A 55,375-nucleotide genomic window follows, 5' to 3' on the forward strand; every position below is an offset into this window, starting at 1 on the left:
TGCAAGGTCGGTTTCTGGAATGGCAATAAGGTCAAGCGGGCCTATGAACCCGCCTGCCTGCGCCAACAGGGATACCGCGTCGTTTACAAGTAACACGGTTCGAGCAGGAGTGGTGCCTTAGAAGCATCACGTCGGAGAGGGCAGCGATTGCTGTCCTCTCTTTTTTTCTTGCGCAATCGGGGAAAACAGGATTTTCCCAAAACATGACCACACCGGATTATGAGATTGAAAAAGCCGCTCTTGCGCAGGGATATCTGCGGATTGCCGGTGTCGATGAGGTTGGCCGAGGTCCGCTGGCCGGTCCTGTTGTGGCTGCTGCAGTGATCCTGAATCCTGCGGAAATTCCCCAAGGTCTGAACGATTCAAAGAAACTCTCGGCCAAGCGCCGGGCCGCATTGGATACTGCCCTGCGTGGCTGCGCCGAATTCGCGGTGGCCGAGGCTTCGGTGGCCGAGATTGATGAGCACAACATCTTGCGTGCCTCGCATCTGGCAATGGAGCGCGCGGTGGCGGCGCTGGATCCCCCCCCTGATTATCTGTTGATCGACGGAAATATGATTCCGCGCGGACTGGCCATTCCGGCACAGGCAGTGGTCAAAGGCGATGCCCATTCCGTGTCGATCGCCGCAGCCTCGATCCTTGCCAAAAACTGGCGCGATCAACTGATGGTGGATTTGGCGCAACAGCATCCGGGGTACGGCTGGGAGACAAATGCTGGTTATCCGTCAAAACAACACAAGGATGCGCTGCGAAATCTTGGTGTGACCCCTCACCATAGAGTTTCGTTCAAGCCCGTCCACAATATGTTGTATCAAGAGTAAATCGTAAGCTGCTGATTCAAAAAAGAAATTGACGGCGAATCGTCTTTGACTCATCCTTGTCTCAACCAAATGAGCGCATAAGCGCCGTGGAACTTGAGGCAGCGATATGACAACGACTACCAAAAAGGGCGCGACAGCGCTCCCTGTAAACACGATCCTATCCGGGGACTGCATCGAAGTGATGAACAGTCTGCCCGAGGCATCGGTTGACCTGATTTTTGCCGATCCCCCATATAATCTGCAGTTGAAAGGGCAACTGCACCGCCCCGATAACAGCCAAGTGGATGCAGTCGATGATCACTGGGACCAGTTTTCCAGCTTTGGCGTCTACGACCAGTTCACGCGGGAATGGCTGAAGGCGGCCCATCGTCTGCTGAAGCCCAATGGCGCCATCTGGGTGATTGGATCGTATCACAACATTTTCCGCGTTGGGTCTGCGTTGCAGGATGCAGGGTATTGGATCCTCAACGATGTAGTTTGGCGCAAATCGAACCCGATGCCGAATTTCCGTGGCAAGCGGTTCACCAATGCGCATGAGACAATGATCTGGGCCTCCAAGCGTGAAGGGGCGAAATACACCTTCAACTATGAGGCACTGAAAGCGTTGAACGAAGGCGTCCAGATGCGCAGCGACTGGGTGCTGCCGATCTGCACTGGCCATGAACGGCTCAAGGATGAAAACGGCGACAAGGCGCATCCGACGCAGAAACCAGAATCATTGCTGCACCGCGTGCTGGTTGGATCAACCAATCCGGGTGACGTTATTCTGGACCCGTTCTTTGGCACCGGGACTACGGGGGCCGTGGCCAAGATGCTGGGTCGCGAATTCATCGGGATCGAGCGCGAAGAAAGTTATCGCAAAGTGGCCGAAAAGCGCATCGCGAAAGTGCGTAAATTCGACCGCGAGGCGCTGGAGGTCAGCGCCAGCAAACGCGCCGAGCCACGCGTGCCCTTTGGCCAGTTGGTCGAACGCGGCATGCTACGCCCGGGCGAGGAACTCTATTCCATGAACCAGCGTCACAAGGCCAAGGTCCGCGCCGATGGCACGCTTGTGGGGCAAAACATCAAGGGTTCGATCCATCAGGTCGGTGCCCATCTTGAGAATGCGCCCTCGTGCAATGGCTGGACTTACTGGTGCTTCAAGCGCGACGGCAAAACCGTGCCGATCGACGTCTTGCGTCAGCAAATCCGGTCCGAGATGCACAACTGATTTCACCAATACCGCCGGTGCCTGTGGCCTGACACAAGGCACTAAGCCTTGCCCCGCCGATCAACGGCGGGGTCTTTTGTTTCTTTCCCTGATGAGTTCCGATATGAGCCTAATGAAGCAATCGGCGCAGTGTAGGAGCTTTCGCAATGTCGGACACAGCAGCCAGCGAACCTCGGGCTAGGCGGTTCTTTTTCACCCGTCCGAACGAAGTAGAAATCGAGAATAAATACACCGAAGCTGCGCTGGAACGGCACAAGCGCGAGGGGCTGGAGCTTGCTGTCCGGGCCCGCTGGATCGCAATGGGTCTGACTGGCCTTTTGCTGATCTACCTGAACCCGCATTGGGAGGTTCTTTGGTATCATTTCATCCTTTTGCTGATTTGCGCAAATGGTTGGATGATCCGACGGGCAGGCCGTGTGGGGCAATCTCGGACTGAGTTGCTACTAATCTTTGTTGACCTTTTGATTATGACTTTGGGGATGATCATTCCCAACCCGTTCAGCGATGATGTGCGCCCATTGGCAATGCAATTCCGGTTTGACAACTTTCAGTATTTCTTCGTCATTCTTGCAGCAGGAACCATGGCCTATTCCTGGCGCACGGTGATTGCCATAGGCACATGGACTGCAATAATCTGGACTACGGGATGGGTGATCGCCTGGTGGGTTGCGGTTCCGATCCCCGGCATAAGTGAGAAAGTGGCCGAGGCCTTGCAGGGGTATCCGGATGTAGCCGAGATGTTGGATCCAAACAGCTTTGAGGTTCACGACCGAATACAGCAAGTGATTGTGTTCCTGATGGTGGCGGTGACGCTGGGCGTGTCGATGCGGCGGCTCAATCATCTGCTGATGACCAATGCTGGGTTGGAACGGGAACGAGCGAACCTGTCGCGATATTTCTCACCAAATGTGGTGGAGGAACTGAGCCAAAATGATGATCCGCTCAAACAGGTGCGAAAAGAGAATGTCGCAGTGCTCTTCATAGATATTGTGGGGTTCACCAAATATGCGGCGGGTCGTGATCCTTATGACGTGATCGAGGTGCTGCGTGGATTTCACGCCAGGATGGAGGCCGAAGTGTTCCGCCATCATGGGACATTGGACAAGTACTTGGGCGATGGTCTTATGGCAACTTTCGGGACCCCGGTGACGACACCGTTGGATGCGACCAACGCGGTATCCTGCGCGCGCGGCATGGTGACTGTGATTGACCGGTGGAACATAGAACGTAGACGTGCCGGAGAGCCCGAAATTCATGTTGGCATCGGTGTCCATTATGGCTCGGTTGTTCTGGGGGATATTGGCGCCAACCGTCTGGAATTTGCTGTGATCGGTGATGCGGTAAATGTCGCTGCGAAACTTGAGGCAATGACCCGCGAGCTGCAGGCCCGGATCGTGCTGAGTGATGCGGTGCGCCTGCAGCTTGAGCAGGAAGGGAGCAGTGCCTCCGAACTGACAGCCGAATTTACCGAAAACAAGGGCCACCCTGTGCGCGGTGTTGAATACCCGATGGATATCTGGGTGATGTAGCTTAAGGCTCTCTCGTCGATGGACCATGCATCAAAGACGCAGGGCCAGTCGTTGGGCCGGGCAGCGCGCCGAGGCACGCTGCGGTCAGGACCCTGGCATCGGGTTTTGTGACTTGTTGTAGGGTTGCCAGTCTGTGACTTCGGGGTAGTACCGGCGGCGCCAATCCCGCACACGGGGGTTCATGACACGCCGCCAGAGCGGTGGGATCATCGCGGCGATCGTCATCACTGGGTATCCGTAGGGCAGTTGCGGTGCGGTGTTCTGATCGTGATGTTGAAGCAGTGGAAATCGACGGTTGGGTTTGTAGTGATGGTCCGAGTGGCGCTGTAGATTGATCAGCAGCCAGTTCGACGCTTTTTGCGACGCGTTCCACGAATGACAGGGCAGGACGTGTTCGTATTTCCCCTGGCCCAGATATTTTCGGGTCAGCCCGTAATGTTCGACATAGTTCACCAGTTCAAGCTGCCAGATGGCGACGCCGGCCTGAATCAGAAACAGGACAAGGCCGGACCATCCTCCAATCAAACCTGCCAGGGTCAGCATACCACACTGTAATATCCAATACCGCCAGAACGGGTTTGCGCGGTCCGTCCAGGGTTGGTTCTTGCGCGCCAGTTTCTCGCGCTCGGCATGAAAGGCGGAGGCTAGGCATTGCCACAGAACACGCGGATAGAAGCGATGAAAGCCTTCGTTGTATCGTGCTGTTACCGGATCGCGCGGGGTTCCGACATAGCGGTGGTGAACCAGCAAATGTTCGGACCGGAAGTGCGAGTACAAGACCATGGCCAGCAGGATGTCGCCAAGCCCGCGCTCCAGTCGGCCCTTCTGGTGCATCAGTTCGTGGCTGTAGTTGATCCCAATCGTCCCCGAGACCACACCCATGCCAAAGAACAGGCCGATCTTTTCTGGTGAAGACAGGTGAGAGCTGTGCGTCACATACCAAAGCAGCCCGTAAAGGGTCAGGAACTGTACCGGAATCCAGGCTTTGGTCAGCAGGATATACCAGCGCAACATGCTGTCCGGCGTATCTGGGTCCGCATTTTCGAGGTCGAGCCCGGTGAGCTGATCCAGCGCGGCAAATATCCACCATGTTGAAAGCGGCACCAGCAAGACCCACCAGCCACCCACAAAGGCCGTGGCCCAAATCAATGGAATCAGCAAAAACGAGACCCAGAATGGAAGGGTGGATTGCCAGCGAGTCAATGTTTCAGATGCGATCATCAAAGGCTCCGGTCGACGCGGGACAGACTATCCGTAGATCGTGTTTCAGCATAATGTGTTACTGGTTGCGCCAGAGGTCAAATGCCTTGCGCATGACCGTCGGCAGATCGCTGGGCCGAAAGGCATGTTTATCAAGCAAGATCATGTCCTCCGGTGCCGCACCGGGCGGTAAAGAGGTTGCCCAAACCTGCAGGATCAGGTGGAAATGCGTGAACGTGTGGCGCACTTCGCCCGGTAGAACGCGCCAGTCCGATGCAAACGGCGCGGTGTCAGACGGCGCATCGGACCATTCGGATCCCGGCCATCCCAGCATACCGCCCAAAAGCCCTTTGTCTGGGCGGCGTTCAAGCAACATCGCCCCGTCCGCTGTCTGGGTAATGTAGACATGGCCATAACGTGTGGGTTTTGGCTTTTTCGGTGTTTTGCGGGGCAGATCGGCCTGGGTACCCGCAGCTTGGGAGCGGCAACGCGTGCGCATTGGACATATCCCGCATGCCGGGGATCTTGGGGTGCAGACAGTCGCACCCAGATCCATCACGGCCTGCGCATAGTCGCCCGGACGCACCGCTGGGGTCAATGCAGCTGCACGTTGCTTGAGCTGTGGTTTTGACCCCGGCAGCGGATCGTGAATGTCGTATAGGCGGGCCATGACACGTTCGACATTGCCGTCCAACACGGTTTCCGGACGATCAAAGGCAATGGCTGCAATCGCGGCGGCTGTATACGGGCCTATGCCCGGCAGGTTCAGCAGCTCATCGTGTGAGTCGGGAAAACAGCCATCATGGCTTTCAACCACAACGCGCGCGCATTTCAGCAGATTGCGGGCGCGGGCATAATATCCCAGACCGGCCCATTCCCCCATGACCTGCTCGTCAGGCGCTGCTGCCAGTGATTCAACTGTCGGCCACCGGGATGTGAACCGCAGGAAATAGTCGCGCACCGCTGCCACAGTTGTCTGCTGTAGCATGACTTCGGACAGCCAAACCCGATAGGGGTCAGGACGCATTCCGGGAGACCTATCGGCAGGACCAATGCGCCATGGCATTTCACGAGCATTGCGGTCGTACCAGGCCAGCAACTCATCGCTGAAGTCAATTTCGTGGGTGTCACGCAAGTTTTACATATCTCCTTGTCGGGTTTCGCTGGCGCCCGGTGTTCTGCCCTTTACAATAGAGAGACAGGAGTTGGAAACCAGATGCAGCCCAGACGTTCTTCGACACGCGGATTTAAACGTACTGCGACATTGCTGAACGGCCAGATCAGGCGCGCCGGGGAAAGCCGGGGATTCGCCGTTTCACGCCTGTTGACCCATTGGGCCGAGATCGTGGGGCAGGATGTGGCCTCGATCGCGCGGCCGGTTAACGTGGGCTATGGCAAGGGCGGTATGGGGGCCACGCTGACGGTGCTGACCACCGGCCCGCAGGCGCCGATGCTGGAAATGCAGAAGGAACAGCTGCGCGGTAAGGTGAATGCGGTCTATGGCTATAATGCCATCAGCCGGGTGCGCATCACCCAGACGGCTCCGACAGGATTTGCCGAGGGGCAGGCCAGCTTCGACCACAAGCCGAAACAGGTGAAACCCACAATCGAACCAGAAATTGCAGCCGAGGCAGATCGGGCTGCGCAGGGCGTCCATGATGGCGATCTGCGTACAGCCCTTGAACGTCTGGGCCGTAACGTTTTATCCAAGCAAAAACGCTGAGAAAGGGCTGATTCATGAGCCGTATTGCAATCGGAATCTGCGCGGCTGTCGCCATAGCCGCAGGTGGCTATTGGCTGTCGCTGTCAAATTCCTCTCCGTCCAACCCGCTGGTCAGCAGCGCCGAGGCACAACAGGCCGATCTGGACACTTCGACCATCTTCGAAATGGTGCAAGGGTCCGCGGACGCGCCCGTCGAGATCATCGAATATGCGTCCTATACCTGTCCGCATTGCGCGAGTTTTCATCAGGGGCCGCTGAAGAAAATCAAAAAGGACTACATCGACACCGGCAAGGTCAAGTTTACCTACCGCGAAGTGTATTTTGACAAATACGGACTTTGGGCCTCGATGGTCGCGCGCTGCGGCGGCCCCGAGAAGTTCTTCGGCATCTCCGACTTGATCTACAAGGATCAGGCTGAATGGACCCGTGCCGGTGGACCTGCGGAGATCGTGGATGAACTGCGCAAGATCGGACGTTTAGCTGGGATCACCAATGACCAGCTTGATGCTTGCCTGCAGGACGGAAATCGTGCGCAGACCTTGGTGGCTTGGTATCAGGAGAACGCAGAACGCGACGACATCAGAGCAACCCCATCCTTTATTGTGAACGGTAAGAAGGTCGACAATCAGTCTTATGAAGAATTCAAAAAGCTGATCGACGCCGAACTGGGCAGCTAAATCCAAACACGACCGGCCTGTCAGGGCCGGTCGCCTTCAGGGCGAAGGCGCGACCTGCAGTAGCAACTGTTTGACCCGGTCGCCCTCGTCCATATTTAGCCGGACGGGCAGGGTGATGACCTTGCTGCGAAACGCGGCTGGCAGACGAACCGCATCTTTTTCCGTTGTGACCATCTGAGCGCCCAGCAGGCGCGCTTCATTCTCTAGCCGTGTCATCAGAGCCGGTGTCAGGGGCTGGTGATCGTCCAGCGCCTCGGCCCGCAGCAGGGTGGCGCCCTGTTGGCGCAGGGTGGCAAAGAACTTCTCCGGATGGCCGATACCGGCAAAGGCCAGAACTGGCGTGTCGGTCCATTCCATTCCGGTCTGCAGCGGCTCGACCGCGCCGGTGGCATGCGGAACCGTCAGCATGTCCCCCCAGCGGGCGGCGAACTGTGTCTGCGCGTCTGTGCCGCCCAGCGACAGCACCAGATCGGCCCGTTGCTGCCCCACATCGACCGGTTCCCGCAGTGGACCCGCAGGCAGGCACAATCCGTTGCCGAACCCCCGCTCGGCATCCACTACGATGACCGAGAAATCCTTGGCGACCGAGGGGTTCTGAAACCCGTCATCCAACAGGATTACCGTTGCCCCGGCCTGGGCAGCGGCTTTTGCGCCCGCGGCGCGGTCCTTGGCCACCCAGACATCCGCAAATGCGGCCAGCAGCAGCGGTTCATCCCCGACTTCTGCCGCCGTATGTTTGCCAGGATCGACGCGCACAGGTCCTGTCAGTGCGCCGCCGTGGCCTCGGGTGACAACATGGGTCTGATGCCACGCGTCCCGCAGCTGTTCGATCATCCAGATCACGGTTGGTGTTTTGCCGGTCCCGCCTGCATTCAGGTTTCCAATGCAGATAACAGGGACGCCTGGGTTGAAACCTGCTTCCGAGGCCAACCTGCGGGCTGTCGCCGCCGCATAAACCCGTCCCAACGGGGACAGCAGCCGGGCCCTGAGGTCCAACTGATCCGGAGCGGTGTTCCAAAAGTCAGGTGCCCGCATCGTCGGTGCTCCGTTCGTCCAGATAGTCCTGTACCAGTTCGATTAGCTGATCTGATTGCGGCGCGCCGTCGGTCACGATCTGCCAGCCTGCCAAAGCCATATCCGCCGCGCGGTCAGGCGCAAGTAACTCTGCCACGGCATCCCCAAGTTCGGTTGCGGTTCTGACCGTCAAAGCGGCGCCTGCCTGGTCCAGCTGATCGTAGGCTGTCTGATGCTGGTCAACATGTGGGCCATGTATGACAGCCGATCCCAGGGCGGTCGCACCAAACGGATCCTGTCCCCCGTCGCCCCGTTCGAGCGAGTTGCCGATAAAGGACACTGCCGAAACACGGTACCACAAGCCCAAATCCTCTGGGTCCGAGGACAAGATGACCTGTGTGGTATCTTCAATCATGCCGCCATCGTCCCAGTTGATGCAGCGCAAGTCCATGGCTTCGAGCCGCCGGTGCAGTGGGGCGGCTTCCTGTATGTCGGCGACATGCAGGATTAAGGTCAACCGGGGCAGCATCCGCATGGCCTGACGGTGGGCGCTGAGGACCGAGATGAACTCTTTATCCTTCACCCAGGCCGCAAGCCAGATGGGTCTGCTTGAAAAGGCGTGATTGGTTTCGATCAGTTCGTCTTCGGGCCACGGAGAAGGGTTCGGACTTATCAGCAGAGGAGGCGCCTCGCTGACCTTGGTGAAGGCGATTCCCAGTTTGCGGATCTGCCGGGCCGTTTCGTTGCTGGTAGCCAGAATTCGTTGAAAGCAATCGAGAGTGTACCGGCTGATATCGGGCAGCCACCGGGTCCCACGCGCGGTGTTCAGGTCGATTTCAGCTTCGATCAGGATCAACGGCACTTCGCGCTCGTGGGCACGGGTAATCACATTGGGCATCAGCCCGCCGCCAACCCAAATGCCAATATTCGGGCGCCAATGGTCCAGAAACACCCGCGCGGCGCCGGTTTGTTCCGAAGGTAGGTTCACAAGTATGTATTTCGAGCAGTCCCACTGACTCAAGTCCGCTTCGGGTGGGGCCGACAGGACAACCGACAGGCCCGGGCGCGACTGCAGCAGCCTGTGGCAGAAATCCATCATCGCGCGAAGGCGACCCGGATTGGCGATGTGAATCCAGATCAGATCTCCTGATGGTCGAGGCACATAGGGTTGGTCCCCGTTGCCGGGTACGCCCCACGAAAGCACGCGATAGGCCGCCAGACTAAGGGATCGCGGTTTGTTCATGGCGCAATGCCCGCACTGTCTGGGTCAATCTGATCCGCCAGTTGCCGGTGCAATGGCGTATTTGCCGCGATGACACCATTCAGGCGCGGATGTGGGTTGTTAAAGCGCAGTGGGGCGCCAAGCCGGTCCGTACATATGCCACCTGCCTCTTGGACGATCAAATCCCCTGCCGCGATGTCCCATTCCCAGCTGGGGCGCAGTGTCAACATTCCGTCAAAGCGACCTTGCCCGATCAATGCCAACCGATAGGCAAGCGACGGGCGATAGTTTCGACGGAATTGAGGAACCCGGCCCTGACACCAGTGCCGGCTGTCCAGATTGGGTTTTGCGGCCAGGATCTCGGCCGTCGTGATGTCTTGGGTGTCCGATACGACAATCGGCGCGCCGTTTAGTGTGGCCCCTTGGCCCTTGGCCGCCGCATACAACAGGTCACGCAAGGGCAGGTAAATGACCGCCGCCGTCACCTGACCATGTTCCGCCACAGCCAGGGAATGCGCCCAGGTCGAGGAACCTTCGGTGAAGCTGCGGGTGCCGTCGATCGGGTCAATGATAAAAACCCGGTCCCGGGACAGGCGATGCTGGGTGTCCTCGGTCTCTTCGCTGAGCCAGCCGTAACCCGGTCGCGCAGAGGGCAAGCGCTGTTCGAGCATCGCATTCACGGCCAGATCAGCCTCGGTTACTGGGCCTGCACCATCGGGCTTATCCCAGCGTTGTGCTTTTGCCCCGGAATACCGTGTTGCGATCTTTCCAGCCTCGCGCGCGGCGTCAATCAGCAGGGGCAGGTCAGTTGCCGGCAAGTGTCATTCCCTCGATCAGCAACGATGGGACCACACGCGACAAATAGGGGCGGGCGTCATTCGCCGGAATAATCCGCAGAAGCATATCGCGCAGATTTCCGGCGATGGTGCATTCGTTGACCGGATGGGTGATCTCTCCGTTTTCGACCCAAAAGCCCGAAGCCCCACGAGAGTAATCCCCTGTATTGGGGTTGATGGTCGATCCGATCATTGACGTTACCAACAGTCCGGTGCCCATATCGCGCAGCAGCTCTGCACGGCTGCGCTCGCCCTGTGTCAGGCTGAGGTTCCAGTTGCTTGGCGACGGAGGCCCAGACACGCCCCGCGTAGCATTTCCTGTCGAGGCCATCTTGAGTTTGCGTGCGCTGGACAGGTCCAATGTCCAGCCCGTCAATACACCGTTTTCGATGATCGCTCGGCGTTGTGTGGGCAGGCCTTCTGCATCAAAGGGGCGCGACCCTGACATGCGCGGGCGATGTGGGTCTTCGATCAGCGAAAGATGTTCCGGCAGAACCTGTTGTCCAAGACAATCCGACAACCAGGACGAGCCGCGCGCGATGGAGATACCGTTGCTGGCGCCCAGAAGATGCCCGATCAACGAAGATGAAATCCGTTCATCGAACAGAACCGGATAGACGCCTGTTGCAGGCTGGCACGCGCCAACCTGCGCCACAGCACGTTCGCCTGCGGTCCGACCAATCTGGTCCGGGTTGCGCAAATCGCTTTGGAATGTGCGGCTGTCGCCGTCATAATCGCGCTCCATCCCGGTACCCTGGCCCGAGATTGCTACGCAGGAGGTTGACCGGCTGCTGCGCTCATACCCGCCGGAAAAGCCGTTTGTGGCTGCCAGATGCACCCGATGGGTACCATAGGCGGCCGCCGCGTCCGAAACCTGTGAGACGCCTTCAACCGCCAGCGCCGCAGATTCCGCCGCCAGCGCATCATTCAGAAGATCTTCAGCTGTGGGCTCCGGCGCGGGATCGCACAGTTCCAATGCCTGAATGTCCCAATCCCGGATCAACTGAGCCTCATTCGCCAGGCCGGTAAACGGGTCTTCGGGGGCTTCGCGGGCCATAGCGACGGCGCGTTCGGCCATGGCTGTCAGAGTTTCGGACCGGCTGTCGGAACTGGAGACGATGGCCTGTCTTTGGCCCAGAAACACCCGCAGCCCCAGATCGGTACCCTCGGACCGTTCGGCGGCCTCAAGCGCACCGGAGCGTACCTCGACCGAGACCGAAGACTCGTCCAGCACAATGGCATCCGCGGCCTCGGCCCCGGCCTTACGTGCCGCATCCAGCAGGTGTTGGCTGATCTCTTCGGGTGTGCGCATCATGTGGCCTCCGGTCTTGTTTCTTTGGACCTATCGTCCGCCCGTCCGTCCCGCAAGACCTGCGGTCATTTTCGGGGGTTTGCAGAAAGGCCAGAAAGGCGAATTTCGCATGTGGCTGCAATAATTCCGCTGTTTTGTCCGTAGCCGTAGGTTAGTAGTTGATCCAAGTGGATGAGAATGAGACGACTGGGCAGGAAGAACGGGCAGGCGACAACATGCAGAACAATCTATCGCTGCGCGGGGTTACAATCCCCGATGATCCGCAGATCATTACGCCTAAGGTCAAGCGTTCAATCCTGGCTGAGCGTTACGAAAAAGACGAAGTGACTGGTCTGCCGAAATTTATCGGCCCGAAGGATCGCGTGGTAGAGCTGGGCGCTGGGATCGGCTTCATCTCATCCTATCTGGTGACGCAACTTGGTGTACGCCACGCAATGTGCATCGAGGCGAACCCGACGCTGTGTGAATTCATCGGCCGTGTCCACAAGGCAAATGACATTGCGAATGTCGAGGTGGTGAACGCGGTTGCCCTCGGCGATACACGGGTTCCCGGAACGGCCCGATTTTACATACGCGAACCGTTCTGGTCCTCATCTCTGGACCCTGATCCGGACTATGTCAGTGAGGTCAGCGTGCCGGAACGCCCTCTGTCAGAAATTCTGCGGGACTTTGAAGCCAACGTGCTGATCGTCGATATCGAAGGGGGCGAGAAGTTTCTGTTCGACGGGGTCGATCTTGTGAATGTCCAGAAAGTCTATCTTGAGGTCCACACCCGTAAGATCGGATTGCATGGGATCAAGGCTTGTTTCGATCATCTTTCGGCACTTGGGTTTGCCTACGATCAACGTGTCAGCAGCGGTGGGTCGGTGCTGTTCCGGCGTGTTCGCCGGCGCTCGTCGTAAAAGGGAAGGCAGCCGGGCCGCCTTCCCTGTTTCTTTTATTTGATGCGCTGTCCATTGGCCAGAATTTGACCATCTTCCTTGAACTCGATTGTCGAATTCAGCGTGTCGGGCTCTTCCCCTGGCACTGCCATGAGACCCATCATCATTCGCGCGCCCATTGCGTCTTGCTCGGCAATCAGACCCATACCGATCAGAGTGTCGATCAGGGCATTCGCACCAACCAGTTGCAGGTTCGCAACGCCAGCGGGGGTCGGCATACCGCCCAGTTCCTCAGTGTTGGAATTGTCGAAGGTGAAGTCACCATCGCCGGACAGTTCCGCACCGACCATAGAGACCAGCAACTCGTTGATCGTCAGAGAGTGCAATTCACCCGGCGCTTCGTCCGCAAACTCAAGCGCCTCTACGGCCTCGGGGTCAAAGAAGTTGGTCAGCACTTTGGCCGTACCGGAAAGGTCCAGCGCAATCGTGGCCGGATCGCGTGGCAGGGCGGCTGCGGGGTCAAAAATGCTCCACAGCACGTCTGACATGGTGAAGTCCGTCAAGTTTATCGCCAGCCCAAAGGGTTGAATCTCTTCGGATTCCTGTACCGGGAATTCAAACTCGAAACCGCCACTTTCCATGGCAATTTCGATTGGAAAGGGCAGTTCCGCCGTAGTTACAGCAATTTTGGCGCTGTTTTGTTCGACGTCATAAGCAATTCGGTTAGCGTCGATGCTGCCGGAAAGCCGTCCACCTTCGGATTCGCTGGCCATCGAAAAGTCTTCGCCTTCGCTGCTGCCCGCCATCGAAGACTGGCCCGATCCGTATGTAAAGAGACCCGAGAAGGCAAAGCCAGCGTCATAGAATGCCTGCGGGTCAGAGAAATCGAAATCTGAAGGGATAATGCTGGTGCCGTCGAAGGCCAGATCGCCAAGCGTGCCGTCGAATTTTCCAGCGTCGTCGCTTTCGGGATCCTGAAATGCCAAGCTGTAGGTCATCTCTGATGCCGTAAAGCTTTGGTCGATATCGCGGTTTTCGCCGATCTTCATTTGCGAGCTGCCGCTCACATCCGCCATTTCAAGGTAGCCACCAACCACTTCGGGCGGCAACGTTTCACCGTCGACTTCGATGTTACCCAGCTTGATTCCAAGGCTGTCTGCAGAGTAATCGTAAGTCACATCATCCGGATCGCCAGAGACGGTCATAACAAGCCCACTGTGGACGTATTCGATATCGACTGTAAATGACTCGTCCTGACCATCGACATTGCCGGTGACGGTCATGGGGAAACTTTCCGGGACACCAATATTGACGCTCCCGTCGCCATTGTCGGTGAGGGTCATTTCAGGCATGGCCATGCTGAACGATCCCTCTTCTTCCGGGAGGTCCATCGACATCGTCAGGTTTTCGATGGTGATACCATTGCCGGTATCTGTCTGGTCACCTGATACAGTATAGCCCATCTGCGCCAGATAGGACTGCCAGTCATCCCAGACTTCCTGTGGAGTAACGTCGGCAAGCGCCCCCTGCGAAATGACAGTGTAGGCCAGAACTGCGCCGCAGGTGCGGCGGAGAAAAACGGACATCATAGAACCCTTCTTGATCAAATTTGCGCGCATGGTGATGCCGGTGGCGGCGGGCGTCAAGGGGGAAGGGCTGGACCCATTCCCCGTTCGCAGGATAGAGGTTCATTAATTCTCAGGACAATGGAGGTACTGGAACCTTATGCAGGGGAAAACCGTACTGATCACTGGGGCCAGTCGCGGCATCGGGGCCGAGGCAGGGCGCGTATTTGCCGCAGCAGGGGCTAATGTCGTGCTTGTGGCGCGTAATCGGGATCAAATTCAGGTACTGGCGTCGTCGCTTGGTGAAAACGCTATTGCACTGGCCTGCGACGTCAGTGACTTCGCCCAGGTCGAGCTGGCCGTGGCAGAGTGTGTAAACAAGTTTGGCGGGCTGGATGTTCTGATAGGCAATGCTGGTGTCATTGACCCGATTTTCCATTTATCCAGCGCCGATGTCACGTCCTGGGGTAAAGCGATCGACATCAACCTCAAGGGCGTATTTCACGGAATGCGCGCCGCGCTGCCGGTCATGCGTGCCGCGGGTGGCGGCACTGTCCTGACGGTCTCTTCCGGTGCGGCGTCGAACCCAGTCGAGGCCTGGAGCCATTATTGCGCCTCGAAGGCAGGGGCCAAGATGCTGACGGAATGTCTGCATCTTGAGGAATCCTCCCATGGGATCCGCGTCATGGGCCTGTCGCCCGGCACGGTTGCAACCGATATGCAGCGGGTCATCAAGGCCAGCGGGATCAACGCCGTAAGCCAGTTGGATTGGACCGATCATATCCCCGCCGATTGGCCGGCGCGGGCGCTGTTGTGGATGTGTTCGTCAGACGCGGATGAGTTTCTAGGCACCGAAATTTCGCTACGGCGCGAGGATATTCGGCAAAGGGTTGGATTGACGTGATTGAATTGAACAAAGCGGACGGGCTGTGGACAGTCACGCTCAACAACCCCGACAAGGCAAATGCGCTGACCGGTGCGATGCTGACCGAGCTGTGCGAGATTGCCGAGGCCGCTACCGACGCAAGTGCGCTGATCCTGACCGGGGCTGGCAAAGTGTTCAGCGCCGGCGCCGATCTGGAAGAGGCGCGCGCCGGCCTGGCGACCTCGGATCTGTGGGAGCGGTTGTCGGCTGCCATCGCCGCGTTACCCTGCCTGACGGTTGCCGCACTGAACGGAACGCTGGCTGGTGGGGCCAATGGCATGGTTCTGGCCTGCGATATCCGCATCGCCGTACCGGAAGCCAAGTTCTTTTATCCGGTTATGAAGCTGGGTTTTCTGCCACAACCCTCTGATCCCGCACGCATGGCGGCCCTGATCGGTCCGGCTCGGACAAAGATGATCTTGATGGCCGGGCAAAAGATCACTGCGGATGAGGCTTATGCCTTTGGGCTGGTCGATCGCGTGGTTGCACCTGAAGACCTGATGCAGACCTCCCTTGATCTGGTGGCTGACAGCGTCGCCGCCAATCCTGAAATTGCGACCGGTATTGCGCGGTTATGTTCATGAGGTTGTCTGCCCTGCGTCTGCGCGTGGCTGACACGGATCGTCTTGCCGAGTTTTACAGGGATGCAATGGGTATGACTGTACGCCGGCAGGGCGCAAGCCTGCGATTGGGATATGTCGGGCAGGATGCCGATCTGCTTTTGATGCCCGGCGGGGGCGGGTACACACATGATTGGGGCCAGAGATATTGGAAGATCGGCATCACCCTGCCGGATGTTGATCTGGCTGCCGCTTTTTTGCGCGAAAAAGGCATCGAGGTTTCAGAGCCGGACCAGTTTCTGGATATCGGCTATATGTGCCACCTGACTGATCCCGAGGGTTTCGTGATCGAACTGCTGCAACACGATTTCCGTGGCAATCGCCCGGACGGTATCGCCGATCCCAAGACCCCTTTCGCGGATGCGCGTATTGGACAGATCACCTTGCGCACCGGGAATATCGCGGTCGAGGATGCCTTTTGTCGTGCACAGGGGATGCAGCTGCTATCTGTGCAGGATGTGGCACAATATGGGTTCGATCTGCACTTTTATGCTTTCACCGACGAGGTTCCCCCTAATGCCGACCTGTGGTCTGTTGAGAACCGCGAATGGCTTTGGAAACGCCCCTATACCACGCTCGAGTTTCAGCACAGCGCAGGTGCTACGTTTGCTCGGGCTCCCGATTTTCGGGGGCTTGAGATGCAGGGCTTGGCCCAGCCCGGCCATGATGCTTTTGGCGACCCAGTCCTGCCGGGCTGATTACCGACGACGCCGTTTTCCCGGCACTCTGGATCGAAAATCAGGGGGCCGTTTGCGAATCCAGCTCAGAAATCTTTCTAGGCGAGGGTGGGCGCGCAAAGCTTCGATCGTATTGAAATCCCGTGCCAGCTCCGCTTCGGTCAGGGTGGCGTGGATCTCTTTGTGGCAGATCACATGCAGAAAAACCGTGGGGCCGCCCTTGCCCCCTTTCAGTTTTGGGATCAGATGGTGCAGGCTACCGTTCCCATCGGGGATCGGCCGGTCGCAGAGGGGGCAGATCGGGTCGTGGTCGGTCATATCAGCGTAACGTCGCGCCGCAGGGCGCGAAAGGCAAGAGGACAGCAATGGCACAAGCCGTCGTGATCGGAGGCGGGCCAGCGGGCCTGATGGCGGCGGGTGAACTTGCCGCCGCAGGTCATGATGTGCTGGTGGCCGAGGCCAAACCCTCGGTTGCCCGAAAGCTCTTGATGGCAGGGAAGTCTGGCCTGAACCTAACCAAGAATGAACCGCTCGAAACACTTTTGTTGTCTTATGGACCCGCCGCTGAGTGGCTACGCCCTTTGGTGGCGGAATTTGATGCTGCCGCCGTTCAGGACTGGGCGCGTGATCTGGGACAAGAGGTATTTACAGGCTCAACGGGGCGGGTGTTTCCAAAGGCTATGAAGGCCTCACCTCTGTTGCGGGCTTGGCTGGGGCGTCTTGATGCGGCTGGTGTGCAAATCAAAACCCGATGGCGGTGGACCGGATGGAACGGCGATGCTCTGGAATTCGATACTCCGGAAGGTCACCGGCAGATTGAGGCTGACACGACGATTCTGGCCATGGGCGGCGCAAGCTGGGCGCGATTGGGATCGGATGGAGCTTGGGCCCCACTGTTGCAAGGGGCGGGTGTCGACCTGTCGCCATTTGCCCCGGCGAACTCGGCCTTGTCAGTGGATTGGAGCGCACATATGCAGCCGCATTTCGGCGCTGCGATCAAATCCGTTGGGTGGACTGCCGGGGGTGTGATCAGTCGCGGCGAGGCGACGATTTCATCCAAAGGCCTTGAAGGCGGAGGGCTCTATTCCCTGACGCCCGCTTTGCGAGAAGGAGCGCCGTTGAGTGTTGATCTGGTTCCCGATCTGGATGTAACTACCTTGCAGCAGAAAATTGCAGCCAAGAAATCCAAGACGACGCAGTCGCAATGGATGAAGAAATCTCTGCATTTGTCTCCGCAAAAGATCGCTCTGTATCACGAGATGAACAGGGGAAGCGGCCTGAGTGTCGAAACGTTGAAATCTCTGCCCCTCAGCCACGCGGGGTTGCGGCCAATGGATGAGGCAATCTCAACCGTCGGAGGTGTTCGGCAAGGCGCTTTGGACGAAGGGTTGATGCTAAAATCCAGGCCCGGAATGTTCTGCGCCGGCGAGATGCTGGATTGGGAAGCTCCGACCGGTGGCTATCTGCTAACTGCCTGTCTGGCGACAGGGCGATGGGCCGGGCGATCAGCTGCAAACTGGCTGGCGCGGACCGCTTAACGCGACTTTGCCAGCATCGCCAGACGGATCATGGCACGTTCGACCAAAGCCATGGCTGGGGCCGTTTGCCCAGCTGACCGCAATGACAGATCCGTATCAGTCAGAACGGTCAAAGCGGTCTGCAGTTTGGGTGCCCCCCATCCCTGTGCTTGTCGCAGAATACGATCACGCCGCTTTCCATAGACGGGTGGGCGCAGCTTGCCGACGCCCTGTGCCGCACCACCGGGATCGGCGGCACAGGCGTAAAGCGTTCGAAAGTGCCGGGTTGCTCCGATACACAGGCTGACCGCATTTGTACCTTGCGATTGCAGCCGTCGTATCAGCGGGCTAATCTCTCCGGCTCTGCCTTCGGCGACCACGTTCAGGACATCGTCCAGGGCGGCTTCGGTCGAGCTGGGTGCACAGGCCCCGATATCTTCGAGAGCCAATTCAGTATCGTCTCCGCGCTTGTAAAGAGACAATTTTTCAATGGTTTGCGTAAAGTCCCCGGGGCTGATGGCCGTGGCAAGTTCGGTGATGGCCGACATTGCATCCGGTGGAATGTTATTGACTCCGGCCTGTGCCAGAACCCGTTCAACCTCGGCCCTAGAGGGCGGATCGTCATAGATCCCAACGGCATAGGCTGCGGGATGCGACTCGAATGCCTTACGGATCTTTGAACTGGGTTTGAGCTGCCCAGCAGTCACGATGATCTGAGCGTCGCCCGTTGCCCAATCCTCGAATGCGGTAATGATGGCAGGGGCGGCGACATCAGTTGCATCTTCGACGAAAACTGCACGTGGGCCGGGGAAGAACCCGACAGCCTTGACCGCGTCCAGCAACAGAGCCGGTTCCCCGCGCAGATCACCACCTGGCATTCGGGTCAGGCGCATTTCCTCTTCGGCGCCTTCTCCCAGCAGGGCTGACAAGACCTGTTGCCGTTTCAAGGCCACACGCATCGCATCGGATCCGTAGATCAACAACCCTGCCTTGCCAGCGTCCGGTTTGGCGAAATACCCCTCAGCCTCGCGCGGGCTGAGCTTCATTGGGTCAGGCCCGGTGCTGCATAAAGGCGGTTCACGATTTGATCGGACAGGATGATCATCAGCCTCTCGGTCGCGTCACGTTCGTCCGCAAGCGTCGAGACGGTTGAGCCTGCAGCGGAATAGCCCACGAAATCATGGACATTTCCTGATACTAGAATCCGCCCGGTTTCAGCGGACCTGAGGGAAAATTCCGCGCGCCCTTCGATTGTATACCGGTTGGTCTCGTTGGTAGTCGTGATCGCTGCAGATTGCGTGGCCGTAGCAACCGTAACATCCAGATCATACAGTTTTTGTGCGCTCGCATCCCGGCCCAGCCGCTGTTCCAAATTCTGGACAAGCAAATAGCTTTCCACGGAATTTGGCTCAGTTACAGCAACTTTACCATGCAATGCTTCACCTGTTCCGCCCGGCGCGTAAACGGGTTGGAACCCGCATGCGGTCGCCAGCAAGCAAGCAGCCAGCGGCGTCAACAAAAGGCTTCTGCGATTAAACAACGACATTCACGATCCGACCTGGAACAACGATCACTTTCTTCGGCGCGGCACCGTCCAGTGCCTTTTGCACAGCTTCGGTGCTGAGCGCGATTTTTTCAACCTCTGCCTTGTCCATATCTTTCGGAACGCTGACTTCCGCGCGGCGTTTGCCGTTGATCTGGATCGGCAGGGTTACAGTGTCATCGACCAGCATACCTTCGTCCGCGACGGGCCAGGGGGCTGTTGCGATCAAACCTTCGCCGCCCTGATGCGCCCAGATATCTTCGGCCAGATGTGGTGTCATCGGCGACATCAACTGTGCCAGCGTCTTTATCGCCTGCTTTTGGGCCGCTGCACCCGCTTTGGATTTTGCCAGCGTATTGGTAAACGCATAGAGCTTTGCAATGGCGGCATTAAAGCCGAAGCTTTCAACACCAAGCGTCACGTCATGGATGGCTTTGTGCATCTCGCGCAGCAGGTCTTGATCCCCGTCGCCTTTTGCCTCGGGGTCCATCGCGCCGATCTTGTCGCAGAGGTTCCAGACACGGTTCAGGTGCTTGAATGCAGCCTCTGCGCCTGATGCTGTCCACTCCACATCCCGCTCGGGCGGTGAATCGGATAACACGAACCAGCGCGCGGTATCCGCGCCGAAGGCCGAGATAATGCTGACCGGGTCGACCACGTTTTTCTTGGATTTCGACATCTTGGCCGAGGGGATGATTTCGACCTCCGTGCCGTCGGCGAGCTTGCCGTCGGTCACATCCTCGGGCAGGTGATAGACCGGACGGCCATTGGCGTCGCGGGTTTGATAAATCTCGTGCGTGACCATGCCTTGGGTAAATAAGGCATCAAAGGGCTCGATGGCCTTTTTCGGCAAATGGCCAGTGATCTGCATCGCCCGCGCAAAGAAGCGGGAATAGAGCAAGTGCAGGATAGCGTGTTCGATGCCGCCGATATACTGATCGACATTCATCCAGTATTCAGCCTCGGCCAGATCGGTCGGCGTTTCCGCGTGCGGAGCCGTAAAGCGGGCGAAATACCATGACGAATCGACGAACGTATCCATCGTGTCGGTTTCTCGCTTGGATGGCGCACCGCAAGACGGGCAGGCGCAGTCGCGCCAGGTCGGGTGGCGGTCCAGAGGATTGCCCGGTTTGTCAAAAGTGACATCGTCGGGCAGGCGGATCGGCAAGTTTTCTTTCTTTTCGGGCACCACGCCGCAGGATTCGCAATGCACCACGGGAATCGGGCACCCCCAATAGCGCTGACGCGACAGACCCCAATCGCGCAGACGGTATTTGGTAACGCCTTCGCCCCAACCCGCTTTTTCGGCGAAATCGACGGTGGTGTTGATTGCGTCATCACCCGTGGCGTCGGTCAGCCCGGCAAAATGGTTTACCCAGCGGACTTTTTCGGTTTTCGGCGGAACGAATGCGGTTTTGTCGACCGGCGTGTCATTATCAAGCGCAAAGAACGTGTCGACGACGGGCAAACCGTACTTACGGCAGAAATCCAGGTCGCGCTGGTCGTGGGCCGGGCAGGCAAAGATGGCGCCGGTGCCGTAATCCATCAGGATGAAATTGGCGATCCAGACCGGCAGCTCCCAATTCGGATCCAGCGGGTGTTTGACCTTGATACCAGTGTCATAGCCCAGCTTTTCGGCGGTCTCTATGGCCTCTTCCGTGGTGCCGCCCTTGCGGCATTCGGCAACGAACTCAGCCACTTCGGGGTTTTCGGCCTCAAGTTGCTTGGCAATCGGATGGTCCGGAGAGATGCCGACGAAAGACGCACCCATCAGTGTATCGGGGCGCGTTGTATAGACGGCGATTGGCTCACCACCATCGATGCGTTCAAAGCCAAACTGCAGCCCGCGCGACTTGCCGATCCAGTTTTCCTGCATCAGGCGCACTTTTGCAGGCCAGTTCTCCAGCGTGTCCAGCGCATCCAGTAATTCCTCAGAGTAATCGCTGATCTTGAAGAACCATTGCGTCAGCTCGCGCCGTTCAACCAATGCGCCCGAGCGCCAGCCGCGCCCGCCTTCGACTTGTTCATTGGCCAGTACGGTCATATCGACTGGATCCCAGTTCACCACTGCGTTCTTGCGGTAAACCAGACCGGCCTGCAGCATATCCAGGAACAGCGCCTGTTGCTGGCCGTAATATTCTGGGTCGCAGGTGGCGAATTCGCGGGACCAGTCGATGGACAGGCCCAGAGGCTTCATCTGGCTGCGCATGTCGGCGATGTTGCCATAGGTCCAGTCTTTCGGGTGACCGCCAATAGCCATCGCAGCGTTTTCTGCAGGCATCCCGAACGCGTCCCATCCCATCGGGTGCAGCACGTTATGGCCGGTCGCAAGCTTGTGGCGCGCGATTACGTCGCCCATCGTATAGTTGCGCACATGTCCCATATGGATGCGGCCAGACGGGTAGGGGAACATTTCAAGCACATAATATTTCGGCTTGTCCGCCTTGTGGTTGGCGGTGAAGATTCCGGCCTTGTCCCAGGCCTCTTGCCATTTTGCTTCGATTTCGGTGGCCGAATAGCGCGACATCGTGCGGTCCTTCGTAATGAAAACGCCGGGCATGAACCCGGCGTGGTAATATTGTGATTTGAAGCGGGTTGCTAGAGCTTGTTGTCCGCAATGCGCAGCTGACGGGCGCGGGACAGGATTGCATCTTCGATTGCGCGTGTGGTTGCCGCGCTGACCGGGGCACCCCCGCTGGTCTGCAGCGCAACCGACAAGGATCGTGCCGCCAGGGCGGGATCGCTGATGTGAACCGTGGCCCTGTATTGCCGTCCGCCACCCGGAGGCGTGCCGTAACCTGTTACGATTACACCGGTAAAGGGATCGACTTCCTGCACAGGCAGAAAGTTAAGGACATCCAGCGAGGCAGCCCACAGATAGCGGTTCACATTGGTAACCTGCTCGGCGTCTGCGGTGTTGAATACATCCCAGATCGTTGAGCGATTCGGATCGTTCAGCTCACGCTCGTCCGAGCGACCGCCATCCACATTGAGTGGCGTTGCACTGGGTTCTGCGTTGCGATTCTGTCCGCAAGCCGACACCGCGGCTGTCACTATGATCAAACCGAAAATTGTCTGCAGGCGCATGTTGGACAGGTTCCGTTTCGTTGGTTTTAGGTTATTCACGTTACTCCTAGACAAGGTCTGGTTCGTCAACAAGCTTAATCTTGTCACATCCAGAGCAGGCTTCGGGGTTGATTCAGTGGGCAAATCAGACTGTGGCATCCTTGCACCAATTCTAGGCCAATGCGCGTCAGTTTTTATGCCAAGCTTGCGTGACAGGGGCAAAAAGGGCGAAACGGTTCCCGTGCTGAGACATGTGCCTAAGCACGTGTCGAGTTAAAAAACTTTTGAAACCGAGGGAAACAAGATGAAAAAAGTTCTCTTCGCATCGACCGCACTGATTGCAACCGCAAGTGTTGCAGCGGCCGAAGTTAAGTTCAGCGGCTACGGCCGTTTTGGTATTGGTTATCAGGAGGACCGCACAGCGGCCACCACCACCACCACTACCACCACCACTACTGCAAGTAGTGCAACTGTTCAGAACGTTAACGTGTTCGCGAACGACACTGACGACGCAATCCTGGTCTCGCGCTTCCGCTTGAACATCGACGGCACAGCCGAAACCGATGGCGGCGTTGAGTTCTCGGCTCGTGTACGTCTGCAGGCTGACGAAGACTCGTCCACCGGCGAAGCCAATTCGGCTGGCCTGAACGGCGCGCGCTTCTCGGTCATCTACGGTGGTCTGCGTGTTGACGCCGGCAACGTTGCTGGTTCTTTCGACAACTTGGCAAACTACTACGGTAACGAGCCTGGCCTGGAAAACTTCATCGGTCAGTATTCTGCCGTTGACTATAGCTTCCTGGGTTACTCGTCGACCGGTTCGGGTTCGAACGCTGTGTTCTTCCAGTACGCAGTTGGTGATTTCGCCTTTGGTGCGTCGTACGACCAAGCAACTATCTTTAACGGTGGTGGCAGCACAACCGACGCGGATCGTTGGGACGTAAGCGCGACTTACACCTTCAACAACATCACTGCAGCGCTGGCCTATGGTCAAACTGACGCGGGCACTGGTGGCGACGATCCAAGCCTGCTGGTCTTCACCCTGGGTGCAGAATTCGGCGACTTCTCGGGTACGCTGTTTGTTGCTGACGATAAAACCGAAGTTGACGCCACCGACGGCACTGCTTGGGGTGTATCGGGTGCCTACAATGTTGGCGCCGCGACCACGCTGACCTTCGCCTACGGTGACGGTAACGCTGATGCGGACACGCAGCAGTACGGCATCGGCGCCATCTACGACCTGGGTGGCGGTGTATCGCTGCGCGGTGGTGTAGGTGTCAGCGACTGTGACGTCTGCGACGACTCGACCACACGTGCCGACTTTGGTGCACAGTTCAACTTCTAAGTTGATCTGAGCCGCAAGGTTTAAGGGCAGGTCTTCGGACCTGCCCTTTTCTTTTTGTCCGACATAGTGTTTTTCTTCGCCCATAACTGATCGAGGACCCAAATGTCGCTGCAAGAAATCTCTGCCCGGATAACCAAAGCCGAAACCGCCTCGGGGCGGGACGTTGGGGCCGTGAAGCTGATCGCCGTGTCAAAGGTTCAGCCGAATGAGCGTGTAGCGGAAGTGCTTGCTTTAGGGCATCGCTGTTTCGGTGAAAACAGGGTTCAAGAAGCCGTCGGAAAATGGCCGGAATTCAAATTGCAGTACCCGGATGTCGATTTACATCTGATTGGGCCGTTGCAAACGAACAAAGCCCGTCAGGCGTTGGATCTGTTCAGCACGATCCATTCTGTTGATCGCCCCAAACTGGCCAATACTCTGGCCCGGCTCGCGCAAGAGGTCGGCACTTGCCCGGACCTGTTCATTCAGGTCAATACCGGTGAAGAGGATCAAAAGGCAGGAATTCTGCCCACTGAGGCAGACGCATTTATTGCCGATTGCCGCGGGCTCGACCTTCCGATTCAGGGCCTGATGTGCATTCCGCCTGTCGAGGAAGAGCCATCTCTGCATTTCGCCTTGCTTGCCAAGATAGCTGAACGCAATGGTCTGAAAGGGCTATCCATGGGGATGAGCAGCGATTTCGAGCAGGCCATTGCACTTGGCGCGACCCATGTGCGCGTCGGCTCGGCCATTTTCGGCGAACGAGTTAAGCCTGAGGGATAATCAGCCGCGTGCCCGGCTCGATTCGACGTGCGATCCACCGCAGATGGTCGCGCCGAAAGGCAACGCAGCCTTCTGTAGGAAAACCGGGCCGTCGCCATTGATGCAGGAAAATTGCTGAACCGCGCCCGGCCACCGCATTGGGCCAGTTCCAGTCAGTGATCAGAACCAGATCGTAAAGCGGGTCCGCGCGGCGGAGTTTTTCGTGGCTGAAAGGATAGGGTGCGCTGACCATATGATTGTACTGCGTGTCTTGCACATCATCTGACCAGAGGTCCTGAGGACCGATTGGGATGGCCCAAGGCGACGGTCTTGCGAGCCGGTCGGGCCGGTACAGCATACCAACGATGTTGAGGCAGCCGGTCGGCGTGGCGCCGTCCCCCTCACGCTTGCTGTTGCTTAACCCACCTTTCCCGATCGAACAGGGAAAATACCCGCCGCGAAAACGAACGCCGCGGCGGGTTAGAACCAGATCTACGGGTGTCACAGCAAATGTCCCGACTTGGCTGCTTTGGTGGCCAGATAGTCGCGGTTATGGGCAGTTTCGCCGACTTTCAGCGGGACGCGCTCGGTGACGGCGATGCCGGTCTTCTCCATCATCGCGATCTTGGCGGGGTTGTTGGTCAACAGCCTTACGGAACTGAAGCCGAGCAATTTCAGGATGTCCGAGCCCAGACGGAAATCGCGCTCGTCATCCTCGAAACCGAGACGGTGATTGGCCTCGACTGTATCGAACCCTTGATCCTGCAGGAAATAGGCGCGCATCTTGTTGGCCAAGCCAATCCCGCGGCCTTCCTGATTCAGATACAGAAGTACTCCTGCCCCTTCAGACCCCATCTGGGCCAGGGCCCCACGCAGTTGTGGGCCGCAATCACATTTCAGGCTGCCCATCAGATCACCGGTGAAGCAGGCCGAATGCAGCCGAGCCAATACCGGTTTGCTGCGGTCGGGGCGGCCGATCTCGATTGCGTAATGTTCCTCGCCGCCATCTTCAGGGCGAAAAACGTGCAGGCGCCCGGCTTCGGATACCTCCATCGGCAGTCGGGCGGCGACGACCTCATTCAAAATGCTTCGATCCGACAGATGTGGCGCGGCGCGGGTATGGTCAATACATGTCAGGCCATGTGCAGTAGCGAAGGTTCGGCCGTCGTGGACAGGAACAACGATTGCCGCCGGCAGAAGGTGGGCTGACTTGGTCAAAGCAATGGCAATGCGATGCAGATTGGCGTTGCCCTGACGCTCTGTCATCAGTGGGCCTTTCATAGGCGCGTTCAGATCGTCCGAGGGATCGGCCACCGCCTGTACCCAGGCAACATCGGCATCTGCCGGAACGATCACACGTGCCAGGTCACCGTCATAGGCCCGTGCCTTTAATGTCTCGGCCCGTCGGACAGTCACTGCGACAACAGGATCGCCACCCAGACCTTGCAAGTCGGCAAGCCGCTGTGCGCTCAGCGTTTCCGACGCAATGGCCAGTACGCTAAAGCCGGTGTCATCCGTCAGGGCGACCGGCAAGCCCATGCGCAGGTCAGCCCGTGCCCGAGCAAGCAGTTCCGAGATATCCGGGATAAGACTCATCTGTTGTTACCCTGTAACGATCAGCCCTTCATGTAGCCTGATCAAAAGGAAATGTGAAACAATTCCTCATCCTGAGACACGAGGGCGTGAAACGGTTGCAGCAAACCTTGTTGATTGCATCTTTCGCGCGCAAGTGGTGGAAAAGGGCTTAGGAGGACCGGATATGGCACAGCTAAAGAAAATCCTGCTAGTGGATGATGATGAGGATCTGCGCGAAGCGTTGAGCGAACAGCTCGTGATGACCGAGGATTTTGATGTATTCGAAGCGTCGGACGGGGCATCAGCCATGGAGCGGGCTCGCGAGGCGATTTACGATCTGGTCATTCTGGATGTTGGCTTGCCCGACACGGATGGGCGCGAGCTGTGCCGCCTGATGCGCAAGCAAGGTGTGAAAAGCCCGATCCTGATGCTGACCGGTCATGACAGTGACGCGGACACCATCCTGGGTCTGGATGCTGGTGCCAATGACTATGTTCCCAAGCCGTTCAAGTTTCCGGTCCTTCTGGCTCGTATCCGTGCGCAGCTTCGCCAGCATGAACAATCAGAAGACGCGGTATTTGTGCTCGGGCCTTATACGTTCAAGCCGGCGATGAAGATGCTGATCACCGACGAAGACCGCAAGATTCGCCTGACCGAGAAGGAAACCAATATCCTCAAGTTCCTGTACCGGTCCGCCGACGGTGTCGTCGCCCGTGATATTCTGCTGCATGAGGTCTGGGGCTATAATGCCGGTGTCACCACACATACGCTGGAAACTCATATCTATCGCCTGCGTCAGAAGATCGAGCCCGATCCATCCAACGCGCGCCTTTTGGTCACAGAATCGGGTGGATATCGCTTGGTATCGTAACTTGATGTGGATTGACTTGGATCAAAGTGATACCCTGTAGACATCTTTAAGTTACTCCCAACCCGTACATGTCCGGGTAATGACATGTACCTCCCTGTTGGACTGCCGGGCCTGATGGCCCGGCCTTTTTTGTTTGTGCTGCAAAATGTTTTGCGGCTCCTAGCGGATTGCGACAAAGTATATGTTCATGTAATGTTCTATTTCTGGAGTGCAAAATTGGAGGCGAAAGTGATTCATGGAAGTTGCCTGTGTGGCGCCGTAAAATTCCAACTTACCAGTGAACCTTCGGTTATGGGAACATGCCATTGTTCGCGTTGTCGGAAGGCAGGTGCAAGCACTGTTGTCTTCGTCAAGAAAGATGATGTTGTTTGGCTGGACGGTAAGGACCGAGTTGTCACTTACCAGCCTAAACCGCCCTATAAATATGGCAGGTGTTTCTGCGATACCTGTGGGACGTCGCTTGGTGAAATCCTGGCTGATGCCGACAGTTTTCCAATCGCGGCCAATGCGCTGGATACCCCGTTTGAGCTGACAGTCCAGTTTCACGAGAATGTTTCCGAAAAACCGCATTGGTACGAGATTTGCGATGATGCACCCCAATCGTCCGGGCATCCGTCCTGATATTTTCTTTTACGATGGCACCTGAGAATGCGCCGCGTTAGGGTGCGCCAACCGCGACAGAGGAATTCCCTATGCCTTTTACTCTTGCCACATGGAACATCAACTCGGTCCGTCTGCGCGAGCCTATCGTGCTGAAATTGTTGCGCGAAGAGGCGCCGGATGTTCTGTGCCTGCAGGAATGCAAGTCTCCGGTGGACAAGATCCCCACCGAAGGGTTTGCCGAACTGGGTTACACTCACATGGTTGCGCGCGGGCAAAAGGGCTACAACGGCGTTGCGATCCTGTCTCGCCTGCCGATGGTCGAGGCGGGCGACATGGATTTCGCAGATCTCGGCCATGCGCGCCATATCGCGGGGCGGCTGGAAAACGGCGTGACGATTCACAATTTCTATGTGCCTGCGGGCGGGGATGTGCCGGATCGTGAGGTGAATGAGAAATTTGGCCAGAAGCTGGATTACCTGACCGATATGCGTGACTGGTTCCACGCGGAAAAGCCGGAAAAATCCATTCTGGTTGGTGATCTGAATATCGCTCCGCGTGAGGATGATGTCTGGTCGCACAAACAGTTGCTCAAGGTCGTTTCGCATACACCGGTCGAGGTCGAGGCCTTGGCCGAAACGCAGGACGCAGGCGGTTGGGTCGATGTCACCCGGCAGGACATCCCCGAAGGGCAGCTTTATAGCTGGTGGTCCTATCGCGCGCGGGATTGGGACGTGGCCGACAAGGGGCGGCGGCTGGATCACGTCTGGGCCACGGCGGATATCTCGAACGCGGGCCATTCCAGCCGTGTCCTGCGCGACGCGCGCGGTTGGGAAAAGCCCAGCGATCACGCCCCGGTCTTTGCGACCTTTGACGTCTAACCTGCAACTCTGCCCTTGGTTTCCGGGTCAAGCGACTGCATATAGGGCGCAAGTTTAATCGAAAGAGTGACAGCCATGGACCTTCTGAACGGCGCAGACACCCCCGCCACCGATCTGATCAAGGACGGGACCGAAGCCACTTTCATGGCGGATGTGGTCGAAGCGTCGCAGGACGTGCCGGTCATCGTTGATTTCTGGGCGCCATGGTGCGGCCCGTGCAAAACGCTTGGCCCGCAGTTGGAAGAGGCCGTGACCGCCGCCAAGGGCGCGGTCAAGATGGTCAAGATCAACGTCGACGAGGCGCAGATGATCGCCTCACAGATGCGCGTTCAGTCAATTCCGACCGTCTATGCCTTTCACAAGGGGCAGCCGGTTGACGGATTTCAGGGTGCCGTGCCTGGGTCCGAGATCAAGGCCTTTGTCGACCGCGTGATCGAGGCGACAGGCGGCGAAAGCCCCGGTGGTCAACTGGACGACGCCGTTGAGGCGGCCGAGGAAATGCTGACCGAAGGTGCCGCCGCGGATGCTGCTCAGACCTTTGCCGCCATTCTGGGCGAAGATCCGAACCACGCCGCTGCCTATGGCGGGCTGGTACGCGCTCATATCGCCACGGGTGATCTTGAGCAGGCCGAAGCAATTCTGAACGGTGCCCCGGCCGAGATTTCCGCCTCGCCCGAGCTTGAGGCCGCAAACGCGCAGTTGGAACTGGCCAAGCAAGCGGCGGATGCTGGTCCAGTGGCCGAGCTGACCGCAGCGGTCGAGGCTGACCCCGACAACCACCAGGCACGGTTCGATCTGGCGCAGGCCTTGCATGCGAATGGCGATGTTGAAGACGCCGTAGCGCAGCTGCTGGAATTGTTCCGCCGTGACCGCGAATGGAATGACGGCGCGGCCAAGGCTCAGCTGTTCACCGTGTTTGACGCGCTCAAACCCAATGATCCGATTGTTCTGAACGGGCGGCGCAAGCTCAGCTCGATGATATTTGCCTAATTCTGGATCAGAGCTACACTCGGGTACATGATGCATCCCGCTGACCTGCCGGAAACGGTATCCGTTTTCCCTTTGCCCGGGGCGCTGTTGCTGCCCCGCTCGCGCTTGCCGCTGCATATATTCGAGCCGCGCTATCTGCAGATGTTGGACGACGCTTTGAAAACCCGGGAACGGTTGATCGGAATGGTTCAGCCGAACCCGTGCCAAAGCAACGAAAATAGGTTGCATCAGATCGGTTGCGCAGGGCGGGTGACGCAGTTTTCTGAAACCGAAGACGGCCGCTATCTGATCACGCTGACCGGTATTTCCCGGTTCCGTATTCAGGCCGAGCCGGATGCCTTCACCCCCTATCGCCGCTGCAGCGTGACCTGGGGTGGGTTTAACCGTGATCTGGGCAAGGCCGAGCATGATGAGGGGTTTGAGCGTGTGCGATTTTTGGGCCTTTTGGAGAGGTTCTTTTCGTCCCGACAGATGTCGACGGATTGGGATACGCTGAAGGACGCGGATGATGAGCTGTTGGTGAATTCGCTGTCGATGCTGCTGGATTTCGACCCCGAGGAAAAACAGGCCCTGCTAGAGGCCCCCTGTCTGCGCACCCGGCGCGAGACCTTGGTGACACTGATTGAATTCGCCATGCGCGGCGGATCGAATGAGGAAACATTGCAATGACCACCGCCGAACACGCCTTTGACCGCCGCATGCTTGAGGCGCTGATTTGCCCAAAGACGCAAACGACGCTGCATTATGATGCTGAAAAGCAGGAGCTGGTGTCAAAAGCGGCGGGTCTGGCCTTTCCGATCCGCAATGGCATTCCTGTGATGCTGGTGGATGAGGCGCGCGCGCTGGACTAGATCGCTCGCCCTTGCAGCAGTTTTGGCAGATCTCCGGTCAACCCGGCGGCCTCGCGCACGAAACCGCGGCGCAGACCGGGTAGAGAGCCGACGATACCCATTCCGATATCCCGCCCGATCCGCAGTAATGGATTGTCGTTGGAAAACAGTTTGTTGAACACATCCGTCGCCATCGCCAAAGACGCGGTGTCGAACCGTCGCCATTCCTGAAAACGCTCCAGCACCAGTGGCGACCCGATATCTTCGCCGCGTCGTCCGGCCAGGGTCAGCACCTCGGCCAGGGCGCCGACATCGCGCAGTCCCGCATTCAGACCCTGACCTGCAATCGGGTGCATTCCATGGGCCGCGTCTCCGACCAGGGCCATCCGTTCACTGATAAAGGAATTGGCGATGGTCAGATTCAGCGGATAGGTAAACCGATCTCCGGCAAGACGGATTTCGCCCAGAAAATCGCCGAACCGCGGGCGGAGGACTTGCAGATAATCCTCTTCAGGCAGGGCGTTGATGCGCTGGGCCATTTCGGTCCGTTCGCTCCAGACGATTGAACTGCGATTGCCGGTCAGGGGCAGAATGGCCAGAGGGCCGGGCGGCATAAAGAACTGATGTGCGACGCCGTGATGCGGCAGGTCGTGGTCGATGGCGCAGACCAGCGCGGTCTGGCCATAATCCCATCCCGTGCGTTTGATCCCGGCGCGTTCTGCGGTGCCGCTGCGGCGCCCGTCACATCCAATCAGCAGGGCTCCATCAAGGACCGCACCATCATCCAATGTCAGGCTGACGCCTGTTCCGGTGGTCTGTTGTGACACGACCGTCTTGCCGCTGATCTGGGTAATGGCCTTTTCCTCGGCCATCGCGTCCAGAAACGCACGGCGCAGGTGGCGGTCTTCGACCATAAAGCCCATCGGGCCTTCTTCGATCTCGGCATGGTCGAAATGCATGAAAAACGGCGACGGGCCAGCGCCTGCATGGCCATCGGTGACCTTGATTTCGAGCATTGGCTGGGCGTGTTCGGCAACCGGTTTCCAGACCCCAATCGCCTCTAGCAGGCGCTGCGAGGCCAGGGCCAGCGCATAGGCCCTGCCGTCAAAAGCCGAATTTTTGCGAACCTTTTCGGCCAGCGCGTCAATGACGGTAACTCTGTGCCCTGTTTGTGCCAGTGCCAAAGCCAAAGCGGGGCCATTCAGGCCGCCGCCGACGATCAGGATATCCGAGCTCTGTTCCATGCTGCGCACTATGCGCGCCCATTCGGGATTGTCCATGTGCGGTCCTGTCGCTACCGTCGCTGGGAATGCAGAAATTGAAGGGGGCAGTGATGCAGGATTGGTTGTCGATGACGGCTTGTGATCTGGGTCGGGGCATTGGCATGGGCCAGATTGACCCGGTTGAACTGACAGAGACCTTTCTGACTGCGATAGCAGCCCACCCGCATCGCGACCGTATCTATGCTCGCGTGACCGAAACGCGCGCCCGAGCCGAGGCTGAGGCGGCGCAGGAGCGGGCCAAGCTGGGATTGCGCCGATCATTGTTGGATGGGGTGCCGATCAGTTGGAAAGACCTGTTCGATACTGCCGGGACTGCCACCGAGGCAGGAACGGCACTGCTGAAAGACCGGGTTCCCAAAACTGATGCAATCGTGCTGCGAAATGCCAGTGCCATGGGCGCTGTATGCCTTGGCAAAACCCATATGAGCGAGCTGGCCTTTTCCGGCCTGGGTTTGAATCCAATCACCGGAACGCCGCCCTGCATAGATGATGAGGATGCGGTTCCCGGAGGATCATCTTCGGGGGCTGCGGCATCCGTGGCTTGGGGATTGGCGGCTTGCGCGATCGGCTCGGATACTGGTGGGTCAGTGCGGATACCGTCAGCCTGGAACAATTTGGTTGGGCTGAAAACCACCGCCGGGCGGGTCAGCCTGGAGGGTACAGTCCCGTTGTGCCTGCGGTTTGATACCGTTGGACCGCTGGCCCGCTCGGTCGAAGATGCGGCCCATATGCTGGCCATGCTGGAGGGCGGTACGCCAGCTGATTTGCGCGGAGCCAATCTAAAGGGGCGTCGTTTCGCGGATTTACAGACTGTCGCCAAGGATGATTTGCGCGCAGAGCCGCGTGTCGCTTACGAGGATGCCCTGGATCGGTTGCGTGAGGCCGGTGCAGATATTCTGCCTCTTGAGGTCCCTGAACTGACCGACGCGATGGGGCTGTCGGGGGTTCTTTACACCACCGAAGCCTATGGCCTGTGGCGCGATGTGATCGAGGCCAACCCAGATGTGATGTATCCCGAAATACTCGAACGGTTCCGTGCCGGACGAAATGCTTCGGGCCCCGATTATGTTGCAGCCTGGTCAAGGCTGAAGGCGTGTCGCGGTGCATGGGACGTAGCCACTGCCGGGTTTGACGCCGTTTTGGCCCCAACTGCACCGATCCTGCCGCCCAATCTTGAACGGCTGATGAGCGATCATGACTATTACGTTACCGAAAACCTGCTGGCATTGCGGAACACCCGGATCGGCAACCTCATGGGGCTGGCAGCGCTGACCTTGCCGACCGGAAAACCGGGCTGCGGGCTGATGATGATGGGTTATCCGGGGTCCGAAGAGGCGCTTTTGCGGCTTGGTTCCGCGGCCGAGGCCACATTGGCCTGAATGCCACAATCCCCTGATTCGGCACCGCTTTGTCTGGACGAAGCCCCGCCCGGCCTGTAACCTGCTTGAAAACGGGGCGAAATGATCCCGATATTGAGGCAGTAGTTATGAATTTCCCCGAGCGGTTTTCGAACCTTCCGGAATACGCATTCCCGCGCCTGCGCACCCTGTTGGATCATCACCAACCGGGCGGTGAAGTGATTCACATGACCATTGGCGCGCCGATGCACGCTTTTCCGGCCTGGGTCAGCGACGTGATTGCGGAAAATGCTGCCGGTTTTCAGGGATATCCGCCGAATGAGGGTTCGGCCGAGCTGCGCGGTGCGATCACTGACTGGATTGCACGCCGTTATGGCGTCACGATGGATCCGGACACGCAGGTTATGGCCCTGAACGGGACGCGCGAAGGGCTGTATAACGCCGCCATGGCGCTGTGCCCCGAACAGAAATACGGACAAAAACCGGTCGTTCTGTGCCCGAACCCGTTCTATCAGGTCTATATGGTTGCCTCGATCTCGGTCGGGGCTGATCCGGTTTTTGTCCCGGCCACGGCGGCCACAGATCATCTGCCGGACTATGCGGGATTGCCCGCGGATGTGCTGAACCGCACTGTCGCCGCTTATATCTGCTCACCGGCCAACCCGCAGGGCGCAGTTGCCACGCGTGAATACTGGGTCGAGCTGATCCGGTTGGCTGAAACATATGATTTCCGCATCTTCGCCGATGAATGCTATTCCGAGATTTACCGCGACACAGCGCCTACAGGTGTTCTGACGGTCGCAAAGGAACTGGGCGCTGATCCTGAACGGATCACCCTGTTCAACTCGCTGTCAAAGCGGTCGAACGTGGCCGGGCTGCGGTCTGGCCTGATTGCAGGCGGGCCGGAAACGATCAAGCGGGTCAAGCAGTTACGAAATTATGCGGGCGCGCCATTGCCGCTGCCATTGCAGGCCGCCGCCGCACGGCTGTGGGCCGATGAGGCGCATGTGGTCGAGAACCGCGCGCTCTATCAGGAAAAATACGCCATCGCAGACGAGGTGTTTGCAGGTATCCAGGGCTACATGCCGCCCGAAGCCGGGTTCTTTCTGTGGCTGCCGGTTGAAAATGGCGAGGAAACCGCATTGAAACTGTGGCAGCAGACCGGAGTTCGGGTGCTGCCGGGTGCATATCTTTCTCAAGGTGATCCGGGGCAAAACCCGGGCGAGCAATTTATCCGGGTCGCTATGGTGGCCCCAAAAACAGAGATGCGGCAGGGGCTGATCACGCTCCGCGACTGCATTTATTCGTGAGGTACGAGGGCAAAATGGCATCATATAACGCGCGCAACCGCGATCCATTGCTGGACAGCACGACTCAGGCCGCCATCGAAAGGCGCAGCAAAGAGTTGATCGGCATCGCCCTGATCCTACTTGGGTTGGCTTCGGCGGCGATGATCTGGTCCTACACACCGGATGACCCGAACTGGATGGTGTCGACGGATGCACCAGTGCAGAACTGGATGGGGCGTGTTGGTGCCTCGATCGCGGCGCCATTGTTCATGATTGTCGGTTGGGGCAGTTGGAGCATTGCGTTGGTGTTGATCGGCTGGGGTGTGCGTTTTGCCGGGCATTTCGGTGAAGATCGTGCCGTCGCCCGCCTGATATTTGCACCGATCTGGATCGCCATTGTCTCGGTCTATGCGGCGACATTAGTGCCGGGTGAGGCTTGGCGCGTAACGCATAGTTTTGGTCTGGGTGGATTGTTTGGGGATACGGTCATGGGTGCCTTCCTGACCTTGTTGCCCATATCCTCGCATTTTATTGTCAAGCTGATGTCTCTGGCGATGGCTATTGGGATGCTGACGCTGGGCGTGTTTGTTCTTGGTTTCACCAAGGACGACGTGCGCAAGGGGTTCCGCGCCTTCCTGCTGGGGCTAGTCATGTCCTATGACATATTGATGAATCTGCTGGGCCGTGGGGCTGTCGCAACAGCGGAGGCTGCGCGCGAACGTCGTGCCCAATGGGACGAACGCAAGACGGCCCGCGCCGAAGGGGCCGTGTTCGACGACGAGATTGCCTTTACGGACCCTGTTTTCGACGAGCCACTTCTGGAAGCGCCCGAACCGATAAAGACCGGCCTCCTGTCGCGCATTCCTGATCTGATCCGTCGCCCGGACCCCATGCCCGAACCCGAACTGATCGACCGTGAACCTGTCGCGGGTTACGAGGAAATGCCGGGTGAGGACCGTATCCGTTCAAAGATTTCTGCCGCCGTGCGCAACCGTAAAGTTGCAGTCGGAGAGATGGCTCCTGAGCCCGATCCCGACCTGCCGCTGACCAAAGGGCGGGGCCGTGGACCTGATCCGTTGATCCTGAATGCAGGTCATGCGGACGAACTGCCGCCCGAGCCGCCAGTGACATCAACCGGGCTGCCGCCCGAACCGATGCTGTCAGCGCAGCCTGAAACAGAATGGCAGGAACCGCTGCATCAGGATTTTGCACCCGAGCCGGATTTCGATGACGAGGCCGTTTTCGAGGATGACGCCGATGAGATGCTGCAAGCCCGCCCGGCGATGAAAATCCCCGTGGCCGAGCCGCGCAAGCCGGTGGTTGCTCAACCCGTGCGCCGCACCCCGCCACCTTCGCGCCGGGCCCAGGCCGAGGCCCAGCCCGCGTTGTCGTTCGAGGAAAAGCACTCCGATTTCGAACTGCCTCCGCTGGGCCTGCTGTCCAACCCCTCCAGCATTCAGCGCCATCACCTGAGCGATGAGGCCCTGGAAGAGAATGCGCGGATGTTGGAAAATGTGCTGGATGACTATGGCGTCAAAGGTGAGATCGTCAGCGTCCGCCCCGGTCCGGTTGTCACGATGTACGAACTTGAGCCGGCTCCGGGTTTGAAAGCCAGCCGCGTTATTGGTCTGTCGGATGACATTGCCCGCTCGATGTCGGCCCTCTCGGCGCGGGTTTCGACCCTGCCGGGCCGCTCGGTCATCGGGATCGAACTGCCCAATGAAAACCGTGAAATGGTGGTGCTGCGCGAAATCCTTTCGAGCCGTGACTTCGGAGACGGCAATCAGGCGCTGCCTTTGGCGCTGGGCAAGGATATCGGCGGTGAATCCGTTGTGGCCAATCTGGCCAAGATGCCCCACCTGCTGATCGCGGGGACCACCGGTTCCGGTAAATCGGTGGCGATCAACACGATGATCCTGTCGTTGCTGTATAAGCTGACGCCGGATGAATGCCGCCTGATCATGATCGACCCCAAGATGCTGGAATTGTCGGTCTATGACGGCATCCCGCATCTGCTTTCTCCGGTTGTGACAGACCCGAAGAAGGCGGTTGTCGCCTTGAAATGGGTCGTGGGCGAGATGGAGGATCGCTATCGCAAGATGTCCAAGATGGGCGTGCGTAATATCGCGGGCTATAACGGCCGGGTGAAAGACGCACTGTCCAAGGGCGAGATGTTCAGCCGCACGGTCCAGACCGGTTTTGACGACGAAACGGGTGAACCGATGTTCGAGACCGAGGAATTCGCACCCGAGTCGATGCCCTATATCGTTGTTATTGTCGACGAGATGGCCGACCTGATGATGGTCGCTGGCAAAGAGATCGAGGCCTGCATCCAACGTCTGGCGCAGATGGCTCGGGCCTCGGGTATCCACCTGATCATGGCCACGCAGCGCCCCTCGGTCGATGTGATTACCGGCACGATCAAGGCGAACTTTCCGACCCGGATTTCCTTCCAGGTGACGTCAAAGATCGATAGCCGCACCATTCTTGGTGAAATGGGCGCCGAACAACTGCTGGGTCAGGGTGACATGCTGTATATGGCGGGTGGCGCGAAGATCACCCGTTGCCACGGTCCGTTTGTCTCGGATGAAGAGGTCGAGGAAATCGTCAACCATCTGAAGCAATTCGGCCCGCCGGATTATATGAGCGGTGTGGTCGATGGACCGACCGAGGAAAAGGCTGATAATATCGACGCTGTTCTGGGTTTGAACACCGGGGGCAACACCAATGGTGAAGACGCCCTGTACGATCAGGCCGTGGCGATTGTGATCAAGGATCGCAAATGCTCGACCTCGTATATCCAGCGGAAACTTGCCATTGGCTATAACAAAGCTGCGCGTCTGGTTGAGCAGATGGAGGACGAAGGCATTGTTTCATCGGCAAATCACGTCGGAAAACGCGAAATCCTGGTGCCAGAGCAATAGGATATTTAATAACAAGGGCAGAGCGCTTATCTGGGTCTTATGAAACAGATTGCTTTTGCCCTTGCACTGACACTGGCCACACCCGCCGCCTGGGCTGCGGACAAGTTGCCGCTGTCGCAGATATCGAATTACCTGAATGGTCTGAAAACTGTCGAGACGACATTTACACAGGTCAATGATGATGGCTCACTGAGCACAGGAAAGCTGTGGATCGCACGGCCTGGAAAGATGCGGTTCGAATATGACCCGCCAGACAGCGCCGTTGTGTTGGCGCGCGCTGGCACCGTTCAGATATTCGATCCGAAATCCAATCAACCGCCCGAGCAGTATCCGTTAAAGCGAACACCTCTGTCTCTGGTTCTGGCACGGAATGTCGATCTGGGTCAGGCTAATATGGTGGTTGGGCATGACTTTGACGGAACGGCCACTGTCGTGACAGCACAGGACCCGAAAAACCCTGACTCCGGTCGAATTGAGCTGATGTTCACCGGCGATCCGGTTGAGCTGCGAAAATGGGTGATCCACGATAATGCAGGCGGGCAGACAACGGTTCTGCTGGGTCAGCTTGATACCGGCAAAAACCTAAGCAGCAGCTTGTTTTCGAACAAGAACAGAAGCGGGTCAGGCAATCGCTGACCCGCTGTTTGTTCAGTAACGACAGCCTGACAGTTGCGCCTGGTACATCCGGGCGCGCGCATCCACATCATTGGCCACGTTCAGCAACCACGCCTTGCTGTAATGGCTGCCGCGGGCATAACCGGTATGGCCTTCGTGATAGGCCAGATACTGATTGCGCGTGTCGCTTGGCTGGATGCCATTCCGCTCATAGCTTTTGTTCATGTACCAGCCGATGAAATCCGAAGCGTCCCGAATACGATCCCGCTTGGCCCGGCGCTTGCCGGTTTCGCGCTGATACTCATCCCATGTCCCGTCCAGCGCCTGGCTGAAGCCATAGGCGCTGCTCTGACGGCCCATCGGAATCACACCCAGAACATATTGATGGGGCGTTCGCGCATCGTGGCGATACCGGCTTTCCTGATAGATCGTAGCCATCTGAACGTGAACGGGGATTCCCCATTTCCGCTCGGTGCTTTTGAACGCCTTGATATATTCGGGCCGTTCACGCGCAATGCTGCATGCATCATTCAGCTTGCTGGGTGGCTGGTTGGAACCACCCCCGCAGGATGCCAAAAGCAGCACCCCGAAGAGTACGATAAGAATTCTGCTCATGTGCCTCGTGCCTTTTTTCTTCATTCTAGCGCAGATTGAGCGATTAGGAAATCACAATCGCTACAGAACAATAGCTAGAATTATAGGCAAAGCGCCGACGGACATCAGGGTTGAGACCATAACCAGCCCCGCAACCGCGTCAGAATCCGCCTCGAACCGTTCGGCCAGCAGGTATGAGGTTACGGCAACCGGCGTACACATCTGCACCACCAGAACGCCGAACGCGACGTTATCCAGATCAAACCCTTTTGCGATTGCCCATGCCAGGGCAAAACACACGACCAGTTTCAACGCCGATAGCCAGACCGCTTGCCCTAGCTTTCTGGTGGTCAGCCGCGCAATCGCAACACCAAGCGTGATCAGCATCATCGGAATCGCCATCTGTCCCAGCAGGTCCAGCGTGTTGGTCACGAAGACAGGTGTTTGCCAGCCCTGCCACAGAAACAGCGCCCCCAGCAGAGTAGCCCAAACCATGGGTTCACGTGCTACCTTGCCGAAAGCGCCTTTTCCCGCCACCAGGTAGATCCCGTAAGTAAAGGAAAACAGGGCGGTAACGGCCAGAAATATCACCGCGAAACCCAAGCCTGCCTGCCCAAATGCGAAAATGGCCAGAGGCAGGCCCAGATTCCCCGTGTTGCCGAATATCAGCGGCGCCAGATAGGTGCGCTTTTCCAGCTTGCTGGCCCGGACAAATACGCCAAATGCGACCGCCAGCCCGACATGGCCTGTGATGGCGGCCAAAGTGAACCGGGTCAGCTCTCCGGGCGGGATCTGGGTTTGCATCAGGGCCACGAAAATCAGGCTGGGCACGGCGAGCGTCACCGCAAGGCGGGTTACAAATTGCAGCCTGTATTCAAAGCCAAGTTTGACCCAGGCAAACCCGATCCCCGCCAAGAGGAAGACCGGGGCCACGATTTCGAGTACTGTCAGTAAGAGGTTCACAGACTGTTTCCCATTATTTTAGATCAATGATTGGCATTCCTATGAGGAAACGGGTAGTAAGACCTTTGGGGGCAAACGTGATGCTAAAGACACAAGCAAAGTACCGGCTGGGCCAAGTCGTCCGCCACAAAAAACATCCCTTCCGAGGGGTGATTTTTGACGTGGACCCAGAGTTTTCAAATACCGAAGAATGGTATCAGGCCATTCCCGAAGACAGCAGGCCGATCAAGGATCAGCCGTTTTATCATCTGTTGGCGGAAAATGACCAATCCTTCTATGTTGCTTATGTTTCTGAACAAAATCTGATTGCTGACCAGTCCGGAGAACCGGTCGAGCATCCGGATATCCCCGATATGTTTGGTCCGTTTGAAAACGGCGCATATCCGTTGCATTTCCATTTGAACTAAAAATGGAAGCGCGGGTGAAACCGGGCCCGTACAGTCAATAACCAAGCGCGCACCCATCTTTTCGTGGATCGCTTGCGCCTTGCAAAACGCCGCTCTTCTGGATTCGGATCGCTTGAGCCCCGCCTAGAGGTGTTTCTGAAATCAAAACTTTGTGGCCGATTTCAGATAATTGTTGCGCAATATTGCGCGGAATTCCGCGTTCCAGTTTCAAGACAGGCCCGTCTGCAAAGGCGCGCGGTGTGTCTATGGCCTGCTGCAGCGCAAACTCATCGTCGGTTAGCAGCGAGACCAGCTTTGCATGTCCTGTGGGCTGAAAGGCACCACCCATCACGCCGAAGGGCATCAGGATTTTGCCTTTCTGTTTCAACATGCCGGGAATGATCGTGTGCATCGGACGTTTACCGCCGCCAAACTCATTCGGATGGCCTGATTGCAACGTAAATCCAGACCCACGGTTTTGCAGCAGAATGCCGAATTTCTCAGAAGCGATACCCGATCCAAAGCTATGAAAGATCGAATAGATCAGCGATACCGCCATCCTGTCCCTGTCGACCACCGTGATATAAACCGTGTCCTTGTGGATGGCTTCGGTCAGTGGGGCAGCAGCGGGCATCGCTTGGTTTGGGTTGATAAGCTCTGCCAACCGATCAGCTGTTGTCTGGTCCCAAAACCTGTCTGCGCGTGTCGTATGATCCGGATCGGCGATGAATCTGTTGCGGGCATCGTAGGCGAGTTTTGAGGCTTCGGCCTCGATATGCAGACGCTCTGCGGATAGCGGATCCATGGATCCGAGGTCAAAGTTCTTGAGGATATTCAGCAGCAAAAGGGCGGTTGCACCTTGGCCATTGGGCGGATGTTCCAGCAGGTCCAAGCCACGATAGTGCCCTGCGACCGGAACTGTAGGTGTGGCAGCGGTCGCGTCCAGATCTTCGGCTGTGTGTACCCCGCCCATGGCCGTCAGGGTCGAGATAATATCTTCAGCGACCTCGCCCGCGTAAAACGCCTCTCGTCCGTATTTGGCGATTCTGCGCAGCACTTCTGCCTGCCCGGCGGACCGGAACATGTCTCCGGTCTTTGGAACGTCTCCTTTCAGCAGATAGTGGTTCCTGGCTGCCCCCTGCAACGTGTTAGCACCCGGGCCCCAATCAAAAGCCACACGTGGGGCGACCGGCACGCCCTGGTCTGCATAGCGGATGGCGGGTTGCAGGATGGCGTCCAGCCCTAGTTTGCCCTCGGTTTCGGCCAGCTGGCAGAACGCCTCGACTGCGCCGGGAATGGTGACCGCATCCGGTGTATTGAGCGGAACTGCAGTCAGTCCCTTATCGCGCAAGCTGCCAGCGTTGGCTGCTGCCGGTGCCCGGCCAGAGCCGTTGAGGGCCCGAACCTCATCTTCTCCGGCGCGGTTGTACAAAACAAAGCAATCTCCGCCCAGGCCGGTCATTTGTGGTTCGCAAAATCCCAAAAGCACCGCCCCGGCGATGGCTGCGTCCATCGCGTTGCCACCTTGCTGTAGGATGCCAAGGGCCGCTTGGGCTGCCAGCGGGTGAGATGTGGCGCACATCCCTTCGGTCGAAAAAACTTCGGATCTGCCTGGTGCCTGAAAATCCCGCATTGCGCTGCCTTCCCGTGTGATCGCGCAGAAGGTATCGCGCGTCCGGGTATTGTCCAGTCAAATCAAAGGGGAAGTTCCTCGGCATCGTTCACTGGGTGGGGGCTGTGACATACGATGCCGAGGGAAGCTATCTGAGCTACAGTTAAGACTTTGATCTTTGTTTGCGGCGCTACAATGGTTCGAAAAGGGCCTTATTGTGACGTTTTATAGCCCTAATCCGCGTCGAGAAAACTGAATCGCAGTGACAACCGGTTGCAGCCTTCGCTACGGTCATAGCGGATTTCACTGGTCAATTGGTGGATCAGAAACCATCCAAATCCCCCCTCGGGTAGGTCTTCACGTCTTTCCCCCAGAGGTGCAGGTGCACCTTCTGGTACGCGAAAGCCGGGAAGGGGATTGCCGGTATCCGAGATGAGGATTTCCAACCAGTTCTGATGCAGGCGGCAGTGTACCTTGACGCTGGCGGGCGTGGTTCCGGCATAGGCGTGTTCAACGACATTGTTAATGGCTTCGGCCAGGGCAATTCTGACATCAGCCGCTTTGTGTGAAGGCAGCCCTTTAGACGACAGTGCCTGGCTCAACTTGGCAATGCCAGAACTTGCTTCGACCTCGGTCGCAGCGAAGCTCAAATCGAAACTGATGCCGTTACACATTAGCCTTACGCCTGTTCAGTTTCTCCTTGTGTTCAATCCGGCGCACCGGACAGTGCGTCATCCATCGTTGGGTAAAGCTTGAACACTGTGTCCATGCGCGTAAGACGAAACACCTTTTCCACAAAAGGCTGAAGACCTGCCAGATCCAGGCGTCGTTCAGCCCCGAGTTGTTTCATGGCGGCGACAATGGCGCCCAAACCGCTGGAATCGATGAATTCGACGCCGCTGAGGTCCAGAACCACACGCACAGCCCCACCTTCGGTTTCCGTGCGCATGTTTTCTTTGAACTGAATGGCCATTGCCGCATCAATCCGGTTGGATTGTACAGTAATTATTTGAATATTGTTGGTCGTAGTACTGGACAGGCCCATACGTGACGGTCCTTTAACTGAAATCGCTCGTAGAAATACGCTAGACGGGAATTCTTACCATTCGGTATCCATCGAATGACAAGAATTTAGGAGCGCCCAGATGAAGCAAGTTGTAATCGCCGGAGCAGCACGTACCCCGATGGGTGGATTTCAAGGAATGTTCGATGGTGTTTCTGCCGCCGATCTGGGCGGAGCCGCGATCCGGGCTGCGCTGCAGGGTGCCGGTGCTGATACGGTTGACGAAGTGCTGATGGGCTGCGTTCTGCCAGCCGGGCAGGGTCAGGCCCCTGCACGTCAGGCTGGGTTTGCAGCCGGTTTGGGCCAAGAGGTCCCGGCCACGACGCTCAACAAGATGTGCGGATCGGGGATGAAGGCTGCGATGATGGCCTTCGATCAGATCGCATTGGGCCATGCCAACACAATGATCGCAGGCGGGATGGAGAGTATGACGAACGCGCCCTACCTGTTGCCCAAAATGCGTGACGGTGCGCGCTTGGGGCACGCTCAGGTCGTCGACCACATGTTTCTGGACGGGCTGGAGGACGCCTACGACAAAGGTCGTCTGATGGGCACTTTCGCAGAAGACTGTGCCGAGGCGTTCCAGTTCACCCGCGAAGCGCAGGACGAGTACGCCCTGCAGTCCCTATCCAACGCGCTGGCCGCGCAGGACAGCGGCGCGTTCGACGGTGAAATCACTCCGGTAACCGTCCGCACAAGGAAAGGCGAGGTCACGCAGTCCGCGGACGAGCAGCCGAAAACCGCCCGCCCGGAAAAGATACCTTCGCTGAAACCGGCTTTTCGCAAGGGTGGAACGGTGACGGCGGCCAACGCGTCGTCGATCTCTGATGGGGCGGCAGCTCTGGTTCTGGCGTCAGCTGAAGCCGCCGAAGCGCAAGGTCTCTCGGTTCGGGCGCGCATTCTGGGTCATTCCAGCCATGCGCAGGCTCCGGGATTGTTCACGACTGCGCCAGTTCCCGCTGCGCAAAAGCTTTTGGCCAAAATCGGCTGGTCCAATGATGATGTGGATCTGTGGGAGGTAAACGAAGCCTTTGCCGTGGTGCCGATGGCATTCATGCATGAGATGGGTCTGACGCGTGACAAGGTAAATGTGAATGGTGGTGCATGCGCCCTGGGTCATCCTATCGGCGCCTCGGGGGCGCGTATCATGGTCACCCTGCTGAACGCGTTGGAAAAGCGGGATCTGAAACGCGGCGTGGCGGCGATCTGCATCGGTGGTGGAGAGGGCACTGCAATCGCGATTGAGCGCGTTTGACGCGGGGCCGATTCCACCATAGGTCCGGTGCTGTAGAACCTGTTTACAAGATCACTGACCGGACCCGCCCCCCATGACCGTTGATTACGATACGCTGACCAAGACAATCGTCGCCCTAACCGCAGGCGAGACAGATCAAGTTGCTCTGATGGCGACAATCGCCTGTGAAGTTCATCACGCCGATGATCGGTTTGACTGGACGGGGTTCTATCGCGTAACAGATCCGGGCATTTTGAAAATAGGCCCCTATCAGGGTGGTCACGGGTGTCTGGTTATTCCCTTCGGGCGCGGTGTCTGTGGTGCCGCGGCGCGGACCGGAAAGGTACAGTTGGTGGCGGATGTGCATGCGTTTCCAGGTCACATCGCCTGCGCCTCGTCTACGCAGTCCGAACTGGTGCTTCCGGTGCGCAATGCCTCGGGCGAGGTCATCGCGGTTTTTGACATCGACAGTGACCAGCCGGATGCGTTCACGGATGAGGACGCAGAAAAGCTGTCTGCCATATTGTCAAAGGCGTTTTCGGGCGAGTAAAGAGGGGCCTGACGCAAAATCGGCCCGTCTGTTAGACTGGAATGGACACTAATTGCGACTGGCCAAGGCATGATCCCGGACCAATTCACCACAGAGCGGCTTGCCGTCTGCCACTGGCAAGTGGAAGTCTCTGAAGCTGGTCGCCTTTCAGCGTTGACGGCCGAGTTGGCAGCCGTCCTGACACCAGCGGTTCTTGAGCCCCTGCCGCCTTCGATGCAGGTCGAAGAAACGCCCAGCGGGATGACCGACTGGATCGCGGCACGCAAGACCGAAAGCGATGTTCTTCTTGTTCGGCTAAGGCAAAATAATCAGCTGATCGGACTGCTGATACTGGCCTCAGAACCCGAAGATCAGGCCGCACCAACCATCCACCTTGGATATCTGTTTGCCGAACGAGCCTGGGGCTGTGGCTATGCAACCGAACTTGTGTCCGGCTTTATCGTGGCCTGCGGCACGAGCCGCGCCATTCGGGTTTTGGCCGGGGTCGAGCACAGCAATCCCGCCTCTGCCCGTGTGCTACAGAAATCGGGGTTCACGCGATCCTCAGCTCACTCCACCGACGATACCGATATGTATGTCTGCGACATTTCCTAGATCCCATCGGGATCTTACGTGGCTTGCGGATCAAGCCAACTACAGAATGTCAGGCAGAATTTCCGTGATTAGGAAATATGCCAGCCCGACCTGAGTCGCAAAGATCGCAAATAGCGACAGGGAAAACCGACCTTTTCGGGACTTGTGATTGAAAATCCAACGCCCGACCAGGGCACCGGGACTGCCGCCCAGTGCAGCCAGCCACAATAGCCTGCGTTCCGGAACCCGGCTTTTTCTGCGTCTGGCGCGCAGCTTGTCCCAGCCAAAGGCCAGCAAAGTCAGGCCGTTGATGACCCACAGGTATATAACCGCAATCCACATAGCTGACGGATAGCTAAATGCGTCGATTTTCCCAAGTGAAAAAATGCTTGGAATTTTCACCGATTCGCGGCATCGTGAAAAACACGAGGAAAATTTCACCAGATATCGGAGAGTTCGGTGAACAGCCAAGCCCCCCACAGTGCAACGCTCGGAGCCGACATTCGCGCATTGCGTAAGGCGCGTGGGTTGACGCTGACCGAGATCGCAGAGCGGTTGAACCGGTCGGTCGGATGGCTCAGCCAGGTTGAACGCGACAAGTCCGAACCGTCAATTTCAGACCTGCGTCAGATCGCGGAATGTCTGGGTGTGCCGATGTCCATGCTGTTCGCCCATTCTGCCGCCCCCGCCAATGAACAAGGCTATGTCGTGCGCGCCGGGTCGCGCCGCCCTATGGGGTCGGGCGAAGAAGGTCTGATCGAGGAACTGCTGTCACCCGATCTGACTGACGATTTTGAGATGGTGCATTCCACCTTTAAGCCGCATTCCAAGATGCAGAATCCGGCGGACCGCCCCACGCAAGAGGTTGGCTATGTGATTTCCGGTCAGTTGAATCTGACCATCGGCGCGCAAAGCTTTTCGGTTGGGCCCGGTGACAGTTTTCGGATCAAGAACGAACCCTATATTTGGGCGAACCCTCATGATGAGCCCGCTGTGGTCATCTGGGTCATCGCACCTCCGGTGTACTGATGAGTTTCGAGGCCTGGACCATATTCGCGCTGTTCTGGGTGGTGTTTGTAACCACACCGGGGCCTAACGCGGTGAACTGTATCTCGAACGGGATGAGCCTGCCCTTCACAAAAGCGATGCTGGGTGTCTTGGCGATCCTGACCCAAGCCAGCGCCTTTTTGGTTTTGTCGGCGCTTGGGGTGACGGCCTTGATCGCGGCCTCACCCACCGGATTCTTCATCGCCAAGCTGGTGGGCGCAGGGTTTCTGATCTGGCTGGGTGTCCGAGGCTGGAAGGCTGCAGCAAATCCCGCCCCTATTTCCGAACGCCCTGCACGGCATGTCTATCTGCACGCGCTGGCCGTCGCGACAATCAACCCCAAAAGCGTCGCGGGTTATCTTGCTGCATTCTCGCAATTCGTGCAGCCGGATGTGCCGATCTGGGAGCAAATGTTGGTCATCATGCCAACGGCGCTGATCATCACAACGCTCAGCTACATCGGGTTCACTCTTCTAGGTGCGCTTATGGGGCGGGCCGCGCTGGGGGCCGTGTTCAACATCTGGGTGCGCCGGGTCATGGCCACCTGTTTCATCATTTATGGCGTGTTGCTGGGCACCACCAGCGCGCCAGCAGCAAGGGGATAAGTGAAATGCATACAGGTTCCTGTCTGTGCGGCTCGGTTGCGTTCAAGATCGAAGGCGATCTTCCTGCCGCCTCGGCCTGTCATTGCGGTCAATGCCGCAAACAGTCGGGTCATGTCTGGGCCTCGACCTCGGCCCATCAAGACGACATCACCTTCACCGCCAGCGATACGCTGAGCTGGTTTCGTGCTTCCGACATCGCCCGACGGGGATTTTGCAACGCCTGCGGCTCTTACCTGTTCTGGCAGCATAAGGACGAAGACCGGATTGCCATTGCTATGGGGGCGCTGGATGCACCCACCGGACTGACCCTCGCCCGCCATATCTTTGTGGCCGACAAGGGCGACTATTACAACATCACGGACGATCTGCCTCAAGAGGCACAGTAACAGGGACTGAAAGACATGAGTGATTTTCCGACAAAAGCCCGCGTGGTTATTATCGGTGGCGGAGTGGTGGGGACATCGTCCCTGTTTCATCTGGCCAAAAAGGGCTGGACCGATTGTGTTCTGCTGGAGAAAAACGAGCTGACCGCGGGGTCGACCTGGCATGCAGCTGGCAACGTGCCGACCTTTTCGACCTCTTGGGCGATCATGAACATGCAGCGCTATTCGACCGAGCTTTATGCGCGGCTGGGTGAAGAGGTCGACTATCCGATGAACTATCACCAGTCCGGCTCAATCCGGTTGGCCCATTCGAAAGAGCGGGTGCAGGAGTTCGAGCGGGCAATGGCGATGGGCCGTTATCAGGGCATCGAGATGGAGATGTGGTCACCCGAACAGGCCAAAGAGCGTTACCCGTTCCTGGAAACTCATGACCTTGAGGGTGTTCTGTTCGACCCGACCGATGGCGATATCGACCCGGCGCAGCTGACCCAGGCACTGGCCAAGGGTGCGCGCGACATGGGGGCGAAGATCCTGCGTTTCTGCCCGGCCATGGGTGTGACCCAGAAGGAAGACAAGACCTGGATCGTGCATACTGACAAGGGCGATATCGAAGCGGACCACGTGGTCAATGCCGCCGGGTATTACGCCCAGCGTGTGGGTGAATGGTTCAAGCCCTTCGGCGGTCGCACCGTTCCGGCCATGGTGATGAGCCACCAGTACCTGCTGACCGACGAAGTGCCCGAGATCGAGGAATGGTCCAAGGCCAATGGCGGCAAAAAGCTGCCGCTGCTGCGCGACGTGGATATCTCGTATTACCTTCGGCAGGAGAAGAACGGATTCAACCTCGGCCCCTATGAGCCCAACTGCAAGGGCCACTGGATGACCGAGGATGATCCGATGCCCGAGGATTTCAGTTTCCAGCTGTGGAATGATGATCTGGACCGGATCGAAGACATCGTCACCGACGCGATGGAGCGGGTGCCGCTGATGGGGACCTCGGGTGTGGGTCGGGTGATCAACGGGCCCATCCCCTACGCGCCGGACGGGCTGCCGCTGGTTGGCCCGATGCCGGGAGTGACCAACGCGTTTGAGGCGCATACCTTTACCTTCGGCATTGCGCAGGGCGGTGGTGCCGGCAAGGTGCTGGCCGAATGGATCGTCGATGGCGCAACTGAGTGGGATATGTGGGCCGTCGATCCGCGCCGTTACACCGATTACACCGATCAGGATTACTGCAACCAGAAGGGGCTTGAGGTCTATGGCAACGAATACGCCATGCATTTCCCGCACCATGAATGGCCCGCCGCGCGCGACAAAAAGCTGTCGCCTGTCCACACCAAGGTCAAGGAATTGGGCGGCGTGATGGGGCCCTATAACGGCTGGGAACGCGCCAACTGGTTTGCGCAACCGGGCGACGATACCTCTGAAGAAGCGACCCATACCTGGGGCCGTTCGGGGCCATGGGAGAAGCGGATCAAGGAAGAGTGCGAGGCTGTCCGTGATCATTGCGGCGTATTGGACTTGCCCGGATTTTCGCGTTTCATCGTAAAAGGTGAGGGTGCCGCCGAGGCGCTGCGGTCGCTGGTCACCGGCGGTTTGCCCAAGGTGGGTCGCATCAACCTGGTCTATATCTCAGATGGTCGCGGCCGGATCCTGACCGAAATGTCCTGTATCCGCCTCGGCGATGACGAGTTCGTCATGATCACGGCCGCTACAGCGCAATGGCATGACCGCGATATCCTGACCGAGGCAATGCCCACCGGCGTCACCGTCGAAGATGTCACCACCACTCGTGACACGCTGATCGTGACAGGTCCAAAATCGCGCGACATTCTGGCGGGGCTGAGCGATGCGGACCTGTCCAGCGGCTGGCTGACCCATCAATCCGCTACCGTCGCAGGCCAGCCCGCCTTCCTGATCCGCGTCTCGTTTGCAGGAGAACTTGGCTGGGAGGTTCACGCGCTGAACGACCATATGCCGGCGATCTATGGCTCGATCCTTGACGCTGGTGCCAAACCGTTCGGGATGTACGCCCTGAACTCTCTGCGCATTGAAAAGGGTTATCGGGCTTGGAAAGGCGATCTGTCCACTGATTACTCTCTGTTGGAAGGCGGGTTGGAACGGTTCGTCAAACTTGACAAACCGCAGGACTTCCCCGGCAAGGCCGCGATCCTGAACGAAAAGCAGCAGGGCGTGAAAAAGGCGTTTGCCACCATGCTGGTCGATGCTGGTGACGCGGACGCGCCCTATATGTCCTGTATCTGGCACAACGGCGAGATCGTTGGCGAAACCACCTCGGGCGCGTGGGGGTACCGCGTTGGTCAATCCGTTGCGCTGGGCATGATCCGTCCTGAACTGGCGGTGACAGGCACCGAGCTTGAGGTTGAAATCTTCGGTGAAAAGCGGCGCGCCGTGGTACAGGACGATAAACCGCTCTGGGATCCGGAAAACGAGCGGCTGCGCGCCTGATCGCCCGAAGGAGACCTGAATGAGCACGCGTTATTCAAAACTGGGGCCCGGAGAGGGCCTCAATTACGACTGGGAAAATGACCACACATTTGTGAAGGTTTCGACCCGGGATACTGATGGCGCCTATACGCTCATGGAAGACAATCTGAAGGCCAGCTTTGCACTTGGCCTTCATCGCCATGAAACCCATGCCGAAAGCTTCTATTTTCTGGAAGGCGAAGTGGACTTCTACGTTGATGGCGACTGGCATCGCTGTGGGCCGGGCAGCACGATGCATGTGCCGCCCGGTATGCCGCATGCCTGCCGCGTTGCTGGTAAAGCAACAGCCAAGATGCTGATGATTTTCCAGCCTGCCGGTTTTGACGGCTTCCTTGCTGAGCTGGCCAAGATGACCGTGGCGGACTTCGCCGATGAGGTGAAAATGGCCGAATTGAACGCGCGGTATGACATTGTCCCGATGGGCTCTGTGCCGCCTCATCCCGATGACGAGGTTTGACCATGACACTGCCTAAAACGATGTCCGGTGTATTCCTGACCTGTCACGGCGGGCCCGAGGCGCTGGAATGGCGTGACGATATACCCGTCCCAACCCCTGCGCCGGGGCAGGTTCTGGTCCGTGTGGCCGCAGCCGGGGTGAACAACACCGATATCAACACCCGTATCGGCTGGTATTCCTCGGACGTGACCGGCGCCACAGATGCCGTGGATCAAGAGGTCGAAGCCGGAGGCTGGGGCGGCGCGTTGAACTTCCCGCGCATTCAGGGCGGCGACCTTTGCGGCATCGTCGAAATCGCGGGGCCCGAGACTGGGTTCACCTCGGGCCAGCGCGTGACCTGTCCGATCAACCTGCCACGTCCGCGACCGGGCAACCCGACAGGCTTCATCGTGCTTGGGTCCGAGATTGACGGCGCCTTTGCGCAATATTGTTTGGTGCAGGCCGATGACCTTTATGATGTCAGCGCCTCACCCCTGTCCGACATTGAAATCGCTGCCATCCCCTGCGCCTTTGGAACCGCCGAGGCTATGCTGACCCGATCCGGTGTGACTGCCGGGCAAAAGGTGCTGATCACCGGCGCATCCGGTGGCGTCGGCCTTGCCGCTGTGCAACTGGCGGCGCTGCGCGGTGCCTCGGTTTGGGGCGTGACCGGTGCGGCCAAGGCCGAAGCGGTGAAAAGCCAGGGCGCGACCGCCACGTTCAAACGGGATGCGTCGCTGCCCACCGACATGTTCGACGTGGTCATTGACGTGGTGGGCGGGCCTGCATGGGCTGATCTGATCCTGGCGCTGAAACCGGGCGGTCACTATGCCGTTGCGGGTGCGATTGCTGGCCCGATTGTTCAAGCCGATCTGCGGGATATATATCTGCGCGACATTACCATTCACGGCAGCACCCATCAGCCGTTCGAAGTCTTCGGTCGCCTGGTCGAACTGATGAATGCGGGGCGGATCAAGCCCCTGATTTCAAAAACCTATCCGCTGAAAGACATTGCGACGGCGCAAGAGGACTTTCAGTCAAAAACGTTTCCGGGAAAACTGGTTCTGGTTCCCTGAGGAGGTTCATTGATGGCAGATATAACCCTTCTGGATGGGTCTATCGGACAGGAACTGGTCAAACGCAGCGGTGATGCGCCGACGCCTTTGTGGTCGACCCGGGTGATGATGGACCATCCCGAGTTGGTCGGGGATGTGCATGCGGATTATTTCTCACGCGGTGCGACTGTGGCCACGACAAATACCTATGCTGTTCACAGGTCGCGTCTGGACCGTGTCGGCTTGGGTGATCAGCTGCCAGATCTGATCGAGGCGGCCCTGTCGCAGGCCGAGCGTGCGCGCCCCGCGGGTAGGCGCATCGCCGGGGCTTTGGGTCCGCTTCTCGCCTCTTACCGGCCGGACCTGAATCCAGAGGTCGAAGAGGCGGCAGAGAAATTCGCCGAACTGGTGACGATGATGACAGATCGCGTTGACCTGTTCCTGATCGAAACCGTGTCGTCGCTGCAAGAGGCCGAAGGCGCGTTGCGCGGGATGGAGCAGACAGACAAACCGGTCTGGCTGGCGCTGTCCGTGATGGATGATGATGGGACGCGGCTTCGGTCGGGTGAGCCATTGTCGGGAATAGCATCTTTGGTTGATCGCTTTACGCCTGAGGCCGTGCTGATCAACTGCTCGCGCCCGGAGGCGGTGCCCGCTGCGCTGAATATTATCGCCACCTTCGGGCGTCCGTTTGGGGCATATGCCAATGGCTTCACCGGGATTACCCAGGAATTTCTACAAGACGCCCCAACCGTCGATGCGCTGCAACAGCGCCACGACCTTGGGCCGGATGAATATGCTGATCAGGCGATGGGGTGGGTGGCGCAGGGTGCAACTATCATCGGCGGATGCTGCGAAGTCGGTCCCGATCACATTCAGCGACTGGCAGATCGGCTGTGCGCTGCTGGCCACAGCCTCGTCTGAAGGGGGTAAAGATGCGGCAACGACCAGATAGCTTGACCGACAAGGCGCAGACACATTTCGATGTTCTGGTCGCGCCGGGCTATGTGCTGTTGGAGCTTGCCGCATTGATTGAGGTTCTGAGGCTGGCCAACCGCGTCTGCCCCAACCCGCCCTTCAGCTTTACCTATAGGTCTCTGAAAGGTGGGCCCGTTGCCAGCAGCAGCGATGCGACGGTCCAAACGGAACCCGTATCAACCCATCCCAAGGCGGATTATCTGTTTGTGATCGGAAATTCCGACCCTGACCACCCCGATCTGTCCATCGGACGGGTTGTATCGGACTATACGTTCCGAGGCGCTCAGGTCTTTTTGCTGGCCGAAGCTGCCAGCCGCTATATTGACGAATTCGGCTCCGCAGACATGGCGACCCATTGGGAAAACGCCTCTTTCCTGAGTGAACGCGGGGCCCGGTTCGAGGCGAAGCTGTCGATAGCCACAGAACAGGGCCAGGTCGTGACCTGCGCAGGGATGGAGGCGACAACCGATGTTGCTTTGTCCGTGATCGGACGCCACATCTCGGGGCCTGCCAAGATGACGGTGGCCAATATCATGCTGCACGAAAATATCCGCGATTTTTCATCGATGCAGCCTTTCTCGGGGGCGCAACTGACAGCAACTGGGGACGCCAAGCTGGATCAATGTATCAAGCTGATGCAGGCCAATATCGAAGACCCCTTACCCATCCAGCAAATTGTCGAGGCGTTAAATCTTTCGAACCGATCGCTTGAGCGAAAATTCAAAGCTTTCTTTGGCACCAGTCCAAACGGTTTCTATCGCGAGATGCGGCTGGCGAAGGCTAACAACCTGCTGCTGAACACCACGATGAGCGTTCGGGAAATAGGTCTGGCCTGCGGCTTTCCGAACGGTTTCTCCTCGGTTTACAAAAGCTTTTTCGGGGTCACGCCCTTTGTTCTGAGACGCGAAAGACGGGCTGCGTCACATAGGTGAAAATCGCCCATAACATGACGCTTTTGGTGCATTTATTGTCGATCTTCCATGGCAACGTGCCCAAAACCTGATTCAGCGGAGACCTCAGGATGGTTGATCTTCCAAACAAAGCCCGAGTTGTCATCATCGGCGGCGGCGTCATCGGATGCTCGGTCGCCTATCATCTGACCAAGAAAGGTTGGAGTGATGTTGTGCTGCTTGAACGCAAGCAGTTGACCAGCGGCACCACATGGCATGCGGCGGGTCTGATCGCTCAGCTGCGGGCCTCGTCCAACATGACCAAACTGGCAAAATACACGCAGGAGCTTTACGGCGCGCTGGAAGAGGAAACCGGCGTGTCCACCGGGCTTAGACGCTGTGGATCGATTACCGTGGCACTGACTGAGGAACGCCGTGAAGAGATCTATCGCCTGGCTGCCATGGCACGTGCCTTTGGCGTTGAGGTCGAAGAGATTTCCAATGAGCGCGTCAAGGAAATGTATCCGCATCTGAATGTCGAAGACGTCAAGGGCGCGGTCTATCTTCCGCTGGACGGGCAGGGTGACCCGGCCAATATCGCGCTGGCCCTGGCCAAGGGCGCACGGCAACGCGGTGCCATTACCAAGGAACGGGTGAAGGTCACCGACATCACCAAACAGGGCCGTACCGTGACGGGCGTGGACTGGGTTGCCGATGACGGCAGCGCCTCGGGCCATATCGAATGTGATATGGTGGTGAACTGCGCCGGCATGTGGGGGCATGAGGTCGGCCGGATGGCCGGTGTGAACGTCCCGCTGCACGCCTGCGAACATTTCTACATCGTCACCGAAGGCATTGACGGGCTTTCGCAACTGCCGGTTCTGCGAGTGCCGGATGAATGCGCCTATTACAAGGAAGATGCCGGTAAAATCCTGCTGGGCGCGTTTGAGCCCAATGCCAAACCTTGGGCGATGAAGGGCATCCCGGACAGTTTCGAATTCGATCAGTTGCCCGAAGATTTTGATCATTTTGAGCCCATTCTAGAAGCGGCGTGTAACCGGATGCCGATGTTGGCCGAGGCGGGCATTCATACCTTTTTCAACGGCCCTGAATCCTTTACTCCGGATGACGCTTATCATCTGGGTCTCGCGCCCGAGATGGACAATGTCTGGGTCGCGGCGGGCTTCAACTCGATCGGCATTCAATCTGCGGGCGGTGCGGGCATGGCGCTGGCGGAATGGATGGATAGCGGCGAGAAACCGTTTGATCTGGGCGATGTGGATATCAGCCGGATGCAGCCGTTTCAGGGCAATAAGCAATACCTGTTTGAGCGTTCGAAAGAGACGCTGGGCCTGCTTTATGCCGACCACTACCCCTATCGCCAGAAAGCCACTGCGCGCGGTGTTCGGCGCACCCCGTTCCATCACCATCTGAAAGAGCAGGGCGCGGTGTTTGGTGAACTGGCGGGCTGGGAGCGTGCAAACTGGTACGCAAATCCGGGGCAGGAGCGCGAATACCAGTACAGTTGGAAACGTCAGAACTGGTTCGAGAACTCAGCTGCTGAACACCGCGCGGTGCGCGAGAATGTGGGCATGTACGACATGTCTTCTTTTGGCAAGATTCGCGTTGAAGGACCGGATGCCGAGGCGTTCATGAACTATATCGGGGGCGGCGATTATTCGGTGCCGAACGGCAAGATCGTCTATACCCAGTTCCTGAACCGCACCGGCGGGATCGAGGCGGATGTGACGGTGACCCGTCTGACCGAGACCGCCTATCTGGTCGTGACCCCGGCGGCGACGCGGCTGGCGGATCAGACCTGGATGATGCGCCATGTGGGTAGCTTCAACGTGGTCATAACTGATGTCACCGCTGGCGAAGGCGTTTTGGCCGTGATGGGCCCCAATGCGCGCGCTTTGCTGGAAAAGGTCTCGCCGGCGGATTTCTCGAACGCGACCAACCCCTTTGGCACCGCACAAGAGATTGAGATTGGCATGGGCCTGGCCCGCGCTCATCGGGTGACCTATGTGGGCGAGCTGGGATGGGAGATCTACATGTCCGCCGATATGGCGGGCCATGTGTTCGAAACGCTGCATGAGGCCGGTCAGGACATGGACCTGAAACTCTGTGGCATGCACATGATGGACAGTTGCCGGATCGAAAAGGGCTTTCGCCATTTTGGTCATGACATCACGTGCGAGGACAACGTCGTGGATGCCGGGCTTGGTTTTGCGGTCAAGGTGGACAAAGGCTGTGACTTTATCGGGCGCGAGGCAGTGATTGCCCGCAAGGAAAGCGGGCCGAAAAGCCGCCTGGTTCAGTTCCGCCTGACCGACCCGGAACCGCTGTTGTTCCATAATGAACCGATCGTGCGGGACGGGGAATATGTCGGCTATCTCAGCTCGGGCAATTATGGTCATACTTTGGGTGGCGCTATCGGTATGGGCTATGTGCCCTGCGAGGGTGAGAAGGCGGCGGATGTTCTGGGGTCAACCTATGAGATCGACGTGTGCGGCGTGAAGGTAATGGCCGAGGCGTCGTTGAAACCGATGTACGATCCGAAATCCGAACGCGTCAAAGTGTAATCAAATTGTCGGAGCGCTCCGGCGCTCCGGCTTTGTTCTGGTCTCACATATCAAATATCCTGATGGGCCGCTTCACAGTTTTCGCGGTTCCCAAGCATGTCTGGATTACCGTAAAGACGACCGGTACCCCCCCGGAGACCCGCAATGGCCAACGCTACACCCACACAGAATGCCGATACGCCAAAAGGCCTTGTTCTGGCGGTTACGGCTTATGTTTTGTGGGGGTTTTTGCCTTTATACATGAAGGCGATGGCCCATATCGGACCGGTTGAGATC

General features: G+C 58.0%; 58 protein-coding genes (2 of these 58 running past the window's edge). 37 read left to right on the forward strand and 21 right to left on the reverse strand.

The genetic code is table 11. From position 1 onward, the window contains the following. The 4 genes from AC2FIP_RS13285 to AC2FIP_RS13300 all read left to right on the forward strand — a co-directional run. Nucleotides 1–93, forward strand: the 3' portion of a protein-coding gene (locus tag AC2FIP_RS13285) for a hypothetical protein (protein WP_496786783.1). 459 nt of this gene lie to the left of the window's left edge; only the last 93 of its 552 coding nucleotides appear in the window; its start codon lies beyond the left edge, outside the window; its stop codon occupies nucleotides 91–93. 110 nt (nucleotides 94–203) lie between these two features. Continuing rightward, entirely contained in the window at nucleotides 204–821 is a 618-nt protein-coding gene (gene rnhB / locus AC2FIP_RS13290) for a ribonuclease HII (RefSeq protein WP_496677845.1), read from the forward strand. Nucleotides 822–927: 106 nt separating this feature from the next. Continuing rightward, entirely contained in the window at nucleotides 928–2,031 is a 1,104-nt protein-coding gene (locus tag AC2FIP_RS13295; RefSeq protein ID WP_142637139.1) for a site-specific DNA-methyltransferase, read from the forward strand. A gap of 146 nt (nucleotides 2,032–2,177) precedes the next feature. Continuing rightward, nucleotides 2,178–3,560: an adenylate/guanylate cyclase domain-containing protein gene (locus AC2FIP_RS13300; protein ID WP_496786785.1), complete on the forward strand. Its 1,383-nt coding sequence runs from the start codon at nucleotides 2,178–2,180 to the stop codon at nucleotides 3,558–3,560. A gap of 84 nt (nucleotides 3,561–3,644) precedes the next feature. Here AC2FIP_RS13300 and AC2FIP_RS13305 read toward each other — a convergent pair whose 3' ends face one another. Together AC2FIP_RS13305 and mutY are read right to left on the reverse strand one after the other, a co-directional pair. Next, nucleotides 3,645–4,781, reverse strand: coding sequence for an alkane 1-monooxygenase (locus AC2FIP_RS13305; RefSeq protein WP_142637135.1), 1,137 nt, complete (start codon nucleotides 4,779–4,781; stop codon nucleotides 3,645–3,647). 58 nt (nucleotides 4,782–4,839) lie between these two features. After that, complete coding sequence (gene mutY / locus AC2FIP_RS13310; protein WP_496786787.1) at nucleotides 4,840–5,895, reverse strand: A/G-specific adenine glycosylase; 1,056 nt, start codon at nucleotides 5,893–5,895, stop codon at nucleotides 4,840–4,842. Nucleotides 5,896–5,976: 81 nt separating this feature from the next. On the opposite strand from mutY, the gene AC2FIP_RS13315 reads away from it, so the two are divergent. Together AC2FIP_RS13315 and AC2FIP_RS13320 are read left to right on the forward strand one after the other, a co-directional pair. Further along, a complete protein-coding gene (locus tag AC2FIP_RS13315) occupies nucleotides 5,977–6,483 on the forward strand; it encodes a DUF721 domain-containing protein (RefSeq protein ID WP_496677841.1) in 507 nt (168 codons plus the stop codon). 14 nt (nucleotides 6,484–6,497) lie between these two features. Next, nucleotides 6,498–7,160, forward strand: coding sequence for a DsbA family protein (locus AC2FIP_RS13320; RefSeq protein WP_496786789.1), 663 nt, complete (start codon nucleotides 6,498–6,500; stop codon nucleotides 7,158–7,160). A gap of 36 nt (nucleotides 7,161–7,196) precedes the next feature. Here AC2FIP_RS13320 and lpxK read toward each other — a convergent pair whose 3' ends face one another. The 4 genes from lpxK to AC2FIP_RS13340 are packed head-to-tail and all read right to left on the reverse strand — an operon-like array spanning nucleotide 7,197 to nucleotide 11,547. Continuing rightward, nucleotides 7,197–8,195, reverse strand: a complete 999-nt coding sequence (lpxK, locus tag AC2FIP_RS13325) for a tetraacyldisaccharide 4'-kinase (RefSeq protein WP_496786791.1) — start codon at nucleotides 8,193–8,195, stop codon at nucleotides 7,197–7,199. Further along, nucleotides 8,182–9,417: a 3-deoxy-D-manno-octulosonic acid transferase gene (locus tag AC2FIP_RS13330; protein ID WP_496786793.1), complete on the reverse strand. Its 1,236-nt coding sequence runs from the start codon at nucleotides 9,415–9,417 to the stop codon at nucleotides 8,182–8,184. The genes lpxK and AC2FIP_RS13330 overlap by 14 nt, the downstream gene beginning before the upstream one ends. Then, complete coding sequence (locus tag AC2FIP_RS13335) at nucleotides 9,414–10,214, reverse strand: inositol monophosphatase family protein (protein WP_496786795.1); 801 nt, start codon at nucleotides 10,212–10,214, stop codon at nucleotides 9,414–9,416. The genes AC2FIP_RS13330 and AC2FIP_RS13335 overlap by 4 nt, the downstream gene beginning before the upstream one ends. Then, complete coding sequence (locus tag AC2FIP_RS13340) at nucleotides 10,201–11,547, reverse strand: TldD/PmbA family protein (RefSeq protein WP_496786797.1); 1,347 nt, start codon at nucleotides 11,545–11,547, stop codon at nucleotides 10,201–10,203. The genes AC2FIP_RS13335 and AC2FIP_RS13340 overlap by 14 nt, the downstream gene beginning before the upstream one ends. A gap of 164 nt (nucleotides 11,548–11,711) precedes the next feature. Here AC2FIP_RS13340 and AC2FIP_RS13345 point away from each other — a divergent pair, with 164 nt between their 5' ends. After that, on the forward strand, nucleotides 11,712–12,446 hold the full coding sequence (locus AC2FIP_RS13345; RefSeq protein ID WP_496786874.1) for an FkbM family methyltransferase: 735 nt from the start codon (nucleotides 11,712–11,714) through the stop codon (nucleotides 12,444–12,446). 35 nt (nucleotides 12,447–12,481) lie between these two features. Here the strand turns inward: AC2FIP_RS13345 and AC2FIP_RS13350 are convergent, their stop codons facing one another. Continuing rightward, the gene (locus AC2FIP_RS13350; protein WP_496786799.1) at nucleotides 12,482–14,011 is read right to left on the reverse strand and encodes a DUF2125 domain-containing protein; all 1,530 of its coding nucleotides are present in this window, start codon (nucleotides 14,009–14,011) and stop codon (nucleotides 12,482–12,484) included. A 139-nt stretch (nucleotides 14,012–14,150) separates the two neighbouring features. Here AC2FIP_RS13350 and AC2FIP_RS13355 point away from each other — a divergent pair, with 139 nt between their 5' ends. Genes AC2FIP_RS13355 through AC2FIP_RS13365 form a run of 3 tightly spaced genes read left to right on the forward strand, consistent with a single transcriptional unit; the run spans nucleotide 14,151 to nucleotide 16,233 of the window. Next, the gene (locus tag AC2FIP_RS13355; RefSeq protein WP_496786801.1) at nucleotides 14,151–14,894 is read left to right on the forward strand and encodes an SDR family oxidoreductase; all 744 of its coding nucleotides are present in this window, start codon (nucleotides 14,151–14,153) and stop codon (nucleotides 14,892–14,894) included. After that, nucleotides 14,891–15,499, forward strand: a complete 609-nt coding sequence (locus AC2FIP_RS13360; RefSeq protein WP_142637113.1) for an enoyl-CoA hydratase/isomerase family protein — start codon at nucleotides 14,891–14,893, stop codon at nucleotides 15,497–15,499. The genes AC2FIP_RS13355 and AC2FIP_RS13360 overlap by 4 nt, the downstream gene beginning before the upstream one ends. Continuing rightward, nucleotides 15,496–16,233: a VOC family protein gene (locus AC2FIP_RS13365; protein ID WP_496786802.1), complete on the forward strand. Its 738-nt coding sequence runs from the start codon at nucleotides 15,496–15,498 to the stop codon at nucleotides 16,231–16,233. Before AC2FIP_RS13360 ends, AC2FIP_RS13365 begins: the two co-directional genes overlap by 4 nt. Here the strand turns inward: AC2FIP_RS13365 and AC2FIP_RS13370 are convergent, their stop codons facing one another. Further along, nucleotides 16,234–16,530, reverse strand: coding sequence for an HNH endonuclease (locus tag AC2FIP_RS13370; protein ID WP_496786804.1), 297 nt, complete (start codon nucleotides 16,528–16,530; stop codon nucleotides 16,234–16,236). A gap of 47 nt (nucleotides 16,531–16,577) precedes the next feature. Between AC2FIP_RS13370 and AC2FIP_RS13375 the strand changes: the two genes are divergently transcribed. Beyond that, nucleotides 16,578–17,750, forward strand: coding sequence for a TIGR03862 family flavoprotein (locus tag AC2FIP_RS13375; RefSeq protein ID WP_496786805.1), 1,173 nt, complete (start codon nucleotides 16,578–16,580; stop codon nucleotides 17,748–17,750). On the opposite strand, the gene holA is transcribed toward AC2FIP_RS13375, so the two are convergent. The 4 genes from holA to AC2FIP_RS13395 form a co-directional block, all read right to left on the reverse strand. After that, nucleotides 17,747–18,775, reverse strand: coding sequence for a DNA polymerase III subunit delta (holA, locus tag AC2FIP_RS13380; protein ID WP_496786807.1), 1,029 nt, complete (start codon nucleotides 18,773–18,775; stop codon nucleotides 17,747–17,749). The genes AC2FIP_RS13375 and holA overlap by 4 nt on opposite strands. Further along, a complete protein-coding gene (gene lptE, locus AC2FIP_RS13385; protein WP_496786810.1) occupies nucleotides 18,772–19,275 on the reverse strand; it encodes an LPS assembly lipoprotein LptE in 504 nt (167 codons plus the stop codon). Before lptE ends, holA begins: the two co-directional genes overlap by 4 nt. After that, nucleotides 19,262–21,799, reverse strand: coding sequence for a leucine--tRNA ligase (leuS, locus tag AC2FIP_RS13390; RefSeq protein WP_496786811.1), 2,538 nt, complete (start codon nucleotides 21,797–21,799; stop codon nucleotides 19,262–19,264). Before leuS ends, lptE begins: the two co-directional genes overlap by 14 nt. Before the next feature lie 71 nt (nucleotides 21,800–21,870). Beyond that, complete coding sequence (locus AC2FIP_RS13395; RefSeq protein ID WP_142637277.1) at nucleotides 21,871–22,359, reverse strand: DUF3576 domain-containing protein; 489 nt, start codon at nucleotides 22,357–22,359, stop codon at nucleotides 21,871–21,873. 283 nt (nucleotides 22,360–22,642) lie between these two features. Here AC2FIP_RS13395 and AC2FIP_RS13400 point away from each other — a divergent pair, with 283 nt between their 5' ends. Continuing rightward, a complete protein-coding gene (locus AC2FIP_RS13400; protein ID WP_496692521.1) occupies nucleotides 22,643–23,680 on the forward strand; it encodes a porin in 1,038 nt (345 codons plus the stop codon). Between the two features lie 102 nt (nucleotides 23,681–23,782). Beyond that, a complete protein-coding gene (locus tag AC2FIP_RS13405; RefSeq protein WP_142637099.1) occupies nucleotides 23,783–24,442 on the forward strand; it encodes a YggS family pyridoxal phosphate-dependent enzyme in 660 nt (219 codons plus the stop codon). On the opposite strand, the gene AC2FIP_RS13410 is transcribed toward AC2FIP_RS13405, so the two are convergent. Both AC2FIP_RS13410 and ribA read right to left on the reverse strand, forming a co-directional pair. Continuing rightward, nucleotides 24,426–24,926 (reverse strand): L,D-transpeptidase family protein, encoded by a 501-nt coding sequence (locus AC2FIP_RS13410; RefSeq protein WP_496786813.1) that lies wholly within the window; start codon nucleotides 24,924–24,926, stop codon nucleotides 24,426–24,428. The two genes, AC2FIP_RS13405 and AC2FIP_RS13410, sit on opposite strands and share 17 nt — an antisense overlap. Continuing rightward, on the reverse strand, nucleotides 24,923–26,017 hold the full coding sequence (ribA, locus tag AC2FIP_RS13415) for a GTP cyclohydrolase II (protein WP_496689928.1): 1,095 nt from the start codon (nucleotides 26,015–26,017) through the stop codon (nucleotides 24,923–24,925). The genes AC2FIP_RS13410 and ribA overlap by 4 nt, the downstream gene beginning before the upstream one ends. A 163-nt stretch (nucleotides 26,018–26,180) precedes the next feature. Here ribA and AC2FIP_RS13420 point away from each other — a divergent pair, with 163 nt between their 5' ends. The 6 genes from AC2FIP_RS13420 (at nucleotide 26,181) to AC2FIP_RS13445 (ending at nucleotide 30,189) form a co-directional block, all read left to right on the forward strand. Then, nucleotides 26,181–26,867: a response regulator transcription factor gene (locus AC2FIP_RS13420; RefSeq protein ID WP_142637092.1), complete on the forward strand. Its 687-nt coding sequence runs from the start codon at nucleotides 26,181–26,183 to the stop codon at nucleotides 26,865–26,867. A 228-nt stretch (nucleotides 26,868–27,095) separates the two neighbouring features. After that, nucleotides 27,096–27,488: a GFA family protein gene (locus tag AC2FIP_RS13425; protein ID WP_496786814.1), complete on the forward strand. Its 393-nt coding sequence runs from the start codon at nucleotides 27,096–27,098 to the stop codon at nucleotides 27,486–27,488. A 71-nt stretch (nucleotides 27,489–27,559) separates the two neighbouring features. Then, nucleotides 27,560–28,348: an exodeoxyribonuclease III gene (locus tag AC2FIP_RS13430; protein WP_496786816.1), complete on the forward strand. Its 789-nt coding sequence runs from the start codon at nucleotides 27,560–27,562 to the stop codon at nucleotides 28,346–28,348. 75 nt (nucleotides 28,349–28,423) lie between these two features. Then, a complete protein-coding gene (trxA, locus tag AC2FIP_RS13435; RefSeq protein WP_496786817.1) occupies nucleotides 28,424–29,338 on the forward strand; it encodes a thioredoxin in 915 nt (304 codons plus the stop codon). 27 nt (nucleotides 29,339–29,365) lie between these two features. Then, nucleotides 29,366–30,007 carry an LON peptidase substrate-binding domain-containing protein gene (locus AC2FIP_RS13440; RefSeq protein ID WP_496786819.1) on the forward strand — a complete coding sequence of 214 codons (642 nt, stop codon included), beginning with the start codon at nucleotides 29,366–29,368 and terminating at the stop codon, nucleotides 30,005–30,007. Continuing rightward, complete coding sequence (locus AC2FIP_RS13445) at nucleotides 30,004–30,189, forward strand: Trm112 family protein (protein WP_496786820.1); 186 nt, start codon at nucleotides 30,004–30,006, stop codon at nucleotides 30,187–30,189. Before AC2FIP_RS13440 ends, AC2FIP_RS13445 begins: the two co-directional genes overlap by 4 nt. Here AC2FIP_RS13445 and AC2FIP_RS13450 read toward each other — a convergent pair. Then, complete coding sequence (locus AC2FIP_RS13450; RefSeq protein WP_496786822.1) at nucleotides 30,186–31,448, reverse strand: FAD-dependent monooxygenase; 1,263 nt, start codon at nucleotides 31,446–31,448, stop codon at nucleotides 30,186–30,188. The two genes, AC2FIP_RS13445 and AC2FIP_RS13450, sit on opposite strands and share 4 nt — an antisense overlap. Before the next feature lie 53 nt (nucleotides 31,449–31,501). On the opposite strand from AC2FIP_RS13450, the gene AC2FIP_RS13455 reads away from it, so the two are divergent. The 4 genes from AC2FIP_RS13455 to AC2FIP_RS13470 all read left to right on the forward strand — a co-directional run bounded on the left by AC2FIP_RS13455 (nucleotide 31,502) and on the right by AC2FIP_RS13470 (nucleotide 37,658). Continuing rightward, complete coding sequence (locus AC2FIP_RS13455; protein WP_496786823.1) at nucleotides 31,502–32,830, forward strand: amidase; 1,329 nt, start codon at nucleotides 31,502–31,504, stop codon at nucleotides 32,828–32,830. Nucleotides 32,831–32,937: 107 nt separating this feature from the next. Then, nucleotides 32,938–34,119, forward strand: a complete 1,182-nt coding sequence (locus tag AC2FIP_RS13460; protein ID WP_496786825.1) for an aminotransferase class I/II-fold pyridoxal phosphate-dependent enzyme — start codon at nucleotides 32,938–32,940, stop codon at nucleotides 34,117–34,119. A 14-nt stretch (nucleotides 34,120–34,133) separates the two neighbouring features. Further along, a complete protein-coding gene (locus tag AC2FIP_RS13465; protein ID WP_496786826.1) occupies nucleotides 34,134–37,022 on the forward strand; it encodes a DNA translocase FtsK in 2,889 nt (962 codons plus the stop codon). A 39-nt stretch (nucleotides 37,023–37,061) separates the two neighbouring features. Continuing rightward, nucleotides 37,062–37,658 carry a LolA family protein gene (locus AC2FIP_RS13470; protein ID WP_496750369.1) on the forward strand — a complete coding sequence of 199 codons (597 nt, stop codon included), beginning with the start codon at nucleotides 37,062–37,064 and terminating at the stop codon, nucleotides 37,656–37,658. A gap of 12 nt (nucleotides 37,659–37,670) precedes the next feature. Here the strand turns inward: AC2FIP_RS13470 and AC2FIP_RS13475 are convergent, their stop codons facing one another. Both AC2FIP_RS13475 and AC2FIP_RS13480 read right to left on the reverse strand, forming a co-directional pair. After that, a complete protein-coding gene (locus tag AC2FIP_RS13475; RefSeq protein ID WP_496750371.1) occupies nucleotides 37,671–38,252 on the reverse strand; it encodes a transglycosylase SLT domain-containing protein in 582 nt (193 codons plus the stop codon). A gap of 60 nt (nucleotides 38,253–38,312) precedes the next feature. After that, nucleotides 38,313–39,194, reverse strand: coding sequence for an AEC family transporter (locus AC2FIP_RS13480; protein WP_496786828.1), 882 nt, complete (start codon nucleotides 39,192–39,194; stop codon nucleotides 38,313–38,315). An 80-nt stretch (nucleotides 39,195–39,274) separates the two neighbouring features. Here AC2FIP_RS13480 and hspQ point away from each other — a divergent pair, with 80 nt between their 5' ends. Then, nucleotides 39,275–39,601: a heat shock protein HspQ gene (gene hspQ / locus AC2FIP_RS13485; RefSeq protein WP_142637073.1), complete on the forward strand. Its 327-nt coding sequence runs from the start codon at nucleotides 39,275–39,277 to the stop codon at nucleotides 39,599–39,601. Nucleotides 39,602–39,635: 34 nt separating this feature from the next. Here hspQ and AC2FIP_RS13490 read toward each other — a convergent pair whose 3' ends face one another. From AC2FIP_RS13490 to AC2FIP_RS13500, 3 genes are all read right to left on the reverse strand, one after another. Beyond that, entirely contained in the window at nucleotides 39,636–41,213 is a 1,578-nt protein-coding gene (locus AC2FIP_RS13490) for a gamma-glutamyltransferase family protein (protein WP_496786829.1), read from the reverse strand. A 212-nt stretch (nucleotides 41,214–41,425) separates the two neighbouring features. Continuing rightward, a complete protein-coding gene (locus tag AC2FIP_RS13495; RefSeq protein ID WP_496692511.1) occupies nucleotides 41,426–41,866 on the reverse strand; it encodes an ATP-binding protein in 441 nt (146 codons plus the stop codon). Nucleotides 41,867–41,898: 32 nt separating this feature from the next. Then, nucleotides 41,899–42,237, reverse strand: coding sequence for an STAS domain-containing protein (locus tag AC2FIP_RS13500; protein WP_142637067.1), 339 nt, complete (start codon nucleotides 42,235–42,237; stop codon nucleotides 41,899–41,901). A gap of 100 nt (nucleotides 42,238–42,337) precedes the next feature. Between AC2FIP_RS13500 and AC2FIP_RS13505 the strand changes: the two genes are divergently transcribed. From AC2FIP_RS13505 to AC2FIP_RS13515, 3 genes are all read left to right on the forward strand, one after another. Beyond that, nucleotides 42,338–43,510: a thiolase family protein gene (locus AC2FIP_RS13505; RefSeq protein WP_496697615.1), complete on the forward strand. Its 1,173-nt coding sequence runs from the start codon at nucleotides 42,338–42,340 to the stop codon at nucleotides 43,508–43,510. A gap of 73 nt (nucleotides 43,511–43,583) precedes the next feature. Beyond that, nucleotides 43,584–44,039, forward strand: a complete 456-nt coding sequence (locus tag AC2FIP_RS13510) for a GAF domain-containing protein (RefSeq protein WP_496692509.1) — start codon at nucleotides 43,584–43,586, stop codon at nucleotides 44,037–44,039. A 69-nt stretch (nucleotides 44,040–44,108) separates the two neighbouring features. After that, the gene (locus AC2FIP_RS13515) at nucleotides 44,109–44,633 is read left to right on the forward strand and encodes a GNAT family N-acetyltransferase (protein ID WP_496786831.1); all 525 of its coding nucleotides are present in this window, start codon (nucleotides 44,109–44,111) and stop codon (nucleotides 44,631–44,633) included. Between the two features lie 39 nt (nucleotides 44,634–44,672). Here the strand turns inward: AC2FIP_RS13515 and AC2FIP_RS13520 are convergent, their stop codons facing one another. Next, nucleotides 44,673–45,014, reverse strand: coding sequence for a DUF1294 domain-containing protein (locus tag AC2FIP_RS13520; RefSeq protein WP_496697620.1), 342 nt, complete (start codon nucleotides 45,012–45,014; stop codon nucleotides 44,673–44,675). Nucleotides 45,015–45,071: 57 nt separating this feature from the next. Between AC2FIP_RS13520 and AC2FIP_RS13525 the strand changes: the two genes are divergently transcribed. From AC2FIP_RS13525 to rarD, 10 genes are all read left to right on the forward strand, one after another. Continuing rightward, nucleotides 45,072–45,641, forward strand: a complete 570-nt coding sequence (locus AC2FIP_RS13525) for a helix-turn-helix domain-containing protein (protein WP_281973073.1) — start codon at nucleotides 45,072–45,074, stop codon at nucleotides 45,639–45,641. Further along, nucleotides 45,641–46,264: a LysE family translocator gene (locus AC2FIP_RS13530; RefSeq protein WP_142637057.1), complete on the forward strand. Its 624-nt coding sequence runs from the start codon at nucleotides 45,641–45,643 to the stop codon at nucleotides 46,262–46,264. Before AC2FIP_RS13525 ends, AC2FIP_RS13530 begins: the two co-directional genes overlap by 1 nt. A gap of 5 nt (nucleotides 46,265–46,269) precedes the next feature. Beyond that, complete coding sequence (locus tag AC2FIP_RS13535) at nucleotides 46,270–46,650, forward strand: GFA family protein (RefSeq protein ID WP_496697623.1); 381 nt, start codon at nucleotides 46,270–46,272, stop codon at nucleotides 46,648–46,650. Between the two features lie 15 nt (nucleotides 46,651–46,665). Beyond that, on the forward strand, nucleotides 46,666–49,116 hold the full coding sequence (locus AC2FIP_RS13540) for a GcvT family protein (RefSeq protein ID WP_496786833.1): 2,451 nt from the start codon (nucleotides 46,666–46,668) through the stop codon (nucleotides 49,114–49,116). A gap of 19 nt (nucleotides 49,117–49,135) precedes the next feature. Next, nucleotides 49,136–49,612, forward strand: a complete 477-nt coding sequence (locus tag AC2FIP_RS13545) for a cupin domain-containing protein (protein ID WP_496786834.1) — start codon at nucleotides 49,136–49,138, stop codon at nucleotides 49,610–49,612. Nucleotides 49,613–49,614: 2 nt separating this feature from the next. Further along, a complete protein-coding gene (locus tag AC2FIP_RS13550) occupies nucleotides 49,615–50,667 on the forward strand; it encodes an alcohol dehydrogenase family protein (RefSeq protein ID WP_496786835.1) in 1,053 nt (350 codons plus the stop codon). Between the two features lie 12 nt (nucleotides 50,668–50,679). After that, complete coding sequence (locus tag AC2FIP_RS13555) at nucleotides 50,680–51,570, forward strand: homocysteine S-methyltransferase family protein (RefSeq protein WP_496786837.1); 891 nt, start codon at nucleotides 50,680–50,682, stop codon at nucleotides 51,568–51,570. A gap of 11 nt (nucleotides 51,571–51,581) precedes the next feature. After that, nucleotides 51,582–52,556 carry a GlxA family transcriptional regulator gene (locus AC2FIP_RS13560; protein WP_496702671.1) on the forward strand — a complete coding sequence of 325 codons (975 nt, stop codon included), beginning with the start codon at nucleotides 51,582–51,584 and terminating at the stop codon, nucleotides 52,554–52,556. Between the two features lie 89 nt (nucleotides 52,557–52,645). Continuing rightward, nucleotides 52,646–55,099 carry a GcvT family protein gene (locus AC2FIP_RS13565; protein WP_496750395.1) on the forward strand — a complete coding sequence of 818 codons (2,454 nt, stop codon included), beginning with the start codon at nucleotides 52,646–52,648 and terminating at the stop codon, nucleotides 55,097–55,099. A gap of 144 nt (nucleotides 55,100–55,243) precedes the next feature. Next, a protein-coding gene (gene rarD / locus AC2FIP_RS13570; RefSeq protein ID WP_496703334.1) for an EamA family transporter RarD crosses the window boundary here: on the forward strand, nucleotides 55,244–55,375 show its start. The gene runs 771 nt beyond the window's last position; only the first 132 of its 903 coding nucleotides appear in the window; its start codon is at nucleotides 55,244–55,246; its stop codon lies off the right edge, out of view.

It is taken from the genome of Ruegeria sp. CDSB114 (assembly GCF_059611025.1).

Bases quoted from the DNA above. Each gene is read 5' to 3' on its own strand.
- holA (WP_496786807.1), bottom strand. From the start codon at position 18,775: ATGAAGCTCAGCCCGCGCGAGGCTGAGGGGTATTTCGCCAAACCGGAC.
- leuS (WP_496786811.1), bottom strand. From the start codon at position 21,799: ATGTCGCGCTATTCGGCCACCGAAATCGAAGCAAAATGGCAAGAGGCC.
- AC2FIP_RS13400 (WP_496692521.1), top strand. From the start codon at position 22,643: ATGAAAAAAGTTCTCTTCGCATCGACCGCACTGATTGCAACCGCAAGT.
- AC2FIP_RS13370 (WP_496786804.1), bottom strand. From the start codon at position 16,530: ATGACCGACCACGACCCGATCTGCCCCCTCTGCGACCGGCCGATCCCC.
- AC2FIP_RS13300 (WP_496786785.1), top strand. From the start codon at position 2,178: ATGTCGGACACAGCAGCCAGCGAACCTCGGGCTAGGCGGTTCTTTTTC.
- AC2FIP_RS13550 (WP_496786835.1), top strand. From the start codon at position 49,615: ATGACACTGCCTAAAACGATGTCCGGTGTATTCCTGACCTGTCACGGC.
- AC2FIP_RS13355 (WP_496786801.1), top strand. From the start codon at position 14,151: ATGCAGGGGAAAACCGTACTGATCACTGGGGCCAGTCGCGGCATCGGG.
- AC2FIP_RS13495 (WP_496692511.1), bottom strand. From the start codon at position 41,866: ATGTGTAACGGCATCAGTTTCGATTTGAGCTTCGCTGCGACCGAGGTC.
- AC2FIP_RS13295 (WP_142637139.1), top strand. From the start codon at position 928: ATGACAACGACTACCAAAAAGGGCGCGACAGCGCTCCCTGTAAACACG.
- AC2FIP_RS13320 (WP_496786789.1), top strand. From the start codon at position 6,498: ATGAGCCGTATTGCAATCGGAATCTGCGCGGCTGTCGCCATAGCCGCA.
- AC2FIP_RS13515 (WP_496786831.1), top strand. From the start codon at position 44,109: ATGATCCCGGACCAATTCACCACAGAGCGGCTTGCCGTCTGCCACTGG.
- AC2FIP_RS13540 (WP_496786833.1), top strand. From the start codon at position 46,666: ATGAGTGATTTTCCGACAAAAGCCCGCGTGGTTATTATCGGTGGCGGA.
- AC2FIP_RS13405 (WP_142637099.1), top strand. From the start codon at position 23,783: ATGTCGCTGCAAGAAATCTCTGCCCGGATAACCAAAGCCGAAACCGCC.
- ribA (WP_496689928.1), bottom strand. From the start codon at position 26,017: ATGAGTCTTATCCCGGATATCTCGGAACTGCTTGCTCGGGCACGGGCT.
- AC2FIP_RS13455 (WP_496786823.1), top strand. From the start codon at position 31,502: ATGCAGGATTGGTTGTCGATGACGGCTTGTGATCTGGGTCGGGGCATT.
- AC2FIP_RS13560 (WP_496702671.1), top strand. From the start codon at position 51,582: ATGCGGCAACGACCAGATAGCTTGACCGACAAGGCGCAGACACATTTC.
- AC2FIP_RS13420 (WP_142637092.1), top strand. From the start codon at position 26,181: ATGGCACAGCTAAAGAAAATCCTGCTAGTGGATGATGATGAGGATCTG.
- lpxK (WP_496786791.1), bottom strand. From the start codon at position 8,195: ATGCGGGCACCTGACTTTTGGAACACCGCTCCGGATCAGTTGGACCTC.
- AC2FIP_RS13305 (WP_142637135.1), bottom strand. From the start codon at position 4,781: ATGATCGCATCTGAAACATTGACTCGCTGGCAATCCACCCTTCCATTC.
- AC2FIP_RS13510 (WP_496692509.1), top strand. From the start codon at position 43,584: ATGACCGTTGATTACGATACGCTGACCAAGACAATCGTCGCCCTAACC.
- AC2FIP_RS13445 (WP_496786820.1), top strand. From the start codon at position 30,004: ATGACCACCGCCGAACACGCCTTTGACCGCCGCATGCTTGAGGCGCTG.
- AC2FIP_RS13365 (WP_496786802.1), top strand. From the start codon at position 15,496: ATGAGGTTGTCTGCCCTGCGTCTGCGCGTGGCTGACACGGATCGTCTT.
- AC2FIP_RS13350 (WP_496786799.1), bottom strand. From the start codon at position 14,011: ATGTCCGTTTTTCTCCGCCGCACCTGCGGCGCAGTTCTGGCCTACACT.
- AC2FIP_RS13465 (WP_496786826.1), top strand. From the start codon at position 34,134: ATGGCATCATATAACGCGCGCAACCGCGATCCATTGCTGGACAGCACG.
- AC2FIP_RS13450 (WP_496786822.1), bottom strand. From the start codon at position 31,448: ATGGACAATCCCGAATGGGCGCGCATAGTGCGCAGCATGGAACAGAGC.
- AC2FIP_RS13340 (WP_496786797.1), bottom strand. From the start codon at position 11,547: ATGATGCGCACACCCGAAGAGATCAGCCAACACCTGCTGGATGCGGCA.
- AC2FIP_RS13460 (WP_496786825.1), top strand. From the start codon at position 32,938: ATGAATTTCCCCGAGCGGTTTTCGAACCTTCCGGAATACGCATTCCCG.
- AC2FIP_RS13330 (WP_496786793.1), bottom strand. From the start codon at position 9,417: ATGAACAAACCGCGATCCCTTAGTCTGGCGGCCTATCGCGTGCTTTCG.
- AC2FIP_RS13535 (WP_496697623.1), top strand. From the start codon at position 46,270: ATGCATACAGGTTCCTGTCTGTGCGGCTCGGTTGCGTTCAAGATCGAA.
- AC2FIP_RS13395 (WP_142637277.1), bottom strand. From the start codon at position 22,359: ATGCGCCTGCAGACAATTTTCGGTTTGATCATAGTGACAGCCGCGGTG.
- rnhB (WP_496677845.1), top strand. From the start codon at position 204: ATGACCACACCGGATTATGAGATTGAAAAAGCCGCTCTTGCGCAGGGA.
- lptE (WP_496786810.1), bottom strand. From the start codon at position 19,275: ATGTCGTTGTTTAATCGCAGAAGCCTTTTGTTGACGCCGCTGGCTGCT.
- AC2FIP_RS13545 (WP_496786834.1), top strand. From the start codon at position 49,136: ATGAGCACGCGTTATTCAAAACTGGGGCCCGGAGAGGGCCTCAATTAC.
- AC2FIP_RS13375 (WP_496786805.1), top strand. From the start codon at position 16,578: ATGGCACAAGCCGTCGTGATCGGAGGCGGGCCAGCGGGCCTGATGGCG.
- hspQ (WP_142637073.1), top strand. From the start codon at position 39,275: ATGCTAAAGACACAAGCAAAGTACCGGCTGGGCCAAGTCGTCCGCCAC.
- AC2FIP_RS13490 (WP_496786829.1), bottom strand. From the start codon at position 41,213: ATGCGGGATTTTCAGGCACCAGGCAGATCCGAAGTTTTTTCGACCGAA.
- AC2FIP_RS13475 (WP_496750371.1), bottom strand. From the start codon at position 38,252: ATGAGCAGAATTCTTATCGTACTCTTCGGGGTGCTGCTTTTGGCATCC.
- AC2FIP_RS13555 (WP_496786837.1), top strand. From the start codon at position 50,680: ATGGCAGATATAACCCTTCTGGATGGGTCTATCGGACAGGAACTGGTC.
- AC2FIP_RS13440 (WP_496786819.1), top strand. From the start codon at position 29,366: ATGATGCATCCCGCTGACCTGCCGGAAACGGTATCCGTTTTCCCTTTG.
- AC2FIP_RS13315 (WP_496677841.1), top strand. From the start codon at position 5,977: ATGCAGCCCAGACGTTCTTCGACACGCGGATTTAAACGTACTGCGACA.
- trxA (WP_496786817.1), top strand. From the start codon at position 28,424: ATGGACCTTCTGAACGGCGCAGACACCCCCGCCACCGATCTGATCAAG.
- AC2FIP_RS13565 (WP_496750395.1), top strand. From the start codon at position 52,646: ATGGTTGATCTTCCAAACAAAGCCCGAGTTGTCATCATCGGCGGCGGC.
- AC2FIP_RS13530 (WP_142637057.1), top strand. From the start codon at position 45,641: ATGAGTTTCGAGGCCTGGACCATATTCGCGCTGTTCTGGGTGGTGTTT.
- AC2FIP_RS13500 (WP_142637067.1), bottom strand. From the start codon at position 42,237: ATGGGCCTGTCCAGTACTACGACCAACAATATTCAAATAATTACTGTA.
- AC2FIP_RS13470 (WP_496750369.1), top strand. From the start codon at position 37,062: ATGAAACAGATTGCTTTTGCCCTTGCACTGACACTGGCCACACCCGCC.
- AC2FIP_RS13430 (WP_496786816.1), top strand. From the start codon at position 27,560: ATGCCTTTTACTCTTGCCACATGGAACATCAACTCGGTCCGTCTGCGC.
- AC2FIP_RS13505 (WP_496697615.1), top strand. From the start codon at position 42,338: ATGAAGCAAGTTGTAATCGCCGGAGCAGCACGTACCCCGATGGGTGGA.